The organism is Bordetella petrii (genome assembly GCF_017356245.1).
Taxonomy (GTDB): domain Bacteria; phylum Pseudomonadota; class Gammaproteobacteria; order Burkholderiales; family Burkholderiaceae_B; genus Bordetella_A; species Bordetella_A petrii_D.
The window spans coordinates 3,412,416-3,466,787 of the sequence record NZ_JAFMZZ010000001.1; the positions used below are offsets into that span (position 1 = coordinate 3,412,416).

The 54,372-nt window shown below is 66.8% G+C and carries 59 protein-coding genes (1 of these 59 cut by a window edge); 28 read left to right on the plus strand and 31 right to left on the minus strand.

What is annotated here, in order from left to right; genetic code table 11:
- The 3 genes from J2P76_RS16340 to J2P76_RS16350 all read left to right on the plus strand — a co-directional run.
- Positions 1 to 269 carry the 3' portion of a DNA/RNA non-specific endonuclease gene (locus J2P76_RS16340; protein ID WP_207408728.1) on the plus strand. The gene continues 640 nt to the left of window position 1, outside the view, so 269 of the gene's 909 nt are visible here — the last part of the coding sequence; its start codon lies off the left edge, out of view; it ends in the stop codon at positions 267 to 269.
- A 74-nt stretch (positions 270 to 343) separates the two neighbouring features.
- The gene (locus tag J2P76_RS16345) at positions 344 to 1,171 is read left to right on the plus strand and encodes an AraC family transcriptional regulator (RefSeq protein WP_207408729.1); all 828 of its coding nucleotides are present in this window, start codon (positions 344 to 346) and stop codon (positions 1,169 to 1,171) included.
- An 83-nt stretch (positions 1,172 to 1,254) separates the two neighbouring features.
- Positions 1,255 to 1,683 (plus strand): cupin domain-containing protein, encoded by a 429-nt coding sequence (locus tag J2P76_RS16350; RefSeq protein ID WP_207408730.1) that lies wholly within the window; start codon positions 1,255 to 1,257, stop codon positions 1,681 to 1,683.
- A 36-nt stretch (positions 1,684 to 1,719) separates the two neighbouring features.
- On the opposite strand, the gene J2P76_RS16355 is transcribed toward J2P76_RS16350, so the two are convergent.
- Positions 1,720 to 2,508: an AadA family aminoglycoside 3''-O-nucleotidyltransferase gene (locus tag J2P76_RS16355; RefSeq protein ID WP_207408731.1), complete on the minus strand. Its 789-nt coding sequence runs from the start codon at positions 2,506 to 2,508 to the stop codon at positions 1,720 to 1,722.
- Positions 2,509 to 2,736: 228 nt separating this feature from the next.
- On the opposite strand from J2P76_RS16355, the gene J2P76_RS16360 reads away from it, so the two are divergent.
- Positions 2,737 to 3,711 (plus strand): DUF4238 domain-containing protein, encoded by a 975-nt coding sequence (locus J2P76_RS16360; protein WP_207408732.1) that lies wholly within the window; start codon positions 2,737 to 2,739, stop codon positions 3,709 to 3,711.
- 260 nt (positions 3,712 to 3,971) lie between these two features.
- On the opposite strand, the gene J2P76_RS16365 is transcribed toward J2P76_RS16360, so the two are convergent.
- The gene (locus J2P76_RS16365; RefSeq protein WP_207408733.1) at positions 3,972 to 4,688 is read right to left on the minus strand and encodes a hypothetical protein; all 717 of its coding nucleotides are present in this window, start codon (positions 4,686 to 4,688) and stop codon (positions 3,972 to 3,974) included.
- A 64-nt stretch (positions 4,689 to 4,752) separates the two neighbouring features.
- Here J2P76_RS16365 and J2P76_RS16370 point away from each other — a divergent pair, with 64 nt between their 5' ends.
- Together J2P76_RS16370 and J2P76_RS16375 are read left to right on the plus strand one after the other, a co-directional pair.
- On the plus strand, positions 4,753 to 5,280 hold the full coding sequence (locus tag J2P76_RS16370) for a hypothetical protein (protein ID WP_207408734.1): 528 nt from the start codon (positions 4,753 to 4,755) through the stop codon (positions 5,278 to 5,280).
- A 704-nt stretch (positions 5,281 to 5,984) separates the two neighbouring features.
- Entirely contained in the window at positions 5,985 to 6,644 is a 660-nt protein-coding gene (locus J2P76_RS16375) for a methyltransferase family protein (protein ID WP_207408735.1), read from the plus strand.
- An 84-nt stretch (positions 6,645 to 6,728) separates the two neighbouring features.
- Here J2P76_RS16375 and J2P76_RS16380 read toward each other — a convergent pair whose 3' ends face one another.
- Both J2P76_RS16380 and J2P76_RS16385 read right to left on the minus strand, forming a co-directional pair.
- Positions 6,729 to 7,598, minus strand: coding sequence for a c-type cytochrome (locus J2P76_RS16380; protein ID WP_207408736.1), 870 nt, complete (start codon positions 7,596 to 7,598; stop codon positions 6,729 to 6,731).
- A 12-nt stretch (positions 7,599 to 7,610) separates the two neighbouring features.
- Entirely contained in the window at positions 7,611 to 8,084 is a 474-nt protein-coding gene (locus J2P76_RS16385) for a c-type cytochrome (protein WP_207408737.1), read from the minus strand.
- A gap of 131 nt (positions 8,085 to 8,215) precedes the next feature.
- Between J2P76_RS16385 and coxB the strand changes: the two genes are divergently transcribed.
- The 7 genes from coxB (at position 8,216) to J2P76_RS16420 (ending at position 18,169) form a co-directional block, all read left to right on the plus strand.
- Entirely contained in the window at positions 8,216 to 9,202 is a 987-nt protein-coding gene (gene coxB / locus J2P76_RS16390) for a cytochrome c oxidase subunit II (RefSeq protein WP_207408738.1), read from the plus strand.
- Positions 9,199 to 11,733, plus strand: a complete 2,535-nt coding sequence (locus J2P76_RS16395) for a cbb3-type cytochrome c oxidase subunit I (protein WP_207408739.1) — start codon at positions 9,199 to 9,201, stop codon at positions 11,731 to 11,733. The genes coxB and J2P76_RS16395 overlap by 4 nt, the downstream gene beginning before the upstream one ends.
- Before the next feature lie 2 nt (positions 11,734 to 11,735).
- Complete coding sequence (locus tag J2P76_RS16400; protein WP_207408740.1) at positions 11,736 to 12,083, plus strand: hypothetical protein; 348 nt, start codon at positions 11,736 to 11,738, stop codon at positions 12,081 to 12,083.
- Between the two features lie 83 nt (positions 12,084 to 12,166).
- Positions 12,167 to 13,405: an MASE1 domain-containing protein gene (locus tag J2P76_RS16405; protein WP_207408741.1), complete on the plus strand. Its 1,239-nt coding sequence runs from the start codon at positions 12,167 to 12,169 to the stop codon at positions 13,403 to 13,405.
- Positions 13,406 to 13,430: 25 nt separating this feature from the next.
- Complete coding sequence (locus tag J2P76_RS16410; protein WP_207408742.1) at positions 13,431 to 14,777, plus strand: HdeD family acid-resistance protein; 1,347 nt, start codon at positions 13,431 to 13,433, stop codon at positions 14,775 to 14,777.
- Between the two features lie 69 nt (positions 14,778 to 14,846).
- Positions 14,847 to 16,349 carry an ABC transporter substrate-binding protein gene (locus J2P76_RS16415; protein WP_207408743.1) on the plus strand — a complete coding sequence of 501 codons (1,503 nt, stop codon included), beginning with the start codon at positions 14,847 to 14,849 and terminating at the stop codon, positions 16,347 to 16,349.
- A gap of 20 nt (positions 16,350 to 16,369) precedes the next feature.
- Positions 16,370 to 18,169, plus strand: coding sequence for a gamma-glutamyltransferase family protein (locus J2P76_RS16420; protein ID WP_207409237.1), 1,800 nt, complete (start codon positions 16,370 to 16,372; stop codon positions 18,167 to 18,169).
- 141 nt (positions 18,170 to 18,310) lie between these two features.
- Here J2P76_RS16420 and J2P76_RS16425 read toward each other — a convergent pair whose 3' ends face one another.
- Positions 18,311 to 18,679: a hypothetical protein gene (locus J2P76_RS16425; RefSeq protein ID WP_207408744.1), complete on the minus strand. Its 369-nt coding sequence runs from the start codon at positions 18,677 to 18,679 to the stop codon at positions 18,311 to 18,313.
- On the minus strand, positions 18,676 to 19,026 hold the full coding sequence (locus tag J2P76_RS16430; protein ID WP_347565327.1) for a toxin-antitoxin system TumE family protein: 351 nt from the start codon (positions 19,024 to 19,026) through the stop codon (positions 18,676 to 18,678). Before J2P76_RS16430 ends, J2P76_RS16425 begins: the two co-directional genes overlap by 4 nt.
- A gap of 116 nt (positions 19,027 to 19,142) precedes the next feature.
- Here J2P76_RS16430 and J2P76_RS16435 point away from each other — a divergent pair, with 116 nt between their 5' ends.
- Complete coding sequence (locus J2P76_RS16435; RefSeq protein ID WP_207408745.1) at positions 19,143 to 19,607, plus strand: GNAT family N-acetyltransferase; 465 nt, start codon at positions 19,143 to 19,145, stop codon at positions 19,605 to 19,607.
- 362 nt (positions 19,608 to 19,969) lie between these two features.
- Here J2P76_RS16435 and J2P76_RS16440 read toward each other — a convergent pair whose 3' ends face one another.
- Entirely contained in the window at positions 19,970 to 20,674 is a 705-nt protein-coding gene (locus J2P76_RS16440) for a GntR family transcriptional regulator (protein WP_207408746.1), read from the minus strand.
- Positions 20,675 to 20,780: 106 nt separating this feature from the next.
- On the opposite strand from J2P76_RS16440, the gene araD reads away from it, so the two are divergent.
- The 3 genes from araD to J2P76_RS16455 are packed head-to-tail and all read left to right on the plus strand — an operon-like array spanning position 20,781 to position 24,307.
- Positions 20,781 to 22,514: an L-arabinonate dehydratase gene (gene araD, locus J2P76_RS16445; protein WP_207408747.1), complete on the plus strand. Its 1,734-nt coding sequence runs from the start codon at positions 20,781 to 20,783 to the stop codon at positions 22,512 to 22,514.
- Positions 22,515 to 22,548: 34 nt separating this feature from the next.
- Positions 22,549 to 23,268, plus strand: coding sequence for a ribonuclease activity regulator RraA (locus tag J2P76_RS16450; protein ID WP_431603404.1), 720 nt, complete (start codon positions 22,549 to 22,551; stop codon positions 23,266 to 23,268).
- 49 nt (positions 23,269 to 23,317) lie between these two features.
- Entirely contained in the window at positions 23,318 to 24,307 is a 990-nt protein-coding gene (locus tag J2P76_RS16455; RefSeq protein ID WP_207408748.1) for a Bug family tripartite tricarboxylate transporter substrate binding protein, read from the plus strand.
- Positions 24,308 to 24,956: 649 nt separating this feature from the next.
- On the opposite strand, the gene J2P76_RS16460 is transcribed toward J2P76_RS16455, so the two are convergent.
- Positions 24,957 to 25,919 carry a GlxA family transcriptional regulator gene (locus J2P76_RS16460; RefSeq protein ID WP_207408749.1) on the minus strand — a complete coding sequence of 321 codons (963 nt, stop codon included), beginning with the start codon at positions 25,917 to 25,919 and terminating at the stop codon, positions 24,957 to 24,959.
- 133 nt (positions 25,920 to 26,052) lie between these two features.
- On the opposite strand from J2P76_RS16460, the gene J2P76_RS16465 reads away from it, so the two are divergent.
- Together J2P76_RS16465 and J2P76_RS16470 are read left to right on the plus strand one after the other, a co-directional pair.
- On the plus strand, positions 26,053 to 26,412 hold the full coding sequence (locus J2P76_RS16465; RefSeq protein ID WP_207408750.1) for a DUF1428 domain-containing protein: 360 nt from the start codon (positions 26,053 to 26,055) through the stop codon (positions 26,410 to 26,412).
- 108 nt (positions 26,413 to 26,520) lie between these two features.
- A complete protein-coding gene (locus J2P76_RS16470; RefSeq protein ID WP_207408751.1) occupies positions 26,521 to 27,003 on the plus strand; it encodes a VOC family protein in 483 nt (160 codons plus the stop codon).
- Between the two features lie 39 nt (positions 27,004 to 27,042).
- On the opposite strand, the gene J2P76_RS16475 is transcribed toward J2P76_RS16470, so the two are convergent.
- Complete coding sequence (locus J2P76_RS16475) at positions 27,043 to 27,552, minus strand: DUF1993 domain-containing protein (protein ID WP_207408752.1); 510 nt, start codon at positions 27,550 to 27,552, stop codon at positions 27,043 to 27,045.
- A 70-nt stretch (positions 27,553 to 27,622) separates the two neighbouring features.
- The gene (locus tag J2P76_RS16480) at positions 27,623 to 28,084 is read right to left on the minus strand and encodes a GNAT family N-acetyltransferase (protein WP_207408753.1); all 462 of its coding nucleotides are present in this window, start codon (positions 28,082 to 28,084) and stop codon (positions 27,623 to 27,625) included.
- A 177-nt stretch (positions 28,085 to 28,261) separates the two neighbouring features.
- Between J2P76_RS16480 and trhA the strand changes: the two genes are divergently transcribed.
- The 5 genes from trhA (at position 28,262) to J2P76_RS16505 (ending at position 32,691) form a co-directional block, all read left to right on the plus strand.
- Positions 28,262 to 28,918, plus strand: coding sequence for a PAQR family membrane homeostasis protein TrhA (trhA, locus tag J2P76_RS16485; protein WP_207408754.1), 657 nt, complete (start codon positions 28,262 to 28,264; stop codon positions 28,916 to 28,918).
- Between the two features lie 632 nt (positions 28,919 to 29,550).
- Positions 29,551 to 30,504, plus strand: a complete 954-nt coding sequence (locus J2P76_RS16490) for a LysR substrate-binding domain-containing protein (protein ID WP_207408755.1) — start codon at positions 29,551 to 29,553, stop codon at positions 30,502 to 30,504.
- 126 nt (positions 30,505 to 30,630) lie between these two features.
- A complete protein-coding gene (locus tag J2P76_RS16495; RefSeq protein ID WP_207408756.1) occupies positions 30,631 to 31,329 on the plus strand; it encodes a cyclase family protein in 699 nt (232 codons plus the stop codon).
- 23 nt (positions 31,330 to 31,352) lie between these two features.
- On the plus strand, positions 31,353 to 31,730 hold the full coding sequence (locus tag J2P76_RS16500) for a carboxymuconolactone decarboxylase family protein (protein ID WP_207408757.1): 378 nt from the start codon (positions 31,353 to 31,355) through the stop codon (positions 31,728 to 31,730).
- A 67-nt stretch (positions 31,731 to 31,797) separates the two neighbouring features.
- On the plus strand, positions 31,798 to 32,691 hold the full coding sequence (locus J2P76_RS16505; RefSeq protein WP_207408758.1) for an NAD(P)-dependent oxidoreductase: 894 nt from the start codon (positions 31,798 to 31,800) through the stop codon (positions 32,689 to 32,691).
- 18 nt (positions 32,692 to 32,709) lie between these two features.
- Here the strand turns inward: J2P76_RS16505 and J2P76_RS16510 are convergent, their stop codons facing one another.
- Entirely contained in the window at positions 32,710 to 33,546 is an 837-nt protein-coding gene (locus J2P76_RS16510) for a class II glutamine amidotransferase (RefSeq protein WP_207408759.1), read from the minus strand.
- Between the two features lie 208 nt (positions 33,547 to 33,754).
- Between J2P76_RS16510 and J2P76_RS16515 the strand changes: the two genes are divergently transcribed.
- Together J2P76_RS16515 and J2P76_RS16520 are read left to right on the plus strand one after the other, a co-directional pair.
- Complete coding sequence (locus tag J2P76_RS16515; RefSeq protein ID WP_207408760.1) at positions 33,755 to 34,996, plus strand: sulfite oxidase; 1,242 nt, start codon at positions 33,755 to 33,757, stop codon at positions 34,994 to 34,996.
- Positions 34,997 to 35,022: 26 nt separating this feature from the next.
- Complete coding sequence (locus J2P76_RS16520; RefSeq protein ID WP_207408761.1) at positions 35,023 to 35,376, plus strand: c-type cytochrome; 354 nt, start codon at positions 35,023 to 35,025, stop codon at positions 35,374 to 35,376.
- Between the two features lie 2 nt (positions 35,377 to 35,378).
- Here the strand turns inward: J2P76_RS16520 and J2P76_RS16525 are convergent, their stop codons facing one another.
- Positions 35,379 to 35,810, minus strand: a complete 432-nt coding sequence (locus J2P76_RS16525) for a VOC family protein (RefSeq protein ID WP_207408762.1) — start codon at positions 35,808 to 35,810, stop codon at positions 35,379 to 35,381.
- A 98-nt stretch (positions 35,811 to 35,908) separates the two neighbouring features.
- Here J2P76_RS16525 and J2P76_RS16530 point away from each other — a divergent pair, with 98 nt between their 5' ends.
- Positions 35,909 to 36,955: an NADP(H)-dependent aldo-keto reductase gene (locus tag J2P76_RS16530; protein WP_207408763.1), complete on the plus strand. Its 1,047-nt coding sequence runs from the start codon at positions 35,909 to 35,911 to the stop codon at positions 36,953 to 36,955.
- A gap of 22 nt (positions 36,956 to 36,977) precedes the next feature.
- Here J2P76_RS16530 and J2P76_RS16535 read toward each other — a convergent pair whose 3' ends face one another.
- The 14 genes from J2P76_RS16535 to aceA all read right to left on the minus strand — a co-directional run bounded on the left by J2P76_RS16535 (position 36,978) and on the right by aceA (position 47,819).
- Complete coding sequence (locus J2P76_RS16535) at positions 36,978 to 37,214, minus strand: putative hemolysin (RefSeq protein ID WP_207408764.1); 237 nt, start codon at positions 37,212 to 37,214, stop codon at positions 36,978 to 36,980.
- Between the two features lie 24 nt (positions 37,215 to 37,238).
- On the minus strand, positions 37,239 to 37,961 hold the full coding sequence (locus J2P76_RS16540; protein WP_207408765.1) for a haloacid dehalogenase type II: 723 nt from the start codon (positions 37,959 to 37,961) through the stop codon (positions 37,239 to 37,241).
- 23 nt (positions 37,962 to 37,984) lie between these two features.
- Positions 37,985 to 38,746: an ABC transporter permease gene (locus J2P76_RS16545; RefSeq protein ID WP_207408766.1), complete on the minus strand. Its 762-nt coding sequence runs from the start codon at positions 38,744 to 38,746 to the stop codon at positions 37,985 to 37,987.
- On the minus strand, positions 38,743 to 39,669 hold the full coding sequence (locus J2P76_RS16550; protein ID WP_207408767.1) for an ATP-binding cassette domain-containing protein: 927 nt from the start codon (positions 39,667 to 39,669) through the stop codon (positions 38,743 to 38,745). Before J2P76_RS16550 ends, J2P76_RS16545 begins: the two co-directional genes overlap by 4 nt.
- Positions 39,670 to 39,759: 90 nt before the next feature.
- The gene (locus J2P76_RS16555; RefSeq protein WP_207408768.1) at positions 39,760 to 40,005 is read right to left on the minus strand and encodes a hypothetical protein; all 246 of its coding nucleotides are present in this window, start codon (positions 40,003 to 40,005) and stop codon (positions 39,760 to 39,762) included.
- 11 nt (positions 40,006 to 40,016) lie between these two features.
- Positions 40,017 to 40,265 (minus strand): FixH family protein, encoded by a 249-nt coding sequence (locus J2P76_RS16560; RefSeq protein WP_242697394.1) that lies wholly within the window; start codon positions 40,263 to 40,265, stop codon positions 40,017 to 40,019.
- Positions 40,266 to 40,286: 21 nt separating this feature from the next.
- Positions 40,287 to 41,786, minus strand: coding sequence for a cytochrome c oxidase accessory protein CcoG (ccoG, locus tag J2P76_RS16565; RefSeq protein ID WP_207408769.1), 1,500 nt, complete (start codon positions 41,784 to 41,786; stop codon positions 40,287 to 40,289).
- A gap of 2 nt (positions 41,787 to 41,788) precedes the next feature.
- Positions 41,789 to 42,730, minus strand: a complete 942-nt coding sequence (gene ccoP, locus J2P76_RS16570; RefSeq protein ID WP_207408770.1) for a cytochrome-c oxidase, cbb3-type subunit III — start codon at positions 42,728 to 42,730, stop codon at positions 41,789 to 41,791.
- Positions 42,727 to 42,894 (minus strand): cbb3-type cytochrome oxidase subunit 3, encoded by a 168-nt coding sequence (locus J2P76_RS16575; protein WP_207408771.1) that lies wholly within the window; start codon positions 42,892 to 42,894, stop codon positions 42,727 to 42,729. Before J2P76_RS16575 ends, ccoP begins: the two co-directional genes overlap by 4 nt.
- Positions 42,895 to 42,896: 2 nt before the next feature.
- Positions 42,897 to 43,589: a cytochrome-c oxidase, cbb3-type subunit II gene (gene ccoO / locus J2P76_RS16580; protein WP_207408772.1), complete on the minus strand. Its 693-nt coding sequence runs from the start codon at positions 43,587 to 43,589 to the stop codon at positions 42,897 to 42,899.
- 10 nt (positions 43,590 to 43,599) lie between these two features.
- Entirely contained in the window at positions 43,600 to 45,075 is a 1,476-nt protein-coding gene (gene ccoN, locus J2P76_RS16585) for a cytochrome-c oxidase, cbb3-type subunit I (protein ID WP_207408773.1), read from the minus strand.
- Between the two features lie 86 nt (positions 45,076 to 45,161).
- Complete coding sequence (ccoS, locus tag J2P76_RS16590; RefSeq protein WP_207408774.1) at positions 45,162 to 45,305, minus strand: cbb3-type cytochrome oxidase assembly protein CcoS; 144 nt, start codon at positions 45,303 to 45,305, stop codon at positions 45,162 to 45,164.
- Entirely contained in the window at positions 45,302 to 46,285 is a 984-nt protein-coding gene (locus J2P76_RS16595; protein WP_207408775.1) for a hypothetical protein, read from the minus strand. The genes ccoS and J2P76_RS16595 overlap by 4 nt, the downstream gene beginning before the upstream one ends.
- Positions 46,286 to 46,499: 214 nt before the next feature.
- The gene (gene aceA / locus J2P76_RS16600; RefSeq protein WP_207408776.1) at positions 46,500 to 47,819 is read right to left on the minus strand and encodes an isocitrate lyase; all 1,320 of its coding nucleotides are present in this window, start codon (positions 47,817 to 47,819) and stop codon (positions 46,500 to 46,502) included.
- A gap of 322 nt (positions 47,820 to 48,141) precedes the next feature.
- Between aceA and queF the strand changes: the two genes are divergently transcribed.
- Positions 48,142 to 48,963, plus strand: a complete 822-nt coding sequence (queF, locus tag J2P76_RS16605; protein ID WP_207408777.1) for an NADPH-dependent 7-cyano-7-deazaguanine reductase QueF — start codon at positions 48,142 to 48,144, stop codon at positions 48,961 to 48,963.
- Between the two features lie 31 nt (positions 48,964 to 48,994).
- Here queF and J2P76_RS16610 read toward each other — a convergent pair whose 3' ends face one another.
- The 5 genes from J2P76_RS16610 to acpS all read right to left on the minus strand — a co-directional run bounded on the left by J2P76_RS16610 (position 48,995) and on the right by acpS (position 54,330).
- Complete coding sequence (locus tag J2P76_RS16610) at positions 48,995 to 50,302, minus strand: MFS transporter (RefSeq protein WP_207408778.1); 1,308 nt, start codon at positions 50,300 to 50,302, stop codon at positions 48,995 to 48,997.
- 82 nt (positions 50,303 to 50,384) lie between these two features.
- Complete coding sequence (gene pgsA, locus J2P76_RS16615; RefSeq protein ID WP_207408779.1) at positions 50,385 to 50,957, minus strand: CDP-diacylglycerol--glycerol-3-phosphate 3-phosphatidyltransferase; 573 nt, start codon at positions 50,955 to 50,957, stop codon at positions 50,385 to 50,387.
- A 45-nt stretch (positions 50,958 to 51,002) separates the two neighbouring features.
- Positions 51,003 to 52,832 carry an excinuclease ABC subunit UvrC gene (gene uvrC / locus J2P76_RS16620; RefSeq protein WP_207408780.1) on the minus strand — a complete coding sequence of 610 codons (1,830 nt, stop codon included), beginning with the start codon at positions 52,830 to 52,832 and terminating at the stop codon, positions 51,003 to 51,005.
- Entirely contained in the window at positions 52,795 to 53,850 is a 1,056-nt protein-coding gene (gene nagZ, locus J2P76_RS16625; RefSeq protein ID WP_207408781.1) for a beta-N-acetylhexosaminidase, read from the minus strand. The genes uvrC and nagZ overlap by 38 nt, the downstream gene beginning before the upstream one ends.
- A 42-nt stretch (positions 53,851 to 53,892) precedes the next feature.
- The gene (gene acpS, locus J2P76_RS16630) at positions 53,893 to 54,330 is read right to left on the minus strand and encodes a holo-ACP synthase (RefSeq protein ID WP_207408782.1); all 438 of its coding nucleotides are present in this window, start codon (positions 54,328 to 54,330) and stop codon (positions 53,893 to 53,895) included.
- Positions 54,331 to 54,372 lie beyond the last annotated feature (42 nt).

The following is a 54,372-nucleotide window of genomic DNA, read 5'->3' on the forward strand; positions in this document are numbered from 1 at the left end:
GCATCGAGCAGGATACGCGGAAATATGTAATGCGGGCCGCGGGGGATGTGTATGTGTTCACCGGGCCGGTATATGGCGAACGGCCGAAGACGATTGGGGCTGGCGTGGCGGTGCCCGCCTACGTGTACAAAGTGGTTTATGACGCGACGACCAAAAGGTCGTGGGTGCATTGGCAGGCGAATAGCGGCAATGCCAGGGCGGGGGCGCCGATCGGGTATGGGGAATTTGTGGACAGGACGGGGATCCGGGTGTTGCCGAGCGGGCCGTGACAGATGCCGACGCGCCCCTGCTCTCGTGCGACAATCTTCTGGACATACTGGCGCCCCGCACAGAGACTTCCGCCATGCCCCGAAAACCCGTTCCCGCCATTGTCGACTGGGTAAAGCGCGCCACGCCTGTCGCCGGCGTGGAGCGCATCGAAGCCCGGTTTCATGGCAACGCGTACGCCATGCACCGCCACGATACGTACGCAATCGGCCGCACGCTGGCCGGGGTGCAAAGCTTCAATTACCGGCGCAACCGCCGCGACAGCCTGCCGGGCAACACCATCGTCCTGCACCCCGACGAGGCCCATGACGGGCAGGCCGGCACGGCCGAGGGCTTCCGGTATCGCATGATCTACGTCCAGCCCTCGCTGTTCCAGGAAATACTGGGCGGGCAGGCGCTGCCATTTATCGAAGGCGGCATCACAACCGACCCGCGCCTTGCCGCCGCCACCGAAAACTTGCTGAAACAGGTCAGCGATACGTTCGAGCCGCTGGAACAGAGCGACGGCCTGGTCGAACTCGCCCATGCCTTGGCACTTGCGGCGGGCGAGCCTGCACGAAAAAACAAGGGTGACTACCTTGCGGCGCGGCGTGCGCTGGATTACCTGCAGGCGAACAGCACCCGCATCGTGGCCCTGGAAGAACTCGAAGCCGCCACAGGCCGCGACCGCTGGAGCCTGTCTCGCGATTTTCGGCAGTACTACGGCACCAGCCCGTACCGGTACCTGACCATGCGGCGGCTGGATATCGCGCGGCGGCTACTGCTGGCCGGCCGGCCTTTGGCCAACGCCGCCGCCGAGGCGGGCTTCGCCGACCAAAGCCATATGTCGCGCCACTTTCTCAAGACCTTCGGCCAGACACCCGGGCGCTGGCTTCAAACCGTGGGCGGCGTATCCCTCCGCTAGGCGCGCACAAACGTTCAATACCGCGGTGCGGCGGCGGCGTATCCTCGGCAAATCCCCTTTCTGATTTTCGGCCGGAGAGAACGATGACGTCAAAACCCGATCCATCCATCCACGCGCCCGCTTCGCGCGGGCAATGCCAGGCGATCGATCTGCTGGGCAAAATCAAGTTGATCGACGAACACTGGCAGCCGCGCGTCGTTGCCGAGATGAACGACTACCAGTTCAAGGTGGTGAAGCTAATGGGTGATTTCGTCTGGCACGCACATAGCGATACCGATGAAACTTTCATCGTGCTGGAAGGCGAATTGCGCATCGACGTACGCGGCGCTGCCGGCGGTGATGGCCCGATTATCCTGCGCGCGGGCCAGATGGGCGTGGTGCCGAAAGGCGTGGAACACAGGCCTTGTGCAAACGGTGAGGTAAAGCTTCTGCTGATCGAGCCGCGCGGGGTGGTGAATACTGGGGATGGAGCGGCAAGCGAGCGTACGGCGGCCAATGATCGGTGGATATGACGCCGGGCGCCGCGTCGTGTGGCGATTCGGCCCCGGCTATTGCAGTTTCGCCATCACGCTGGATCGGATGCAGTCCAGCAGCGCCGTCCGCTCTTGCGGGTAGGCGGCCAAATCTTCCACCTTCAATCCCAGGTATGCATCCCTTGCGGCGATAACAATTTGATGGTGCTCGGCAGGAAGGCGCTGAAGGGCCCAATTCGCAGCGGCATCCTTGGACGCAATATCGCCCGTCATGGCGGTGTACCAAATACGCACCAGGGCCAGGACGATATTTACCTCATCCCCTTCCCAGTCTGCCTCGGTATTCCAAAGAGACAAGGTGTCCAGCAGCGAGCGCTGGACATCGGCGGCGGGAATATCATCGAAGAACTCCTGGGCTGGCGGGCCGAACAGGGCAACGCTGTGCCGCCGCACCTTGGTCAACAAGATGGCTAGGTCGTGATCCAGCATCGCGGGCTCGATAATGCCTGCGTTGATGTCGTCGCGCAGCCATTCGCCGAATTGCATTTGTCGTTTCGCGGGGTAGTGCCAGGGTGTTACGTCTTCTTGTGCCAGGACCGTTACCTCTAGCGCCCGGCGTTCAGGATCGGTGCCGGGGAAAGCCGAGATCGACAGCAGGTCCGACATCAAGGCGGTTCTGGTGGAATCGTCCAGAGGAGCACGCACGGTGACCAATAGATCGATATCGCTAAGTGGTTTTAGGCCGTCGTCTACGGCGGAGCCGAGCACGTGAATTGCCAGGATTGTTTTGCCTAGATGGTTTTCTAGAATGGAAAGTGCATCTGATACTTGCCGGGTGATCGATTCTGGGAGCTTGTCAGACATGGCAAGGATGGTATCTCATTTCGAATGAGTGGTTGCGACCAGAAATAGTTAGGAGGGAGTGTCTACGGTCAACCCGAAGCGGCTGGTCACGATAGGCCGCAACCGGCCAGGAGCGGTCTTAGGTGACGGTCGGCTTTCGGGTAGGTTAACCTTCTATTGCAGCCGAACCTGGCCAATTGCGCTGGCTGGTAGACTGAACTCGAGCCTTAACCCCTTACCAGTGCATCCATGGCGATAGCGAAAGTTCAACACTACGTTCCGCAATTCCTGCTCAGGAACTTTGGCAATGGCAAGAAGGATCAAGTCTGGGTCTACGACAAGTCGTCAGCGCGGGCGTTTCCGTCAAACACGAAGAACGTCGCCAGCGAGAGCCGCTTCTACGATTTCGAGTACCAAGGTCAAACGATTTCGCTTGAGCCATGGCTTGGCCAGCTAGAAGGTAGCGCGCAGTCTGTGATCCGATTCATTCTTGAGACCGACTCGGTGGCAAAACTGGCTGACGAACAGAAGCAAATCCTGGCTGCATTCTTGGCGGTTCAACTAACCAGAACCAAGACATTCCGCGAAGAATGGGACGCCTTTCCGAGGATGCTACGCGAGCACTTCCAACGCAACGGTGATCAAGTTGCGCCGGGGTCCCAGGTCGAGGAATTGATACAAGACATTCCGGCGAACGACCTCAAGGAGCAGACCGCGAGGGTCATCTACAAGGCCCCCGAGACGTACGCTGCGCAGTTCCTTAACAAAAATTGGGTACTCGCAGCTACGACGCGCAAGGCTCCGTTCTTGCTGAGCGATAACCCGCTTACGCGCCAGAATATGATCGATCGGCCCAACAGAGGGAATCTTGGATTGGCGCTCCCAGGCATAGAGATCTACTTTCCCCTATCTCCTACTCGTGCTTTGGCGATGTGGTGCCCCACCCTCACAGAGGCAGTTCATCTTGGAGCTCTGGCTCTTATGAGTCGTACGGGTTTCACGGCGACGTTGCCCGATCCCCATGGTGTCATCAGCATGAGGGACGCATTGCTCAATGGGGCTCCCGTCCTGTACTCGCCGGCAAACGTCGAGAATTTCAACTCGCTCCAGATCATCTGGAGTGAGCGGTACATCTTCTCAACCGCCAATGACTTTCAGCTTGCAGACGCCATGCTTAGCGAGCATCCAAACCTCAAGAAGGGGCCGAGGTCAACTACGGCATAGAGCGTTGCCGTGTTGGGGTCCACCCTCTCGCTCGCGCGCCGAATTGCTACTGCAGCCACCGTCTGCCTTCTCGGTTGGCAGCTCGAACGTCGAATGACCGCCTTCTGGCAGCTCACTTCGGCCTGAGCGACGACAGCAACGGGTCGAAAGCGGGCTTTTACGAGGGCTCAGCTGTCGACCCAAAGCGGTCGAGCGCCAACTTCAACAGCGGACTCTCACTGCATATTCACTGAGGCGCGCTGTTTCAGCGCTGAGCCTCTCTAAACAAGCACGTCGAATACATTGAGAACCAAGACTTCAATGTGGGCAGCGCAACGGCTCTCCGCCAGTTTTAGGCTGTTGGGATGGCCGCAACCATTGCGAAGCTTCAAGCATCCTTCGAGTTCAGTCTTGACGTTCTTCCCAAGGATTGAGAGCGCCTCAAGCACTTGAAGAAGATCATGCTCTTTCATCTTTGACAGGTCATCTTCGTTCTTTGCCGCCCGCCATTTTGGATCGCGGCGAACAGCTTCTGTATTGAAGTCAGCTAGGCGGTGCTGCACAACGTGCGCGTATAGCAGCGAAACAGCCCCGACCCAAGAAAGAACCACTGCGGCTCGGAAGTGTCGCGCTTCATAGCATGCAACAGCCTCAGCGACGAATTCTTTGACCTCAGCTTTCAACCTCGGCAGCAGCGCTCGCAATGCGCTGGATTGCGCTGCGACATGTGCATCAGGTACGCCGAGCAGTTCTCCAACCCGCTTCTTACCATTGGTCGTCAGTGCCCACCCCTCCTTGCGTTCGAAGGCAAGACCTTTCAACTTCTGCAAATCTCGAGACACGTTTGCATCAGATAGCCCTAGGGATCTGGCTGTTGTCCGAATTCCACTAACAGCGTGCACGCCATCGCCAAGATGCGCCAAACAGAGGAGCAACTTATCTGCGCGAGCAAATTCGCCGGAGTGAATTAGGTCAGTAACTCGATCAGAAGAAGTCATTGACGCCCCGTATTTGTTAGGATTAAATCATCAGTATGTAATACACATACATCGAGAGGATCATATGTCCGAAGCGACGATGAGTAAAGAGCTGGCAGCCATGGTGCAGGTCGAGCATGCACTCTTGGATCTCAGCGAGGAAGAACGCAACAGAGTGCTGTCGTGGGCGGGTTCTCGATTCGGTGTTGCCATTGCCCAAGGCAATGCCGGTCAGGCTAAGGCCTCTGACACTACAGGCGACACCCATGCGGGTGCTGAACCCCTAGCGGGCGCGTCTGACATTGACTCCCTAGCTGAGTTCTACGACCGTGCTTCGCCCACCTCCGACGGTGAAAAGGCGCTGGTAGTTGGGTACTGGTTCCAAATCAAGGAGGGCGCTTCTGAGCTCGAAGCGCAAAAAATCAACTCGGAACTGAAACAGTTGGGGCACGGTATAGGTAATGTCACCCGAGCGCTTGACTGGCATAAAACCCAAAAACCAGCACTGATGATCCAGAAGCGGAAGGAAGGCACGACCAAGCAAGCCCGTAAGAAGTTTGTGGTGACGAACGAGGGCAAGAAGTACGTCGAAAAGATGATCGCACGGACCTAACTGCCTCACCGGTTTTAGATCGGAAGTCCTTGCGCAAGCATGGCGCTTACACCCACCATGTAGGCCGTAGCCCTGCGCAGTGCTAGCCAACTGCATCTCGCTCAGCTGCGTGTCTGAGTGGCTGTTTGCCGCCGCATCTTCCAACGTACGCTGCTGGCCGAAAGCAGCTCTTCAAAACCCACCCACTCACCTCCTCAAATAACTCTTCCCCCCACTATCCGTAGTGCAATACCGCCCACCCCGAGGCCCAACACAGTATTTCCCCTCTCTGCATTGACACTGCCCCGCGCCCTTGGAAAATCCCCCTTCCGGCATCAAGCGCTGCACCCCGCCACCCAATTGCGCCTGGCAAGACTTTTTGGATCCGCTCACAGACCCGTCATTGCAGACAAAGATGTCGCCTTGGCAATGCGACACACCGCCTTTGCGGCCACTGCATGGGTAATTCGCGGCATCAGCCGATATCGAAAGCAACAGCGCACACCCGGCCGCCGCCAATAACAGCAATCCCCGGCCCACCCCACATCGCCACAACATGGCGCCGAAAATCACCGCCTTCTCCTCCGAGCCCATCCCTCGCTCTAATTTCTGATAGTAACTAATCAAGACATAATTTCAACCCTCAAAAACCCCGAATCCTGCCGTAACTCAACCCCGCCAAACAGGCCTATCATTAATCCACGCATCCCCCGTGCGAGGCCCCCATGCGCCCTACCCTAGCCATCGCCTCCACCACCCTGCTGGGCACCCTGTTCTACCTGGCCCTGGCGGTTGTTGCCTACGGCGGCATCGCTTCCTTCTTTTCCCACCCCGCCCGCATCGCCCTTACGGTGGTTCTATTCGCGCTATCCATCGCAGCCCTGTTCAGCGGCGACAACCTGAATCCCGGCGTGCGCGAAGACCGCGACAATCGCTGGGTGCTGACGGCTTTCGCCGTCATCGGCCTGCTGAGCGGCTGCGCGCCCGCCTACACCGACCGCATCGGCTTCTGGGTGATCGATGGCGATACGGTGCGCTGGATTGGCGTGCTGTTGTTCGCCGCGGGCGGCGCGCTGCGGCTGTGGCCGGTGTTCGTGCTGGGGCGCCGCTTCAGCGGGCTGGTGGCGATACAGGCGGGCCACGAACTGGTCACCACCGGGGTGTACGCCAGGATTCGCAACCCCAGCTATCTGGGGCTGTTGATCAGCATGCTGGGCTGGGCGCTGGCGTTTCGCTCGGTGGTGGGGGTGCTGCTGACGCTGTGCATGCTGCCGCCGCTGATTGCCCGCATGCGCAGCGAGGAAGCGCTACTGCGGGCGCATTTTGGGGTGCAGTATGAGGCTTATCGCAAGCGGACTTGGCGGTTGGTGCCGGGGGTGTATTGAGGTTCTCAGATCGACCTCGGTGTCAGACACGCTAGGTGTCTGGCACCTGACGACGCTGACCTGACGAAAGCTGGCGCCCCGGGCTTACTCTGGTTCATCCAGCGTGTACAAGAACGCGGCGATGTCGCGGGCGTCCTGTTCGCTGATTCCCAGGTTCGGCATGGCCGTCGCGGGGTCGATGGCGGTGGGGTCGCGCAGCCAGCGCACCATGTTGGCGGGGGTATTGGGCAGCACCCCGGCAATGTACCGTTGATGGGCGATGCCGCCCAATGGCGGGCCGACGTGGTGCTTGGCGCCGACCACGCCGGGGATGGCGTGGCAGGTGATGCACAGGTACTGCTGCAGGGCCTGCCGGCCGGCCTGGGCGTCGCCCAGCCTTAGTTCAGCGGCAGGTGATGCAGGCGCAGGCGCAGGCTCTGACGACGCCGCCGGCCGTGCATGTCGGCTGTCCCACGCCCGGTATTCCGCGGGCGACAAGGTGGGCAGCACCCGCATGAAGGCCACCACGCTCCAGATGTCTTCGTCGCTGATGCGGTATTGCCATGCGGGCATGCCGGTCATCTTGATGCCCTGCCGCACCACCCAATACACCTCGGCCGCCGGCCAGTGCCTGGCGGTGTCCACCAGCGATGCGGGCGCGGGCATCAAGCCCATGGCGAAAGGCTCAGGCGCCACGCCGGGCGCGCCGTGGCACTGTACGCAATGCGCGCGAAACAGCTGGAAGCCGTCGATGGCCTGCTGCGGGTTGTCCAGCGACGGCACGTTCACCTTGGCGGCGCGCACGCTGATCGAGCGCTGCAGCGCGATGTCCATCACGCTGTTGACGGGCGCGGTGTGCGGGCGCGTGGCGGTGCTGTCGTACCAGCCGCTGTAGATCAGCGCCAGCACGCCGGCCAGCGCCACGGCCGCGGCGGTTGCCAGGGTGATACCGGCGGTGCGCATCCAGGGTTTCATGGCGGCGTCCTGTCAGCGCAGGGTGAGCAGGTAAGCGGCGATGTCGCGGGCATCGGCTTCGCTCAGCCCCATATTGGGCATTGCCGTGTTGGGCGCAACCGCCGGCGGGTTGCGCAGCCAGCGCACCAGGTTGGCGGGGGTGTTGGCCAGCACGCCCGCCAGGTAGGCCCGGCCGGCCAGGTGGCGCAAGGGGGGCCCCACGCGTGCGCCCGGGGCGCGTATGCCCGGAATGGCGTGGCAACCGGCGCAGCCATATTGCGCGATGCGCTCGCGGCCGCGCTGGATGTCGGCCCCGGGCAGCGCGTCGGGCTGCGCGGGCGCGGCCAGCGGCTCGTCGGGCTTGCCGCAAGCCGCCAACAGGCTCAGCCCGCCCACGGCCAGGCAGGCGGACAGCCGCCCGCGCCAGGTTCGAAGCGCGCCAGCCCACGGCCGCGCGGCGGCGGCCGCCGGGCCAGGGGAAATCCCCGCGTAGGTTGATCGAGGCATCGGCATCCTTTTTCCGCAGGCTGCAGCAATTTCTTTGCCCGCCCTTGCGCTTGCAGGCGGCGCCGGCGGCGCGGGCACGGCGCTTGCGTCCAAAAATCCTGCTCCCGGTAAATTTTTCCCACCCGCCCCCTATGCCCGACATCAGCGCCTGTGTTGCCTTTGCCGTGCCGCTTGCAACGATGTGGGCCGACAAGCAGTCGGCGCTGCACCCGCGGGCCGACCAGGCGGGCTTCAGCGCGGAAATCGGCTGGGTGATGTTCGCGGGCGGCGCCGGGATTTTCCTGCTTGTGCTGGCGATCCTGGCCGTGGCGCTGTACGGGCCCGAGCGCGTGCGCCGGCGGCTGGCCGGCCGCGCCTGGCTGCTGGGCGCGGGCGTGGTGTTCCCGGTGGTGGTGTTGTCGGCCCTGCTGGTGTACAGCCTGGTAATGGCGGCGGCGATGCTGCGCGCGCCGGCGCCGGCCGCCGTGCGCATCGAAGTGATGGGTGAAATGTGGTGGTGGCGCGTGCGCTATCTGGATGAACAAGGCCGGGTGCTGTTCGAGACGGCCAATGAAATCCGCATCCCGGCCGGCCAGCCGGTGGAACTGCTGCTGGGCTCGCGCAATGTGGTGCACAGTTTCTGGGTGCCCAACCTGGCGGGCAAGGTGGACATGGTGCCGGGCCATGTGAACCGCCTGCGCATCCAGGCGCGGGAACCCGGCGTTTTGCGCGGGCAGTGCGCGGAATACTGCGGCGCGCAGCATGCCAACATGATGTTCGACGTGCAGGTCCTGGCCGGGCCGGACTTCCAGGCCTGGCTGCGGTCGCAACAGCGGCCGGCCGCCGCGCCGGCCGGCGATGCCCGGCTGCTGGCCGGCCAGCGGGTGTTCCTGCAGGCCTGCGCGCAGTGCCACACGGTGCGCGGCACGCCGGCCGCCGGCACACTGGGGCCCGACCTGACGCACGTGGGCAGCCGCCCGTCGCTGGCGGCGGGCATGCTGCGCAACAACGTGGGCTCGCTGGCGGGGTGGATCGCCGGCAGCCAGCACATCAAGCCCGGCAACGGCATGCCGTCGTTCGACCAGTTGTCCGGCGAGCAATTGCGTGCGGTGGCCCACTACATGGAAAGCCTGCAATGACGCCAGACACGCTGCCGGACACGCTGCCCAATCCGCTGCCGCGCCCCGCCGGCGAGCGCGAAGAGCTGGAACGCCTGTGGCAGCGCCCCCGGGGCTGGCGCGCCATTACGGTGGTCAACAACAATTACGTCGGGCTGCTGTATATCGGCACGGCGCTGCTGTTCTTTCTGCTGGCCGGCATACTGGCCCTGCTGATGCGCGCGCAGCTGGCGGTTCCCGACAACGACCTGATCGGCCACGCGCTGTACAACCAGCTGTTCACCATGCATGGCACGGTGATGATGTTCCTGTTCGCGGTGCCGGCGGTGGAAGCGATGGCGGTGCTGCTGCTGCCCAATATGCTGGGCGCGCGCGACCTGCCGTTTCCGCGTCTGTCTTCGTACGCCTACTGGGCCTACGCCATCGGCGGCCTGGTGTTCTTCTGCAGCATTTTCGTGGGCCTGGCGCCGGATGGCGGCTGGTTCATGTATCCGCCGCTGACCAGTTCGGCCTATTCGCCGGCCATCAATGCCGATCTGTGGCTGCTGGGCATAGGCTTCATCGAGATCTCGGCGATTGCCGGGGCCATCGAGCTGGCGGTGGGCATTCTACGCACCCGCGCGCCGGGCATGTCGCTGGACAAGCTGCCGGTGTTTGCCTGGATCATGCTGGCGTTCTCGGGCATGGTCATCGTGGCGTTTCCGGCGGTGATCGTGGCCACGGCGCTGCTGGAACTGGAACGGGCCTTCGGGCTGCCCTTCTTCATTGTCGACAAGGGCGGCGACCCGCTGCTGTGGCAGCACCTGTTCTGGCTGTTCGGCCACCCCGAGGTGTACATCATCTTTCTGCCGGCGGCGGGCATGGTGTCGATGATTATTCCGGCCATGGCGGGGCGCCCGCTGGTGGGCTACCGGGCGGTGGTGATGGCCATCGTGGCCACCAGCTTTGTCAGCTTCGGCCTGTGGGTGCACCACATGTTCGCCACCGGCATTCCGCAGCTGTCGCTGAGCTTTGCCTCGGCGGCCAGCATGGCGGTGTCCATCCCCACGGGCATCCAGGTGTTTGCCTGGATCGCCACGATCGCGGCGGCGCCGCGCCTGCGGCCGCTGAAAACGCCCATGCTGTTCATCCTGGGTTTTTTCTTCATCTTCGTGCTGGGCGGGCTGACCGGCGTCATGGTGGCGGTGATTCCGTTCGACTGGCAGGCGCACGATACGTATTTCATCGTGGCGCACCTGCATTATGTGCTGGTGGGCGGCATGGTGTTTCCGCTGTTTGCCGCGTTTTATTACTGGATGCCCTTCGTCAGCAGCCGGCCGCTGTCCGAGCGGCTGGGGCGCTGGGCGTTCTGGCTGATGTTCGTCGGCTTCAACGCGGGCTTTTTCCCCATGCACCTGACCGGGCTGGCCGGCATGCCGCGCCGCGTGTATACCTACGCCGACAGCTACGGCTGGGGTGCGCTGAATATGCTGTCGACGGTGGGCGCGTATGTGATCGCCGCGGGCGTGCTGGTGTTTCTGGTTGACCTGGCGCGCAATTTCCGGCCGTCGGTGGCGCGCAACGCCGGCAATGTGTGGCGGGCCGGCACGCTGGAATGGCTGCCCGCCGGCGTGGCGGGGCCGCGCAGCGTGCCGCGCGTGCACAGCCGCGAACCGCTGTGGGACCAGCCCGGCCTGGCCGCCGATGTCGATGCAGGGCGCTATTACCTGCCGGGCGCGCCCACCGGCGAACGCACCACCTTGGTTACCAGCGCCATCGGCGCGTGTCCGCAATATGTGCTGCGGCTGCCCGGCCCGGGCTGGCCGCCGGTGCTGGCCGCGCTGGGCACCGCCGGGTTTTTCCTGCTGCTGACCGTGAAACTGATGGTGCCGGCCACGCTGTTCGGCGTGCTGGCCATTGCCATGATCCTGCGCTGGCTGTGGGATGCCGACCCCGCCGCCGATCATCCCCCCGTGGACGTGGGCGGCGGGTTGCGGCTGCCGGTGTCATGCACGGGCAGCGGCTCGCATTCGTGGTGGGCGATGGTGATGCTGGTCATGGTGTGCGCCAGCATCTTCAGCGCCACGCTGTTCTCGTACCTGTTCCTGTGGACTACCTCTCCCGGGCAATGGCCGGCGGCCACGGCCCTTGCCGCCCTGCCGTGGCCGCTGGCCTGCGCGGCGCTGCTGCTGGCCAGCAGCGCGCTGGTGTGGGCCGGCGGGCGCGCATTGCGGCACGGACGGCAGGGCTGGCTGCGCGCCGCCCTGCCGCTGGGCTGCATGATGCTGTTCGCGGCCCTGGGCCTGGAAGCCGCCGCGCAATGGCGCGCGGGCCTGCGTCCGCAAGACAGCGCCTATGCCGCGGCCGTCTGCGCCGTGATCGGCCTGCAGGCGGTGCTGGTGGGGGCAGTGGGTTTCATGGGCCTGTTCACCACGGCGCGCTCTTGGGCCGGCAGGCTGGCGGGCAACCGGCGCGCGTGTTTCGACAACACGGCCCTGCTGTGGCATTACACGGTGGCGCAGGGGCTGGCCGGCACCTGCCTGCTGCACGGTTTTCCACGCTGGGTGGGGTAGCCATGCGCACGCCTTCCGTCTCGGTACTGCTGCCGCTTTTGGCCGGCCCGCTCGCCTGGGCGGCGCATTTCGTGTTCATTTACGCGGCCAATGGCGTGTTCTGCGCGCGCCCGCATCTGCATGGCCTGTGGGTGGATGGCGGCCTGGCCGCCGCCACCCTGATCGGCGCCGCGCTGCTGGCCGTGGCCGCCATCGCCCTGGTCTACTGGCGCCAATGGCGGCGCTGGCCGGCCGCCGGCGACGCCGGCTTTTTGCGCTGGGTGGCGGGCGCGCTCAGCCTGCTGGCCGGCCTGGCTATCGTGTGGCAGACCCTGCCCGTGCTGCTGGTGCCGGCCTGTTCCGGTACCTGAGCCGGCGGCAGCCCGGCTGCAGACAGCCGGCCGCGGTATATGCCATACTGCCCGGCAGCACACGCATCGGCAGACCTATCCTCATGGCCAGTTCCCTGCTTCGTCTTGCGCTATCGCTGTTGTTCTGGGCGGCCCTGTACGCCGCCGGCGGCTACGTGTCGCTGCGGCTCGATGACCCCGCCACCCGCGTGGCCTTTGTATGGCTGGCCGCCGGCGTGGCCGTGTCGGCCTTTCTGCTGGCGCCGCCGCGCCGCTGGCTGGCGCTGTTTCTTGCCTTCATGGCCGCGCGCCTGCTGCTCGACGCCTGGGAACACCACGACTTTCTGCACTCGGTGGGCATCGGCTGCATTTCGCTGGCCAGCGATGCGGGCGTGGCCTGGCTGATACGCCGCTATGCGCGCCGCGGCGACGACCTGCACGGCGTCATGGTGCTGATCGGCGCCACCGTACTGGTCAGCGCGGCGGCCGCGGCGCTGGGCGTGGGCTGGCTGGCCTATGCCAGCGGGCTGCCGTTCTGGAACATCGTATGGATATGGTGGGCGGCCAACGTCACCGGCGTGCTGCTGCCCACCATCGCGATTCTCAGCTGGACGGATGTGGCGGGCAAGGCGCGCCGCCCGGGCACGGCGGCCCTGCTGTGCGGGCTGGCGGCCTGGGTGCTGCTGTGCGCCAGCGCCTGGTACGTGTTCGCCGAAATCACGCCGCACGCGCACCGCGCGTCGGTGGTGTTTCCGCTGGCCTGCGCGCCCATCCTGCTGGCGGCGGTAATGTCGATGGCCTGGGGCAGCCGCGGCGGCGCGCTGGGCCTGATCAGCCTGGGCGCCATTGCGCTGTACTACGCGGCCGGCGAAAGCGGGCCGTTCTTTCCGCACGGCTTGAAGCCGGGCGAATCGCTGCTGCTGGCGCAGTGCTATCTGTGCGTGACGGCGCTGCTGCTGGCGTTTTTGTGGGTCTACACCAATGGGCGGCGCCCCGGCGGCGCAATGGCCAGTGTGGACGCGGGCATCATGTACCAATACGACCCGGCCAGCGGCAAACTGGCCTGGGACGGCGACCCGCGGGCGGCGCTGGGGCTGGACACGGCGCCGCTGGACACGCTGGATGAGCTGCTGGGGCGCGTGCACCCGGATGACCGCCAGGCGCTGCAGGCGCGCTGGGCGGCCGCGGCGGCGGGCCCGGTGGATGCGGCGCTGGCGCTGCGCGTGGCGGCGGGCGACGGCTGGGTGCGGGTCATGGACCGCAGCCCCACGGCCATCGGCAGCGCCACGGGCGTGGCCGTGGTGGGAACGTGGCAGGTGCGGCAGCGATGGGCATGGCGATGACGCGCCACCCCGACAGGAGACCCCGATGATCCAGATCGCGCTGTTGCTGTTCGGCGCCGATTTCGTACGGCGCCAGGCCGGGATACTGGCCTGGCTGGGCGCCGGCTGGGCGGCCCTGGGCCTGTTCATCATCGTCGACGGCCTGGACGGGGTGCGGTATTTTCCGGTGCACGTATTCGGCGCCTTTCTGCTGCTGGAAAGCCTGGTCACGCTCAGCGTGGCCTCCGGCGGGGTGGGCGCGCAGAAGGCGGTGCTGTATTTCAAGGGCGGGCTGTTCCTGTTCATTGCTGTGCTGATCCTGTCGGGCCGCCAAACCAGCAACCTGATGCTGGCCATCGTGTTCGGGCTGGCGTATTTCGTCATGGGCACGCTGCAGATGGCCTCGTCGTGGGTGGTGCGGTTTCCGCACTGGAAGCAGGCCTTCCTGGGCGGGCTGGCGCAGATGGCGTTTGCCATCTTCCTGTTCCAGCCCTACCCCACGCACTATCACGGCACGCTGTCTGAGTTCGTGGGCGTGACCCTGCTGGTGGGCGGCATCAGCACCTGGCGCATCGCGCGGCGCGCCCGCAAAATGCGCGACGGCCGCTCGGTGTTCGAGCTGCTGGCCCCACGCGACCTGATTCCGAACTGGCATCGCAAGCCCGCGCCCGAGGCGGCCGCCGACCCGGTGCCCGGCGCCATGGACCCGGTGCAGTCACCGCTGGTGGTGCACGTGTGGACACCTGAAGGCTCGTCCAAGCACGAGCCGGTGCCGCGCCCGGTCATCAACCGCTATATCGCGGCGGTCGATGCCAAGGGCGTGATCTCTACCGGCCACGCGGCGCTGGAACTGCCGCCTGCCACCTACATCAGCCTGTACCCGGCGGTGGACATCGACCGTTCGCCGTCCGAATTTTTCCGCCTGTTGAAGGCCACGCGCGACAACGACGTGCCCGGCGAATTCCAGCCCGACTATCCCACCGAATCGGCGGCATGGTGCCCGTCGACCCGCCAGATCCTGTTTCACCACTACAACCCGGCCGGGCTGCAGCGCTTCTGGCAGGCCTATCGGCAGCACGAAATCTACAACCTGACCTACCGCAACTGCTCCAGCACCGTGTCGTTCGCCCTGGAAGCCGCATTGGATGGCGCACTGCAACATGAGGCCGGCGCCTGGCGGCGCGTGCTGCGCACGCTGCTGATGCCGGAATTGTGGATCGCCGCCCAGGTGCGCAAGCGCGCCACCACCATGGCCTGGACGCCCGGGCTGGTGCTGGACTACGCCCGCGCGCTGCGCGCCATCGTGCATCCGGCGCGGCTGTCGTGGCTGCACAGCCTGCGCTGGGCGGCCCGCCAGCAATCGCGCGCATCGTCGTCCGATTTGGTAGATTGACACCATTGGCGCCGCGGCGCCCGCTTCTATTACGTTCAACTACCAGAAAGGATTCTTGCCATGCGACCCATGCGTAGCCTTTGTCTCGCCCTGGCCGCGGCCGGCCTGCTTGCCAGCGCCGCCGCCGCCGCGCAATCCACCATGCGCATCGGCCTGCAGGACGACCCCGATGTGCTCGACCCGGCCCGCGCCCGCACGTTTGTGGGCCGCATCGTGTTCGCCTCGCTGTGCGACAAGCTGGTGGATATTTCGCCCGACCTGAAGTTCGTGCCGCAGCTGGCCGAGTCCTGGAAAACCAGCGACGACGGCCTGACGCTGACTTTCACGCTGCGCCAGGGCGCCCTGTACCACGACGGCACGCCCATCGACGCGGCCTCGGTGAAGGCCAACCTGGAGCGCGCCATTACCCTGCCCGACAGCAACCGCAAGAGCGAGCTGGCGTCGGTGGCCAGCGTGGACGCGCCCGATGCGCGCACCGTGGTGCTGCACCTGAAGCAGCCCGACGCCTCGCTGCTGTCGCAGCTGTCCGACCGCGCCGGCATGATGCTGTCGCCCGCCACGTTCGACAAAGACCCGGGCCGCCACCCGGTGTGCTCGGGCCCGTACAAGTTCAAAGAGCGCGTGCAGAACGACCGCATCGTGCTGGAAAAATTCGACAAGTACTGGGACAAGGACAACTACCACTTCGACCAGGTCGTCTTCACGCCCATGCCCGACACCACGGTGCGGCTGAACAACCTGCGTTCGGGCGGGCTGGACATCATCGAGCGCGTGGCGCCCAGCGACGTCAAGACGGTAAAAGAAGACCCCAACCTGACGCTGGCGCCGGTCACCGGCCTGGGCTACCAGGCCATCTCGATCAACATCGCCAACGGCCCGCGCGCCGACAACCCGCTGGCCAAAGACAAGCGCGTGCGCCAGGCGCTGGACCTGGCCATCGACCGCGACGTGATCAACCAGGTGGTGGGCGAAGGCATGTTCCAGCCGGCCTACCAGCCCTTTCCGCCGGCCAGCTTCGCGTATGACAAGAGCATCGAGCGCACCGGGCGCGATCCGAAAAAGGCCCAAGAACTGCTGAAGCAGGCCGGCTACGACCGCGTGAAGTTCGAGCTGACCTTCGGCAACAACACCACCATGCAGCAGGTGTTCGAGCTGGTGCAGGCCATGGGCGCGGAAGCCGGTTTCGATATCTCGCTGCGGCCCATGGAATTCGCCGCCCTGCAGTCGGCGCTGCCGCGCGGCGATTTCGAAGTGGGCCAGACCGGCTGGTCGGGCCGCGTGGACCCCAGCGGCAACATCTACCAGTACATCACCTGCAAGGGCAGCCTGAACGACGCCAAGTACTGCGACGCCGGCATGGACAAGCTGATGAACGAGGCGCGCAGCGTGGCCGACGAAGGCAAGCGCCGCGACCTGTACGCGCAGGCCATGAAGAAAATGCAGGAAGACGATCCGCGCATCTACCTGTTCTACCTGCCGTGGATCTTCGGCACCCAGGCCAAGGTGCAGGGCTTCGTGCCCTACCCCGACGGCCTGATCCGCCTGAAGGGCGTGACGGTGGCCAAGCAATGAGCATCGATTCCGGCTACCGCATGTTCACCACCCGGCCCGAGATCCTGGGCACCTTCGGCGTGGTGACCTCGACCCACTGGCTGGCCAGCAGCGCCGGCATGTCGCTGCTGGAGCGCGGCGGCAACGCCTTCGACGCCGCCGTGGCGGCGGGCTTCGTGCTGCAGGTGGTGGAACCGCACCTGGTGGGCCCGGCCGGCGAAGTGCCGGTGGTGTTCCACTCGGTGCGCACCGGCCGCACCGAAGTGCTGTGCGGCCAGGGCCCCACGCCGGCCGGCGCCACGCTGGAACACTACCAGTCGCTGGGCCTGGCGCTGATTCCCGGCAACGGCTTGCTGCCGGCGGTGATTCCCGGCGCGTTCGACGCCTGGATGCTGCTGCTGCGCGACCACGGCACCCTGCGCGTGCGCGATGTGCTCGAACCGGCCATTTATTACGCCGACCACGGCCACGCGCTGATGCCGCGCATCGCCAACACCATCGCCGGCCTGAAAGACTTCTTCGCCACCCACTGGCCCACCACGGCGCAGGTCTACCTGCCCGGCGGCGCCCCGCCGCAGGCCCGCAAGCTGTTCCGCAACCCCTGGCTGGCCGAGACCTGGCGCCGCGTGCTGCGCGAGGCCGAGGCCGTGGGCGGCGACCGCGAGCGCCAGATCGACGCGGCGCGCGACGCCTTCTACCGCGGCTTCGTGGCGCAGGCCATCGACCAGTATGCGCGCCACACCGAAGTCATGGACGAAAGCGGCGCCCCGCACCGCGGCGTGCTTACCGCGCACGACATGGCTGGCTGGTCGGCCAGCTACGACGGCCCCGCCACCTACGACTACCACGGCTACACCGTGGCCAAGGCCGGCGCGTGGAGCCAGGGCCCCGTGTTCCTGCAGACGCTGGCGCTGCTGAAAGGCCTGGATTTGCAAAGCCCCGGCCCCAACGGGGCCGAGTTCGTGCACCACATCACCGAGGCCATGAAACTGGCCTTTGCCGACCGCGAAGCCTATTACGGCGACCCGTCGTTCGTGCGCGTGCCGCTGCAGCACCTGCTGTCGGACGCCTACAACGACGAACGCCGCGCCCTGATCGGCCGGCTGGCCTCGCACGAGCTGCGGCCCGGCCGCGTGCCGGGCTTCGAGGGCCAGGTGGACCGGGTCATGGACGTGCTGGCGCGCCTGTCCAAGGTAACGCCGGTGGGCGCGCCCGGCAGCGAGCCCACGCTGGCCGACATGCGCGCCTCGGCCAAGCGCGGCGACACCACGCACGTGGATGTGATCGACCGCTGGGGCAACATGGTGTCGGCCACGCCGTCGGGCGGCTGGCTGCAGTCGTCGCCGGTCATTCCCGGCCTGGGCTTCCCGCTGAACACGCGGGCCCAGATGTTCTGGCTGGAACCCGGCCTGCCCGGCACGCTGGCGCCGGGCAAGCGGCCCCGCACCACGCTGACGCCCTCGCTGGCGCTGCGCGACGGACAGCCCTACATGGTGTTCGGCACGCCCGGCGGCGACCAGCAGGAACAATGGCAGCTGCTGCTGTTCCTGCGCCATGTGCACTACGGGCTGAACCTGCAGGAAGCCATCGACCAGCCCATGTCGCACACCATGCACTTCCCGTCGTCGTTCTACCCGCGCGACCGCAAGCCCGGCCACCTGGCCGTGGAAGCCTCGTTCGGCCCCGAAGTCATCGCCGACCTGCGCGCGCGCGGGCATGTGATCGAGGAAGAACCCGAATGGTCCACCGGCCGCCTGACCGCCGCCTCGCGCGATGCCGACGGCCTGCTGCATGCCGCCGCCACGCCGCGGCTGATGCAGGCGTATGCGGTGGGAAGGTAGGTTCCCGCGGCGCCCCGGGCCGCCCCAGGTGTCTGGCTCCCGAAGGGTGCCAGACACCGTGCTATTGAGACAGCCTGTGCACACTGCGGTGCCTGGCACCTGCGGAGCCAGACACCTGGACCAGCCGGCCGCCTTCGAGAGTCAGGCCGCCTGCCTGACCAGGTGCATATCCACATGGATGTCGGCATAAGGGCAAAACAGTGCGCCCTGCTCTGTACGTTCAAGCAGCCCTAACGCCACCAGCGCGCTTGCGTCTTCATGCACACGTTTCACGTCACGCCCCAGTCGCCGGGCCAATTCGCGCACGCCGACCACTCCCGTACCCAGTAACTCAGTAATCAATGCCCATCGCCGTTCCGTCAGGTGCGCAAAAAAAGCACCTGGGCTTTCAAAATTCAGAACTTCGCCCCGGTATCGCTGCTGCAAAAGCCCTGCCTTGGCTCGACCAGCCGCGCCACGCAAAGCCGATCTCCAGTCTGGAGTAATGGTGATAGTCAGTTTACGGATCATGATGCTTCTTTGTGGCGTGCTACGTCAGCCAGAAAATCTTCGATCAGACGATCGATGCTGACAAAGTGATAAGGGCTTTCTTCATTACCCCAGTGTCGATGATCGCCTTTTCCTCGTTCGTTATCAAAGCCCAGGACTCGCTCACCGTTAACCACGTAGACAAGCCGATACTTGATTCTATGAAGCGAAGGAGGAACCGAATGAGGAACTTGCCAGACCACCATTTGGATGATGGCTCCGCTTTCATCAACGGATTTGAAGTTAATGATCAGTCGGGAAGATTTTCTATCTATCATGCCAACACAACGATATGTTGTCAATAAAGCCAACACGTCGATGGTTGGCACATATCAGTCCAACATAAGGCAGGTATCAGCGGGCGGCGACGGCCTGAATATCAGACAGATCGGCACTCTCTTATAGTCATAGTGCGTACATTCCCAAACGCAGAGGAGCATCATCCATGCCTTCCATCACCCGAGAACCGGACGTAGAAATCACCAGCGTGGCGCATGCCGATGATGTGCTGGTGGAAGCCTTCGCACGCCTGCTGCCCCAGTTGTCGCGCACGGCGCCCATCTTGGCGCTGGCCGACCTGCAGGCCATCATCGATGCCCCCGGCACCGACGTATTCGTTGCGCTCTCCAAGACAGACCGGCGCATCGTGGGCACGCTGACCCTGGTGCATTTCCGCATTCCCACCGGGGTACGCGCCTGGATCGAAGATGTCGTGGTAGACAGCGAGGCCCGCGGCCTTGGCGCCGGCGCGGCGCTGACACGCGCCGCCATCGCCCGCAGCCGCGAACTGGGCGCCAAGACTTTGGATCTGACCTCCAACCCCAGCCGGCAGGCAGCCCATCGACTGTACGAATCATGCGGCTTCGCGCTGCGCGATACGCGGGTCTATCGCCACCAAAAATCCGAATGAACAGTCGCAGGCACCGCACACTGCCGGCATCAGGCTCCTTCGAAGCCTGACAGCCGGCGCGGCGCACGCGCCACACATACCGAATGGCCACCGTCGCCGCGCAGGGCGGCGACGATGGCCGGCCCCATACGCTTTTTCTCTTTCAAAAGCGGCCCCCAAAAATGCAAGAACCCAACTCGTCCCAGCCGCTCAGGGAATGGCCACAGCTGCGAGTCGTTGCGGGGCGGTGTGGCTGCCGCGGCGCCTCGGAGCCGGGCCCGGGCGCGCTGGGCGCCCGGACGGCTCCGTGAAGCCAAGGCAGCCACGCCACCCCGCGACGACGCCAGAAGAACGTCGCCCACCGTCCGGCCGAACAACCCCCTTCACCCCTTCCGCACGTAATCCGGATAGCGCTCGCAGATTTCATCCACCTGGCTCAGCGTGCCCGACAGATGCTCGCGCAGCGCCTCCTGCGCCCCCCCGGCGTCCTGCCGCGCGATCGCGTCCACGATCCGCTGGTGGTCGCGCAAGATGCGGTCGGCCTTGCCCGTTTCGGGCAGGTGCAGCCGCCGCAGCCGGTCTACATGGCCGCTGTAGCGCTGTTCCAGTTCCCACAGCCCCGCCACTCCCGCGGCCTGGTGCATCTCGCGGTGAAAGGCCCGGTCGGCGTCCAGAAAGCCCTGGTAGCGGTCGGCGCCGCGATTGGCGCGCTGCATGTCGATGTGCGCGCGCAGCCGCTCGACCAGCGCCGGATCGTCGCGCCCGGCCAGCACCCGCACGATCTCCAGTTCCAGCGAACGGCGCAGGAAATGCGCCTGCCGCGCCGCGGCGATGTCGATGCGGCTGACCGCAGTGGTGTGCTGGGGGTAGATATCCACCAGCCCCTCGTCGCGCAGCTGGCTCAGCGCATCGCGGATGGGCGTCTGGCTGAGCCCGAAGGCCTCGGCCAGTTCGCCGCGCGCCAAAGGTTCGCCCGGCTTCAGTTCCAGCGACACGATCAGGTCGCGCAGTTTCTCGAAGACCTGCGGCGCGGCGTGGCGCGAGCGGTCCAGGCGCAGGTCGGCAGGCAGGGATTGCAGCGTGGGCATGGGCGAATCTGGCAACAAGAATGACCCGATTGTAGCGGCCGGCCCTGCCATTGACGTACTAATATATTAGTGTTTTAATCCTTCAACCCTGACACGAACCGCCCCCATGACCCGCTCTTACGACGACCTGCGCAGCGCCCGCTGGATGGCGCACGACGACCTGCGTTCTTTCGGCCACCGCTCGCGCATGATGCAAATGGGCTACGGCCCGCAAGACTGGGCCGGCCGCCCGGTGATCGCCATCATCAACACTTGGTCCGACCTGAACCCCTGCCACAGCCACTTCAAGCAGCGCGTCGACGACGTCAAGCGCGGCATCTTGCAGGCCGGCGGCTTTCCGGTGGAACTGCCCGCCATTTCGGTGTCGGAATCCTTCGTCAAGCCCACCACCATGCTGTACCGCAACTTCCTGGCGATGGAAACCGAAGAACTGCTGCGCAGCCACCCGGTGGACGGCGCGGTGCTGATGGGCGGCTGCGACAAGACCACGCCGGGCCTGATCATGGGCGCCATCAGCGCCAACCTGCCCTGTATCTACCTGCCCGCCGGCCCCATGCTGCGCGGCAACTGGAAAGGCAAGGTGCTGGGCTCGGGTTCCGACGCCTGGAAGCTGTGGGACGAGCGCCGCGCCGGCAACATCACCAAGCAGGACTGGACCGAGGTCGAAGGCGGCATCGCCCGCAGCTACGGCACCTGCATGACCATGGGCACGGCCAGCACCATGACGGCCATCGCCGAATCCATCGGCCTGACGCTGCCGGGCGCGTCGTCGATTCCGGCGGCCGACGTCAACCACATGCGCATGTCGGCCGAGTGCGGCCGGCGCGTGGTTGAAATGGTGTGGGAAGACCAGACGCCGCAAAAAATACTGACGCAAGCCTCGTTCAAGAACGCCATCAACGTGGCCATGGCCATGGGCTGTTCCACCAATGCCATCGTGCACCTGGTGGCCATGTCGCGCCGCGCCGGCTGCGCCGTGGGCCTGGAAGACTTCGACGCGGCCAGCCGCAAGGTGCCGGTTATTGCCAACATCCGGCCCAGCGGCGACACCTACCTGATGGAAGACTTTTATTACGCCGGCGGCCTGCCCGGCCTGATGTCGCGCCTGGCCGACAGCCACCTGGACCTGTCGGCGGCCACGGTCACGGGCCGCAGCCTGGGCGAGAACATCGCCGGCGCGGCGGTCTACAACGACGACGTCATCCGCCCGCTGGACCAGGCCATCTACCAGGAAGGCGCGTTGGCGGTGCTCAAGGGCAACCTGGCGCCCGACGGCTGCGTGATCAAGCCCAGCGCCTGCGCGCCGCGCTACCTGCAGCACACCGGCCCGGCGCTGGTGTTCGACGACTACCCCAGCATGAAGGCCGCGGTAGAAGACGAGAACCTGGACGTGACCGCCGACCATATCCTGATCCTGCGCAACGCCGGCCCGCAGGGCGGGCCCGGCATGCCCGAATGGGGCATGCTGCCGATTCCGGTAAAGCTGGTGAAGCAGGGCGTGCGCGACATGCTGCGCCTGTCGGATGCGCGCATGAGCGGCACCAGCTACGGCGCCTGCATTCTGCATGCCGCCCCCGAAGCCTATGTGGGCGGCCCGCTGGCGCTGGTGCGCACAGGCGACCTCATCACCGTGGACGTGCCCGCGCGCCGCATCCACCTGAACATCAGCGACGCCGAACTGGCCGGGCGCCGCGCCGCCTGGGTGGCGCCGCCCAAGCGCTACGAGCGCGGCTACGGCTGGATGTACGCGCAACACATCTTGCAGGCCAACGACGGCTGCGATTTCGATTTCCTGGAAACCGGCTTCGGCGCGCCCGTGGCCGAACCCGACATTTTCTGACCCGCCCATTGCCCGACCTGATCACGACTTTGCCATGACCACCCTGTCCGATACCACCCGCGCGCGCCTGGCCGCGGTCAGCACCGCCACGCTGTGCACCGCCTTGTTCAAGCGCGGCCTGCGCAACCAGTTCATCCAGGATGTGCGCCCGCTGCGCGCCGGCCTGCCCAATATGGTGGGCCCGGCCTATACGCTGCGCTATATCCCGGCCCGCGAAGACCTGAACACCATCCAGGTGTTCGAAGACCCGAAGCATCCGCAGCGCGTGGCGGTCGAGTCCTGCCCGGCCGGCGCGGTGCTGGTCATGGACAGCCGCAAAGACGCGCGCGCCGCCTCGGCCGGCTCGATCCTGGTCACGCGCCTGATGAAGCGCGGCGTGGCCGGCGTGGTCACCGATGGCGGCTTCCGCGATTCGCCCGAGATCGCCCAGCTGGACATGCCCGCCTACCATCAGCGCCCCTCGGCGCCCACCAACCTGACGCTGCACCAGGCCATGGACCTGAACGTGCCCATCGGCTGCGGCGACGTGGCGGTGTTTCCGGGCGACATCGTGGTGGGCGACAGCGAAGGCGTGGTGGTGATCCCCGCCGGCATCGCCGACGACATCGCGCGCGAAGCCCAGGAAATGACCGCATTCGAAGACTTCGTCACCAGCGAAGTGCTGGACGGCCGCAGCATTGCCGGCCTGTACCCGCCCACCGACCCCGCCACGCGCGAACGCTATGCCGCGTGGCGCACGCAGCACGGACGCTGAGGCGCACCGCCATCGTCCCATACCTACACCCACAACACGGAGACAACACATGAACCCGATCCGACGGCGCCATCTGGCCCTGACCCTGGCCGCGGCCGCGCTGGCCGCCAGCGGCCTGTCCGCCCACGCGGCCGACTGGCCCAACGACAAGGCCATCTCGTACGTCGTGCCCTTTACCGTGGGCGGCTCTACCGACGTGGTGGGCCGGCTGCTGGCCCAGAAGCTGGGCGAACGCCTGCACCAGAGCGTGGTGGTGGAAAACAAGCCGGGCGCGGCCGGCGCTATCGGCGCGGCCTATGTGGCCAAGGCGCCGGCCGACGGCTACACCCTGTTCGGCGGCACCATCAGCACCCATGCCATCAACGCCAGCCTGTACAAGAACTTGCGCTACGACCCCGTGAAGGATTTCGAGCCCGTCACGCTGGTGGCCACGCTGCCCAACGTGCTGCTGGTCGACCCCAACCTGGGCGTGAACTCGGTGGCCGACCTGATCGCGCTGCTCAAGCGCGACCCGGCCAAGCGCACCTTCGCTTCGTCCGGCCCCGGCACGTCCACGCACCTGGCCGGCGAACTGTTCGCCGACACCATCGGCGTGCCGCTGACCCACGTGCCCTACAAGGGCACCCCGCCCGCGATGGTGGATGTGTCGTCGGGCGCGGTGACCTTCATGTTCGACCAGATGACCGCCGCCCTGCCCCTGCTGCAAAACGGCAAGCTGAAACTGCTGGCCGTGACTACGCCCAAGCGCATCGCGCTGGCCCCCGACACGCCCACCATGGAAGAAGCCGGCGTGGCGGGCTTCCAGATGGCATCGTGGCAGGCGGTGTACGCCCCCAAGGGCACGCCCAAGCCCATCGTCGACCGCCTGTCCAAGGAAATCGCCGCCATCCTGAAAGAACCCGACGTGCAGGAAAAACTGGGCAAGACCATGGGGATGGAACTGGTGGGCAGCTCGCCCGAACAACTGCGCGACCTGATGGCCAGCGAAATCCCGCGCTGGGCCGAAGTAGTGAAGAAGTCGGGGGCGAGTGTGGACTGAAACGGTCTGGCAGGTGTGGCTTGGCTGTTCTTGCGGCGTCGGAGCGGGGTGGCGTGAGCGCCTTGGCTTCACGGTGACGTCCGGGCGCCCCGCGCGCCCGGGCCCGTCCCCGAGGCGCCGCGGCCCTCACGCCATCCCGCTCCGACTCGCACCGATCGTCGTTCGCCATGCTGCCGGAACGGATTGCGTTCTTGCATGCTTGGGTCGCCGCCCTTCAAAAGAAGAAAAGCTTGCAGGGCCGGCAAATCAAGCTGCCCAGCGCAGCTTGATTTGCCATTCGCATGGCGACTTTTGTGAGTCTGCTCGAAGCACATCGGGCACAGCGCTTCCCAGAGCACAGTTTGCGCGCGGCGGCATGACAATGCCTGAATGGAAATTCAAGCTGCGCTGGGCAGCTTGAATTTCCGGCCCCACAAGTTTTTTTTCCTTTCAAAAGCCGCAAGCCAAAAACGCAAGAACCCCACCAGCCCCGGCGATGCGGCAATGTGCGGACACCGGGAGTCGGATGGCGGGGGCGTGGGGGCCGCGGCGCCTCGGGGACGGGCCCGGGCGCGCGGGGCGCCCGGACGTCACCGTGAAGCCAAGGCCCTCACGCCCCCGCCATCCGACGCCAGAAGAACCACACACACACCCCAACGCAAAACAAAGGCTAGAGGTACCTCTCCCGATACCCCACCGGCGACATCCCGCAGTATTTGCTGAAGATGTCCCGGAACGCCTTGGTATCGCTGTAGCCGACTTCGTACATGACTTCGGCTACGGTTTTGCGGGAGCTTTCCAGCTGCTTTTTCGCCGCCTCGACGCGTATGCGCTGCAGGTATTCGACGATGCTGTTGCCGGTGGCCTGGCGGAAGCGCCGTTCCAGCGTGCGGCGGCCCAGGGCGTAGCGGCTGGCCAGCGCCTCGACGGTCAGGCGTTCGGCGTAGCGGGTTTCGATGTGCTGCTGCACCGCGCGCACGGTATCGTCGGTGTGCGCCTTGTGGCCCACGAACACCGAAAACGGCAGCTGGCTCTGGCGGCTCCAGTCCAGCTGGAAGAACTTGGCGCACCAGATGGCGGTATCGCGGTCGGTGTATTTTTCGATCAGGTGCAGCACCAGGTGCGCGGCCGAGAACGCGCCGCCGCTGGTGTACAGGCCCTGCTCGGCCATGACGATGCGGTCGCTCACCCATTGCACGGCCGGAAAGCGCCGGGCGTACAGCGGCTGCGCCGCCCAGTGCACCACTGCGCGGCGGCCGTCCAGCAGGCCGGCGGCCGCGGGCAGGGCCGCGCCCAGGCACAGGCAGGCCAGCTCGCCGCCGTTCTTGTAATACTGCGCCACCCACTCCACCAGCGCCTGGTTGTCGACCGCCGCGTCGGGCTCGGGCGTCAGCAGCGGCGGCACGACGCAGATATCCACCGGCCCCGGGTCGGACAGCACGGCGTCGGCCTGCACCTGGATGCGCCCCTCGTCCAGCAGCACCCGCGGCGTGGCGGCCAGCAGCCGCACGGCGAAACACGGCGCGCGGCCCTGCGCCCGCAGATACTGGTTGGCCGCCATGAAACCATGGCGGGCGGTCTCCAGCGAGGCGATATTCGCCCCGGCGGGCAGCAGGAAGGCGACGTGTTTCATGGCGCCAGCATACCGCCACAGGGCTGTCGCAATCCACCCGCAAGATTGTCGCAATTCCCCATCGGCGACGGGCGGTTTTCCCGATACAGTAGCCGTTCGGCCTCGCGGGCCCCACAAAACCAGGAGCATTGCCATGCAAGAACAGTATGTAGACGGTTTCCTGCTCGCCGTCCCGAAAGACAAGCTGGAAACCTACCGTGCCATGGCCTCGACCGCAGGCGCCGTCTGGAAAGAACACGGCGCCCTCGACTACCGCGAATGCGTGGGCGACGAGCTGAATATGGACCCGAACTGCGCGTCGTTCACTCAGGCAGCCGGCGCGGGCGAAAACGAAGTGGTGGTATTTGCCTGGATCCTGTACCCCAGCAAGGCCGACCGCGACCGCATCAACGCCGCCGTCATGGCCGACCCGCGCCTGGGCCAGTGCCCCGAGGGCGTGTTCGACATGAAGCGCATGGCCTGGGGCGGATTCCGCACCCTGGTCGCCGTGTAACACCATTGTTGCAAAAAAAGCCGGCCAGGCTGTCGATCCAGCCTCGCGCCGGCCGTCGTACCCACATAGCGGCCTGCCACCCCGGCGCCGCCCACTCTGGAGCCCATCATGGCCACCGCGAAACCCATTCCCGATGACATGCACACCCTGACCCCGCACCTGATATGCGAAGGCGCGGCCCAGGCCATTGATTTCTACGTCAAGGCCTTCAACGCGGTCGAGATGGCGCGCCTGCCCGGCCCCGAAGGCAAGATCATGCACGCCAGCGTGCGCATCGGCGATTCCACGCTGATGCTGGCCGACGCCTTCCCCAGCTGCAGTTCCGGCCCCAAGGCCCTGAACGGCTCGCCGGTGTACCTGCACCTGTATGTGGAAGACGTGGATGCCACCATGGCCCAGGCCCAGGCGGCCGGCGCCACCATCACCATGCCGGCCACCGACATGTTCTGGGGCGACCGCTACGGCCAGCTTACCGATCCGGTGGGGCACCTGTGGTCGGTGGCCACCCACCAGCACGACTACACGCCCGAGCAGATCCAGGAAAACATGCGCGCCGCGTTCCCGGACGGCTGCGGGCAGCCGCAGTCCTGAATACCGGCCAAGGCATACGCCAGGGCCGCAACCGCATCGCTAGCGGTACGGCCCCAGGTAATCCCGCTTGCCGATCGGCACGCCGGCATGGCGCAGGATGTCGTAGGCGGTGGTGATGTGGAAAAAGAAATTGGGCAGCGCGAAGCTCAGTAGGTAGGCATCGCCGCGGAACGACTGCTCGAAATCCTTGAAGCGGATCACCACCTCGCGGCTTTCGGCGCCGGCCAGCTGGGCTTCGTTCACGCCGTTAAGATAGCCCAGCGTATCGGCAATGCGCTTCTGCAGTTGCGCGCAGGTGGTTTCGTCATCGGCAAAGCGCGGCGCCTCGGCGCCGGTCAGGCGCTGCAGCGCCAGCTTGCAGGCATCGCTGGCGCGCTGCACCTGGCCGGACAGCGGATACATGTCGGGCGCCAGCCGCGCCTGCACCAGCGCCTCGGGGTCTTGCCCCTGCGCCCGGGCATGTTCCACGCCCTTGTCCAGCAAGGCAGCCAGTACTTCCATCCCGCGCACGAATACGGGCACGGAAGCTTGATACATCGATATCGCCATGGGAATCTCCGTGTGGGCCGGGGCATGCCGCCCCGGGGCAACGGCTGCCCATTCTACGCCCCCCGCGGCCCTAGAAAACCTTGCGGTAGACGATGAAGCCCGACTGGTCGGCCACCTGGTCGTACAGGCGGCGCGCCGTGGCGTTGCCTTCTTGTGTCTGCCAGTACACCCGCCCGCAGTGCGCCGCCTGCGCTTGCTGGTACACGGCTTCGATCAGCGCCCGCCCCACGCCGCGGCCGCGCGCGGCGGGCAGGGTGTACAGGTCTTGCAGGTAGCAGTTGGGGCCCAGCGCGGTGGTGCTGCGGTGGAACAGGTAATGCACCAGCCCCAGCAGGGCGCCGTCGGCCTCGGCCACCAGCGCGTGCATGGGTTCGTAGCCATCGAAAAAACGCGCCCAGGTCGTGCGCGTGATGTCGTCGGGCAGTGCCGTGACGCCGGTGCGGCCATAGAATGCGTTGTAGCCGTCCCAGAGCGGCTTCCAGGCGGCAAAATCATCGGGGCGCACAGAACGGATGGATACGGCGCAAGACATGGCGGCACTCCGGCGTAGGGACGAATAGCCACGATTCTACAAGCCGCATGGCCACCCGAAATGGCCTTGCGCAAGATCAAGCGCAAAGCCAGCCGCGCCTTGAACTACCCGGCGCAAACGCCTAATGTGTGGTACTGCATACCCAACCTGTCGCCCCCGGGCGCCCTCCGCTTCAACATGCCCCCCACCGACCGCCCCCAGACTCCGGGAGAAGAAATCGCCAACAGCGTCAGCCACGGCCTGGGCGCGCTGGGCGCCCTGCTGGCCGCGCCGCTGCTGATCGTGGGCGCCACCCGCCAGGGCGACGCCGCCCTGATCGCCGGCACCGCCGTCTTCGCCGCCTCGATGTGCCTGCTGTACCTGGCTTCCGCGCTGTACCACGCCCTGCCGCACGGCCGCGCCAAGCGGCTGTTCAACGTGCTGGACCACTCCGCCATCTACCTGCTCATTGCCGGCACCTACACGCCGTTCACCCTGGGGCCGCTGCGCGGGCCGTGGGGCTGGACGCTGCTGGGCCTGGTATGGGGGCTGGCGGCGCTGGGCGTGGCGCTGAAGGCCAGCCGGCGGCTCGACCGCCCTGTCCTGTCCACCGGCCTGTACCTGGCCATGGGCTGGCTGGTGGCCATCGCGGTCGACCCGGTGCTGGAAAACGTGCCCGCCGGCGGGCTGTGGCTGCTGCTGGCCGGCGGCCTGGCCTATACCGCCGGCGTGGTGTTCTTCGTGTTCGACTCGCGCTGGCGCTACGCGCATTTTGTGTGGCACCTGTTCGTGCTGGCGGGCACGGCCTGCCATTTCTTCGCGGCGCTGTGGTACGCCATGCCCGCGGCGGCATAGCGGCGGCAAAGCGGCAAAAAGCCAGGCGCCGGCAGGCGTGCCTGACATCGCAATTGAGATGGCCGCCGCACACTCCGGTGTCTGGCGCCCATGGCGCTACGTTGAGGCCGATTGCATGGTTTCCGGGCTATTGCCAGGTGTCCGACTCCCGCAGGGTGTCGGACACCGCAGGACTGAGATGGCTGTGGCCTACGGCGGTGTCAGGCACCTGGCGGAGCCTGACACCTGAGCAATACGGATACGCGCGGTGCATTACCCGGCCGGCGAAATCGCGCGCCAGGTCGCCGCCATCTACCAGCTGGACCAGGAAGCCGGCACGGCGGCGCGCGCTGTTCTTTTCGTACGACGAACAACTGGAAAGCCGCAACATCTCGCCCACGCTAACCCTGGGGTACAACACGCTGGAGCCCGGCGTGACGCAGCGCGGCCACCATCACCCCGCCGTATTCCTATCACTCGCACCACAATGGCGGCCCGCGCCGCGCGGCGATCCTGGTGGTCCAGGATGGCGGCATCTACACCCACGCGCGCGCCAACGGATTCTCGTTCGACTAGCGGCACTGCCCGCGGGGCTGGCCCGTTGCCTGCAAGCTATGATCCGGTATGGCGATCATGGACCAAGGTAGGCCAGTATGAGGATGCATTTCGACCTGATAGACATGCAGTTGCTCGTCAACATCGCTGAAGAGCAAAGCCTGACCAAGGGCGCCGAGCGCTCGTTCCTGTCGCTGCCATCGGCCAGCCTGCGCATCAAGACTTTCGAAGAAACCCTGGGCGCCAAGCTGCTGTACCGCAAGAAACAGGGCACCACCCTGACGCCGGTGGGCGAGACCGTGCTGCACCACGCCAAGACCGTGCTGGCCCAACTGGAACGGCTGCGTGGTGACCTGCACGAACACAGCGACGGTTTCAAGGGCCATATCCGCCTGTACGCCAACGCCACGTCGATCAGCGCCTCGTTGCCCGACGTGCTGCGCGAATACCTGGCGCGCCATCCCAATGTGGACATCACGCTGCGCGAAAAGCTCAGCGACGAAGGCGCGCGCGCGGTGGCGGACGGGTCGGCGGACATCGCCATCGTGTCGGGCGACACGCCCGCCGACGGGCTGGAACTGCTGCCCTATTGCAGCGAGGCTCTGGTGCTGGCCACGTCGGCCGGGCATCCCCTGGCCAGCCGGCGCGCCGTCGATTTCAGCGAGACCCTGGACTTCAACTACGTGGGGCTGCAGGAAGGCAGCGCCATCTACCGCTTCCTGACGCGGCAGGCGCAGGGCCTGCGCAAGCAGCTGGGCTTCCGCATCCATGCCGGCAGCTTCGAAACCATCTGCCGCATGATCGAGGCCGACGTGGGCATCGGCATCCTGCCGGCCTCGGCGGCGCGGCGCTGCGCGCGCGTGATGGACATACACGTGGCCGCGCTGAAAGACGACTGGGCCGTGCGCCAGTCCATGATATGCGCCCGCAGCGTGGCCTCGCTGCCCCTGTTCACCCGCACGCTGATCGCCATGCTGACGCAGGCCGGCGATACGCGGCGCTCGGCCGAGCCGGCCGCGCGCAAGCCATCCTTTGGCAAAGGCAAACCGTAGTTATCACAGAGACAGATTGTCTCTTTGGCGGCGCAACGTCAGAATCTTCACGGTTCGATGTCGTGTTCCAGGGAGACGGATGTGTGTGACAGCAATGGACCGCGCGGCCACGGATGGCGCGGCTGGATGCCGCTGCCGGAAACCCGCCGGGCCGCGCAGCGCTGCGGCCCGTGGATCGACCTGTCGCATGCGCTGGGGCCGGCCGTGCCGCGCGCCAGCGTGTTTCCGCAGCCTACCTTCCAGCGCATCAAGAGCCTGCCGCAAGATCCGCTGAACGTCACCGAAATGCGCATGGTGGTGCATATCGGCACGCACGTCGATGCGCCCCGCCACTTCTTCAACGACGGCCCGGCCTTCCATGAAATCCCGCTCGAGCGCCTGGCCGGGCCGGGCGTGGTGCTGCGCGTCGAGCGCGGCGTCGGCGAAGAGATCACCGCCGCCGATCTGGAGCAGGCGCCGGGCGAGGTGCAGCCGGGCGACATCGTGGCGCTGGCCACCGGCTGGGGGCCGCTGGCCCATACCCATCAATACCACGACCACCCGTACCTGAGCCCGGCGGCCGCGCAATGGCTGGTGGACCGCCGGGTCAAGCTGCTGGCCTGCGACCTGCCCACGCCCGACATGCCGGTCGGCCGGCGGCCGGCCCAGTACGACTGGCCGGCGCATCACATCCTGCTGGGCAACGGCGTGCTGGTCGCCGAGAACATCACCGGCCTGGACGCCCTGGCCGGCCAGCGCCTGGAATTCGTGTTCTCGGCGCTGAACATCGAAGCTTCCGACGGCGCGCCGGCGCGTGTGCTGGCCCGCGCGGTCGACCCTCTTTAAGCCAACCCGCCACAAGGGCAATCATGACAACCGATACGCTGGAACTGGGGCTGCAAACCCGCCGCGAGGTGCTGGGCGCCGCGCACGTCAACGCTTCAATGGCCCAGGCCGACGATTTCGCGGCGCCGCTGCAAGAACTGGTCACCCGTTATTGCTGGGGCGACGTCTGGAACCGCCCCGGGCTCGACCGCAAGACGCGCAGCCTGCTAAACCTGGCCATGCTCACCGCCCTTAACCGCCCGCAGGAACTGCGCCTGCACATCAAGGGCGGGCTGAACAACGGCCTGACCAAAGAAGAAATCCGCGAAGCCCTGCTGCAGGCGGCCGTGTACTGCGGCGTGCCCGCCGCCGTGGACAGCTTCCGGTCCGCCAAGGAAGTTTTCAAGGAACTGGGCGCCTAGGCCCTCTGTACACAGGCGCCCGGCACACGCCGCGCGCCGCTTCAGCGTGCACGCACAGGAGCAACACATGGACCAGGAGATCTACGGATTCGTCGGCGTGGGCAACATGGGCACGCCCATGGCCATGCGCTTGCGGCAGGCCGGCAAGCGCGTGGTGGTGTACGACCCCAACGCCGCGGCGGTGGCCGCGCTGGCGGCCTCGGGCATCGAAAGCGCCGCCTCGCCGGCCGCGGTGGCCGGCCAGGCCGGCACCGTGTTTCTCAGCCTGCCCACGCCCGCCATCGTATCGGCGGTGGCCACCGGCCAGGACGGCCTCATCGAAGGCAGGCGGGTACGCACCGTGGTGGACTTTTCCACCATCGGGCCGCAGGCCGCGGTGCGCGTGGCCCGCGCCCTGGCCGAGCGCGACATCGCCTACGTCGACGCCCCGGTCAGCGGCGGCGTGCCGGGCGCGCGCGCGGGCACGCTGGCGGTGATGGTGTCCTGCCCCACCGCTTTGTACACGCAGCTGCAGCCGGTGCTGGCCACCTTCGGCAAGCTGTTCCACCTGGGCGAAGGCGCGGGGCAGGCGCAGACCATGAAACTGGCCAACAACCTGCTGTCCGCCGCCGCCATCGCGGTGTCGTCCGAAGCCATGGTCATGGGGGTAAAAGCCGGGCTGGACCCCCGCGTCATGCTGGACGTGATCAACGCCGGCTCGGGCCGCAACAGCGCCACGCAGGACAAGTTCCCGCGCGCCATCCTGCCGGGCACCTTCGACTACGGCTTCGGCACCGGGCTGTCGTACAAAGACGTGCGGCTGTGCGTGGACGAAGCCGAAACGCTGGGCGTGCCCATGGTGGTGGGCGCGGCCGTGCGCGAAATGCTGGCCATCACCAATGCCAGCTACGGCCCCGAATCCGACTACACCTCGATGTGCCGGCTGGTCGAATCCTGGGCCGGGGTGCAGGTGCGCGGCTAGCTCCGCAGCGGGCTGGCCTCAGCCGCGCCCGGGCAGGAACGGGTAGGCCTGCACCCGGCCGCCGCCGGCCACGATGGCGGTGGCTTCGGGCACGTCTTCCCATGCGCCGGGCAGCTCGACCAGCGGCTCCGACAGCAGCATGTAGGCGTCATCGTCCAGGGCCGCGATGCGCGGCTCGTCGGGATACAGCTGCTTCAAGTGCCGCACGTCGGTGCTATGGAACAGCGAACGCGAATTCGCTTCGCTGGAATACCGCACCGCGATCAGGCGCTGGCCGTCCAGCGCGCACACCGTCATGGTCAGCGGGTGCTCGACGCCGTGCCGGTGCCCCACGTCTTCCACCACTGCCGCCATGCGCTGCAGGGCCTGCACGGGCTCGGATTCCAGCCCGAAGCTCAGGGCCAGCAGGAACATCACCTCGGAATCGGTGGAGCCTTCCAGCGATGTGAAGTACTGCGGCGAGATCTGCATCATCAGGTCGCGCCGCAGCAGCGGATAGTTGCGGATCTGCCCGTTGTGCACGAACAGCCAGCGGCCGTGGCGAAACGGATGGCAGTTGGTTTCCTGGGCCGGCGTGTCGGTGGCCGCGCGGATATGCGCCACGAACAGCGGCGCCCGGATGGCGCGGGCCGCTTCGCGCAGGTTGCGGTCGTTCCAGGCCGGATGGATGCTGCGGTAGCGGTACGGCAGCTCGTCCGGGTCGCGGCCGTACCAGCCCAGGCCGAAGCCGTCGCCGTTGGTGGTGGTGGCGCCCAGCCGCGAATGCAGGCTCTGGTCGATAAGGGAATGCCGAGCCTTGAAAATCACGGTCTCGAGCTGCAAGGGACTACCGGTATAGGCCATCCAGCGGCACATGGGGATGCTCCTCGGGGTTTCTTGATGATGGGGCTTTATATATTTTTTTCGATGAAATCCGAAACGCTTACAACCAGTTGACATATAACCGGGCATTGCCGATCATGGCAGTCAGCCGTCGCGATGACGGCGGGCCGCCGCCCGGCGGCCAACCATAATCACAATACCGCGCCTGCCCCGGCAATGCGCGGCAACCGGAGAGGCTGTCATGGAGACTACACCCCGTAATCCCGCGCGTCGCCGCCTGCTGGCCGGCAGCGCCGGCGCACTGGCCGCGGCCGGGCTGGGCGCCACCGGCGTGGCGCGCGCCGCCGAACAGGCGGCCGGCAAGGCCGCCGCCCCGGCCGCGCCCGCGGCGGCCAAGCCGCTGCCGGCTTATGCCGCCTGGAAAGACGCCGACAGCGTCATCGTCCACAGCGCCAACACCATCGAGACCCGGCGCGGCGCCTTCGGCGACGGCGTCATTACGCCGGCGCGCGAACTGTATGTGCGCAACAACCTGCCGCCGCCCGACGCGTCCATTCTCGACGACCGCGATGCCTGGGCCATCGAGATCCAGGGCGTCAAGCAGCCCCGCACGCTGACGCTGGGCGAACTCAAGACGCTGGGCGTCGACACCATGGCCACGGTGCTGCAGTGCTCGGGCAACGGCCGCGGCTTTTTCCCGCACCAGCCCAGCGGCACCAAATGGCAGGTGGGCGCGGCCGGCTGCGTCATGTGGACCGGCATCCCGGTGCGCACGCTGGTCGAACACCTGGGCGGCCTGGAAGGCGACCCCGCCTACATGACGGGCACCGGCGGCGAAAAACTGCCCGATGGCCTGGATCCGAAAACGCTGATGGTAGAACGCTCGGTGCCGCGCGACACCCTGCAGGACGCCATGCTGGCCTGGGAAATGAACAACGAGCCGCTGTCGCTGGCGCACGGCGGGCCGCTGCGCCTGATCGTGCCGGGCTACACGGGCGTCAACAACGTCAAGTACATCAAGCGCCTGGCGTTCACGGCCGAGCAAAGCCCCGTCAAAATCCAGCAGACCAGCTACCGGCTGGCGCCGCTGGATGCCAAGCCCGGCCCCGACTACCCTTCGGCCTGGGCCATGACGCCCAAGTCATGGGTGACCGCGCCCGGCGCCGACGGCGCGCCCGTCAAGGCCGGCCGGCAGCTGGTGCGCGGCGTGGCGTTCTGCGGCATCCATGCCGTCAAGCGCGTGGACGTATCCATCGACGGCGGCAAGACCTGGAAGCAGGCCGCGCTGGTGGGGCCCGACCTGGGCAAGTACGCCTGGCGCCAGTTTGCCCTGGCGGTCGAACTGCCCGCCGGCGAGCACGTGCTGACCAGCCGCGTCGAAGACACCGAAGGCAATGTCCAGGTGGAAGAGCGCGTCGAGAACGTGCGCGGCTACTTGAACGCCAGCTGGCGCGACCATGCGCTGAAGGTCACCGCGTCATGACCATGGCGGCATCGAAGCACCCCAATATGCTGTCCCATCCCTTCCGCCGCCGCGCCCGCGGCTGGCGGCCCGGCCTGGCCGCGCTGGCGGCCAGCCTGTATGCGGCCTGTGCCGGCGCGGCCGACCCGGCCAGCGCCGAAGCCGGCCGCGTCCTGTTCACCAAGACGGCCGCGCCGGCCTGTGCCGTGTGCCACACGCTGGCCGATGCCGGCGCCACCGGCGCCATCGGCCCCAACCTGGACGAACTCAAGCCCGACGCCAACCGGGTCGCCCAGGCCGTGCGCAACGGCATCGGCGTGATGCCGGCATTCGAATCCCTCAGCGACGCCGACGTGCAGACACTGGCCGAATACGTGGCCAACGCCACCGGCGCACAATAACCTCACCTGGGCTCTTCCAGCGGCAGCATCTGGGGGTTCCAGGCCACTTCCCACAGATGCCCGTCGGGGTCCTGGAAATAGCCCGCGTAACCGCCCCAGAAGGTGTCGGCGGCGGGCTTGGCGATGACGGCGCCGGCCGCGCGCGCCTGCTGCATGACCTGGTCGACTTCGGCCTTGTCGGCCACGTTGTGCGCCAGCGAGCACTCGGTGGCGCTGCGCGGCCCGGCCGGCAGGCCGCTGTCGTGCGCCAGGCTGGCGCGCGGCCACAATGCCAGCTTCAGGCCCGGCTGCAGGTCGAAAAACGCCACGGCGCCATGCTCGAATTCGGTGCCGGTAATGCCCGGCGTGGCAAGGCCCAGGCCGTCGCGATAAAACTGCACGGCGCGCGCCAGGTCGTCCACGCCCAGGGTGATCAGGGTGATGCGGGGCTTCATGTCAGGCTCCAGGCAGGTGGGGTAACCACAGTCATTAAATCATTCCTTCGGCCGGTAGTAACATCAACCCGAATTTCATCTCTAACGGAGCCCCACCCTTGAAATACCGCAAACTCGGCCGCACCGATACCGAAGTCAGCCTGATCGGCCTGGGCACCATGACCTGGGGCGAGCAGAATTCCGAGGCCGACGCGCATCGGCAGCTCGACTATGCGCTGTCGCGCGGGGTGAACCTGGTCGATACCGCCGAAATGTATCCGGTGCCGCCCAAGCCCGAAACGCAGGGCCGCACCGAAACCTATGTGGGCACCTGGCTGGCCAAGACCGGGCGCCGCCACGACATCGTGCTGGCCAGCAAGGCCGCCGGGCCGGTGCGCGACGCGAAACGCCCCAGCCACATCCGCGACGGCAAGACCTTTCTCGACCGCAAGAACCTGACCGCGGCGCTGGACGCCAGCCTGAAGCGGCTGCAGACCGATTACCTGGACCTGTACCAGCTGCACTGGCCCGACCGCACCACGGCCACCTTCGGCCGCGCCTACCCGTGGATCGACGACGACTACACGGTGCCCGTCCAGGAAACCCTGGAAGTCCTGCAGGACTTCGTGCGCGCCGGCAAGGTGCGGCACATCGGCGTGTCGAACGAAACCCCGTGGGGCGTGGCGCAGTTCATCAAGCAGTCCGACGCCCTGGGCCTGCCGCGCATCGACACCATCCAGAACCCGTACAGCCTGCTCAACCGCACCTACGAAAGCGGCCTGTCCGAATTCAGCCACCGCGAACAGGTCAGCCTGCTGGCCTATTCGCCGCTGGCCATGGGCGTGCTGTCGGGCAAGTACCTGGACGGCACCCGCCCCGAAGGCGCGCGCCTGACGCTGTTCACGCGCTTTACCCGCTACAGCAACGAACGCACCGAGGCGGCCACGCGGCAGTACGTGCAGCTGGCGCGCGAACACGGGCTGTCGCCCACCCACCTGGCGCTGGCCTGGGTCAACCAGCAGCCCTCGGTGGCCAGCAACCTGATCGGCGCCACCACGCTCGAACAGCTGAAAGAAAACATCGACAGCGTCGACGTCGACCTGGCGCCGGAACTGCTGGAACAGATCGACGGCATCCACGCCGGCAACCCCAACCCGGCGCCGTAGCGGCGCGGCCGCGCCCGGGAAATCAGGTTTTTTCTTCGGGATGGGCGCGGCGATACAGATCCCATTCTTCGATCTGTTCGCCATCGGGAAGCATGCAGACCCCCATCTGCCCCTTGGACGTCTCGACGATCTGCAGGCGCCCGCCGAGTTCCTGGCAGTACACCGACGCGGGGTTGGCCATGCCCGCGGAGGGCCCGGCCTGGCTTGCGCAGCCGGCAAGCAGTGCCAGGCAGGCTGCGGGCAGTAGTGTTCTCGGCATGGTTTGTCTCCTGGGTAAACAGCCCTAGCCCACCAGCTGGTCGGCCAGGCTGCCGAAGTCGTCGGCCAGCGCATCCCAGTCCTGCTGCGGCTGCAGGTCGGTGGTCTGGCCGGGCCCGTGTTCGGTGGGCCGGCGCACGAATGCGGTTTTCAGCCCGCACTGCCGCGCGGCCGCCAGGTCGCCATTGTGCGCGGCCACCATGCACACCTGCGACGGCGCCAGGCCCAGCACCTCGGCGGTGCGCAGGTAGGCCTGCGGCATGGGCTTGTAGGCCTGCGCCACTTCGGCGCCCAGGATGGCGTCCCAGGGCAGCCCGGCGCGCTTGGCCATGTCCAGCATCAGGCGGATGTTGCCGTTCGACAGCGGCGCGATGATGTAGCGGGTTTTCAGGCGGGCCAGCCCGGCCACCGAATCGGGCCAGGGGTCCAGGCGATGCCACGCCAGGTTCAGCGCATCGAGTTCGGCGGCCGGCACCCCGGCCGGGTCGATGCCGGCCTCGCGCAGGGTGGCTTCCAGGTTTTCGCGATGCAGGACGTCCAGCCGCACGAACGGCCGCTGGCCGCTGCGCACTGCCTGCATCGACGGCCCGTAATGGCTGCGCCAGGCATCGGCGAAGGCCAGCGGTTCTATCCTGCCCTGGCCGTGCCGGGCCAGGAACGGAGCGGCCTCGCGCGCCACGCCATTGCGCCAGTCGACCACCGTGCCGAACACGTCGAATACCAGTGCCTGTACCTCGTGCCACGCCATGTCTGCCTCCGTTCGCAAGCCGGCTAGGTTTTGAGCCGGTAACCTGTCTTGAAGATCCAGCGCACGCCCACCAGGCATGCTGCCAGGAACACCAGCGTCATGCCCAGGCTGATGGCCACGCTGACGTCCGAAACGCCGTAGAAGCTCCAGCGAAAGCCGCTGACCAGGTACACCACCGGGTTGAACAGGGTAACGCCCTGCCAGAACGGCGGCAGCATCTTGATGGAATAAAAGGTGCCGCCCAGGAAGGTCAGCGGCGTGATGATCATCAGCGGGATGATCTGCAGCTTCTCGAAGCCGTCGGCCCACACGCCGATGATGAAGCCGAACAGGCTGAAGGTGACCGAGGTCAGCAGCAGGAAGCCGATCATCCAGAACGGGTGCTGGATCTGGAAATCGACGAACAGGCGGGCCGTGACCAGCGTGATCAGGCCCAGGATGATGGACTTGCTGGCCGCCGCGCCCACGTAGCCCGTGACGATTTCCACGTACGAGATCGGTGCCGAGTGGATTTCGTAGATGGTGCCGCTGAAGCGCGGCATGTAGATGCCGAACGAAGCGTTGGCCACGCTCTGCGTCAGCAGCGACAACATGATCATGCCCGGCACGATGAACGCCCCGTAGCTGACGCCTTCGATCTCGACCATGTGCGACCCGATAGCCGAGCCGAACACCACGAAATACAGCGCGGTGGAAACCACCGGCGAGGCCACGCTCTGCATCAGCGTGCGCCAGGCGCGGGCCATTTCGAACAGGTAGATGGCGCGGATGGCGTAGAAATTCATGATTGGGCACTCACCAGGCTGACGAAGATTTCCTCCAGCGAACTTTCCGATGAACTGAGATCGGTGAATTCGATCCCGGCCTCGTCCAGTTGGCGCAGCAGGCGCGCCACCTCGCCGCCGCCCTGCTCGTTGTCGTATGAATACACCAGCCGGTGGCCCTCGTCGGTCAGTTCCAGGCCATAGCCGGCCAGCGCCGCCGGCACGGCCGGCAGCGCGGTTTTCAGGGTCAGCGCCAGCTGGCGCTTGCCCAGTTTTTTCATCAGCGCGTGTTTTTCCTCGACCAGGATGATCTCGCCCTTGCGGATCACGCCGATGCGGTCGGCCATTTCCTGGGCTTCTTCGATGTAGTGGGTGGTAAGAATGATGGTGACCCCGCTTTCGCGCAGGCGCCGCACCATGTCCCACATGCCGCGGCGCAGTTCGACGTCGACGCCGGCGGTGGGTTCATCCAGGAACAGGATCTGCGGCTCGTGCGACAGCGCCTTGGCGATCATCACGCGGCGCTTCATGCCGCCCGACAGGGCCATGATGCGCGAATCTTTCTTGTCCCACAGCGACAGGTCGCGCAGCACTTTCTCGACATAGGCGGGGTTGGCCGGCTTGCCGAACAGGCCCCGGCTGAAGGTCACCGTGTTCCACACGCTTTCGAAGGCGTCGGTGGAGATTTCCTGCGGCACCAGCCCGATGCGCGAGCGCGCCGCCCGGTAATCGGCCACGATGTCGTGGCCGTCGGCCAGCACCCTGCCCTGCCCGGGGTTGACGATGCCGCAGATGATGCTGATCAGGGTCGTCTTGCCGGCCCCGTTAGGGCCCAGCAGCGCGAATATCTCGCCGCGGTGGATGTCCAGGTTGACGTTCTTCAAGGCCTGGTGTCCGGACGCGTACGTCTTGGACAGGCCTTGTACGGAAATGACGGGCTGCACACGGACCTCGGTTTGGGCGGTGAAGCCCTTGATTCTACTTGGTCGGCCCGCGCGCATCGTTCCGCTGGCACTACAACAGTGTTCCGCGCTCTAGAACGGCGCGTCGTCGCCCCCTTGCGGCTCGCGCGGCGCCAGCCAGGCGGTCAGCGCGCTGGCCAACGCCGCGATCAGCCACAGCACGAAGAACGACACGGTGTAGAAACCCAGGCGGCCGGGCTGCCAGCGGTCCAGCACCAGCACGTCGGACGGGTCGATCAGGGCGAAGATCAGGCCCCCGCCCGCCCCGGCCGCCAGGAACGACGGCCACAGAATCCCCATCAGCAGGCGCCAGCGCATGGACGGCTCCATCAGGGCCGCGCGGGGGCCTGGGCCGCCGCGGGCGCCGGGTCGGCGGCGGGCGCGGCCACGGCCGGCTGCACCCGTTCGACCACCAGGCCGCGCCTGACCGCCCCTTCGGCGATGGGCTGGTCGGCAAAGCGCGTGACGGCCAGGTAGATGGTGATGATGCAGCCCAGGATGGCCAGCAGCGGTCCGGCCATCAAGAACCACGGCCACGGTTCGCGGTGCCAGGGGTTGGGTGGTGCGGGATTCGTCATGCACAGGCTCCAAAGCGGGGTTCAGTCGGGCACATAGAAGCTGGAGGCCTCGTCGCGCGCCAGCACCTGGCCGTCGCGGCCCTGCGCGCGGGCCTGCACGGTGATGGGATGCGAGCCCGGCCCGGCCGCGCCGGCCGGCGCCCGGATGATGACCGGCACCAGCTTGTTGGCGTAGGGTTCCAGCACGATGGATTGGTCGCCCTGGCGCTCGACATGCACGTCCAGGCCCGGCAGGCCGGTGGCTTGCAGCCGCAGCACCATGGCCGACTCGGAAGTATTGATGAGCTGCAGCCGGTACACGTTCTCGATCATGCCGCCCGGCGCTTCGCGGGCCAGCACGCCGCGATCGCGGATGACATCGACCCGCAGCGGGTTGCGCAGCGCCAGCGTCGCCACGAAGGCCGCCGCCAATGCCAGGATGACGCCGCCGTAGACCAGCACCCGCGGCCGCAGCAGCCGCGCCCGCGCCCGGCGCGGCGTCCAGCCCTGCTCGACCGCGCGCTGCGACGCATAGCGGATCAGGCCGGCGGGATACTGCATCTTGTCCATGACCTGGTCGCAGGCATCGATACAGGCGCCGCAGCCGATGCACATGTATTGCAGCCCGTCGCGGATGTCGATGCCGGTGGGGCACACCTGCACGCAAAGGCTGCAATCGACACAGTCGCCCAGCCCGGCGGCCTTGTGGTCGACCTTGCGCGAGCGGCCGCCGCGCGGATCGCCGCGTCCCTTGTCGTAGGTGACCACGAACGTGTCCGGATCGACCATCACGCTCTGGAAGCGCGCGTACGGGCACATGTACTTGCACACCGATTCGCGCATGAACCCGGCGTTGCCCCAGGTGGCGAAGCCGTAGAACAGCATCCAGAACCACTGCCACGGCCCCAGCTGCAGCGCCAGCAGGTCGTGGCCCAGCCCGCGGATGGGCGCGAAATAGCCGATGAAGGTGTAGCCCGTCCAGCCGGCCACGATGATCCACAGTGCGTGCTTGGACAGCTTCAGGCGCAGCTTGCGCGGCGTCCAGGGCGATTCGTCCAGGCGGATGCGCGCCAGGCGGTCGCCCTCGACACGGCGCTCGATCCACAGGAAGATTTCGGTATAGACCGTCTGCGGACAGGCATAGCCGCAGAACAGGCGCCCGGCCACGGCGGTGAACAGGAACAGCGCCAGGGCCGATATCACCAGCAGCACCGCCAGGTAGACCACGTCTTGCGGCCACAGCACCAGGCCGAACAAGTAGAACTTGCGCGCCCCCAGGTCGAACAGCACGGCCTGGCGGCCGTGCCATTGCAGCCACGGCAGCCCGTAGAACACCAATTGCGTCAGGAACACGAACACCACGCGCCAGCGCGCGAAAACGCCGCTGACCGACCGCGGATAGATTTTGCCGCGCACCTCGGCCAGGGTCTGCTCCAGGGTTTCCGCCGCCGCGCCCGGCCGCGCCGGGCGCTGGTAGGGGCGCCATCCGGGCGCCCCCTCGGCCAGGGGGGCCGGCCGCGCGGCGTGTTCGGGCGGCTGCATTGCTACTGTGCCCCCTGGGGCGCGGCGGCCTGCGCCGTGGGGTTGGACAGGCCCCATACCCAGGCCGTCAGGATCTTGATCTGCTCGGGCGTCAGCACCGCGTCGTGCGCCGGCATGCGGTTGTCGCGGCCTTCCAGGATGGTCTGCACGATGGTGGCTTCGGAACTGCCGTACAGCCAGGTACCGTCGGTGAGGTTGGGCGCGCCCAGGACCTGGTTGCCCTTGCCGTCCACGCCGTGGCAGGCCACACAGTAGGTTTCAAAGGTGCGCTGGCCGCGCAGCATCTTCAGCGGATCAGCCGCCAGCTTCGACAGCGAGCGCACGTAATGCGCCGTGTCGCTGGCGGCGGCGGGGTCGATGCTGCCTTTCCAGGGCGGCATGATGCCGTGCCGGCCGTGCGTGATGGTCTGCCCGATGGCTTCGGGCGTGCCGCCGTGCAGCCAGTCGGCGTCGGTCAGGTTGGGAAAGCTGCGGCCGCCCCGCGCATCGGAGCCATGGCACTGCGCGCAGGTGTTCAGGAACAGGCGTTCGCCGATCTGGCGAGCGGCCGGGTCGGCGGCGATGTCGGCCACCGCCATGGCGGCGTAGCGCGCGTACACCGGCCGGACCTGCTCGGCCTGCTGCGCCTGGTGGCGGCGCACTTCATTGGCGGTGGTATAGCCCAGCACGCCCTGGAACATGCCCAGGCCGGGCATCAAGACCAGGTAGCCCAGCGCGAACAGGCACAGCAGCAGGTACATCCAGGTCCACCAGCGCGGCACCGGATTGTTCAGTTCGGTAAGGTCTTCGTCCCAGACGTGGCCAGTGTCGTCGACCGGGCCCGCGGCCGGCCGCTCGGCCAGCCAGCGCCGCTGGGTGTACAGCAGCCACAGGCACCAGGCGATGCCGCCCAGGGCGATGAAGGCGATGAAATAGCCGAAGAAAGCGTAGCTGAAATCGCTCATGGCCGCGTTGCTCCTTGTGCGGGTGCGTTTTCGTCGGGCAGCGCGAACGGCAGCAGGGCCGATTCGTGATTGGCGGGCTGGCGGCCGCGCGAATACGCCCACCAGACAATGCCCAGGAAGGTGGCCAGCGAAATGGCCGTCATGATTCCGGTGAAGATCAGCATGGTCAGTTTCCTTGCGCGGCCGCGCCCTGCCCGGCTGCCTGGCGGGCCAGCTCGGCCTCGGCCTGGCGCGCCTGGCGCAGGCCCACGCCCATGCCCTGCAGGTAGGCCACCAGCGCGTCTTCTTCGGTCTTGCCGGCGATTTCCTGCGGCGCCGCCTGGATCTGCGCGTCGGTATAGGGCACGCCCAGCTTGCGCAGCGCGCGCATGCGGTCTTGCACGTTCTGGCCGTCGAGCATGGCATGCCGCAGCCAGGGGTACGACGGCATGTTCGACTCGGGCACCACCAGGCGCGGGTCGCGCAGGTGGATGCGGTGCCATTCGTCGGAATAGCGTTCGCCCACGCGCGCCAGGTCGGGGCCGGTGCGCTTGGACCCCCACAGGAACGGGTGGTCGTATACCGATTCGGTGGCTTCGGAATACGGGCCGTAGCGCTGCACTTCGGCCTGCAGCATGCGCACCTGCTGCGAATGGCAGCCTACGCAGCCTTCGCGTATGTACACGTCGCGGCCCATCAGGCGCAGGGCGCTGTAGGGCTCGATGCCCGGCGCGGCCTGGGTGGTGGAATGCTGGAAAAACAGCGGAATGATCTGCACCAGCCCCGCGAACGACACCACCAGGATGCTGGCGATGATCATCAGGCCGATGTTCTTTTCAAGAGTCTGGTGCGAAAAAAAGCGGTGTTGCGAGTTGGCCATGGAAACCTCGTCAGGCGGTGGCGGGCGTGGCGATGGCGGCGCGCGGCTGCGGCTCGCCGGACGGAACCGCCGGGTCGACGGCGCGCTGGCCGCGCAGCGTCATCCAGACGTTCCAGGCCATGATGAACACGCCCGACAGGTACATGGCGCCGCCCACGAACCGGATCACGTAGTACGGCAGGCGCGTCTTGAGCTCTTCGACGAAGCTGTAGACCAGCGTGCCGTCGGTGGCGGTGTCGCGCCACATCAGGCCCTGCTGCACGCCGGCGATCCACATCGAGGCGATGTACAGCACCACGCCGATGGTGGCCACCCAGAAATGCAGCTCGACCGCCCGGGTGCTGTGCATGGACACGCGGCCGTACAGGCGCGGGATCAGGTAGTACAGCGAACCGAAGGTGATCATGGCCACCCAGCCCAGCGCGCCCGAGTGCACATGGCCGATGGTCCAGTCGGTGTAGTGCGACAGCGCGTTGACCGTGCGGATCGACATCATCGAGCCTTCGAAGGTGGACATGCCGTAGAACGACAGCGCGGTCACCATGAACTTCAGGATAGGGTCGGTGCGCAGGCGGTGCCAGGCGCCCTGCAGGGTCATGATGCCGTTGATCATGCCGCCCCACGACGGCGCCAGCAGGATCAGCGAGAAAGCCATGCCCAGCGACTGGGTCCAGTCGGGCAGCGAGGTATACAGCAAATGGTGCGGCCCGGCCCACATGTAGGTGAAGGCCAGCGCCCAGAAGTGCACGATGGACAGGCGGTACGAATAAATGGGCCGGCCGGCCTGCTTGGGCACGAAGTAGTACATCATGCCCAGGAAGCTGGTGGTCAGGAAGAAGCCCACGGCATTGTGGCCGTACCACCACTGCACCATGGCGTCCTGCACGCCGGCGTAGGCCGAATACGATTTCCACAGCGACACCGGCAGTTCGATGTTGTTGAAGATGTGCAGGATGGCGATGGTGAGGATGTACGAGCCGAAGAACCAGTTGGCCACGTAGATGTGCCGCACGCGGCGCCGCACGATGGTGCCGAAGAACACCACGGCATAGGCCACCCACACCAGCGTGATGAGGATGTCGATGGGCCATTCGAGCTCGGCGTATTCTTTGCTGCTGGTGTAGCCCAGCGGCAGCGTGATGGCGGCGGCCACGATGACGGCCTGCCAGCCCCAGAAGGTAAAGGCCGCCAGCCTGTCGCTGAACAGGCGCGCCTGACAGGTGCGCTGCACCACGTAGTAAGACGTGGCGAACAGGCCGCTGCCGCCGAAGGCGAAGATCACCGCATTGGTGTGCAGCGGGCGCAGCCGGCCATAGCTGAGCCACGGGATATCGAAATTGAGCTGCGGCCAGATCAGCTGCGCGGCGATCAATACGCCGACAGCCATGCCCACAATGCCCCAGACGACCGTCATGACAGCAAACTGCCTGACGACCTTGTAGTTGAACGTTTCGAGTCGATCGGCAGCGGTACTGCTATCAATCATGGTCTGTCCCCCAGTTGACGCGGAGATAGGATGATCGGCCGACCGGCATCGGTTCGTCTTGATTTCAATCAAGACTAGGACAAGTCTTACGTGTCGGGTTCGTGAAAAATGGAACTTCCGGCATCGTCGGGGTTGTCGAACTGGCCGTTGAACACCGCCCAGCCCAGCGCCAGGCCGATGACCAGCACGAACAGCAGCGACAACGGCAACAGCAGATACAGAATGCTCATGGTGCCGCCGGCACTTGATCGACGGCCGGGCCGGCGCCCTGCCGCAGCGCCTGGTGGCGGCGGTACAGGCGCCAGGCGCTGGCCGCCACCGCCAGCGACGACAGCAGCATGGTGATGGCCGCCAGCCACGGCGCCACCCAGCCGGCCAACGCCAGCGGCGTCATCAGCAGGTGCCAGGCCAGCGAGCCGTACAGGCCGAGGCGCGCGGTGCGGCGCGTGGCGGCCAGCAGATCGTGGAATTGCCGGGCATCGAGGCCGGGCGCGGCCGCCTGGGCCGCGGCCAGCGTGGTGGGCACCGCCATCGCCATGGCGCAGGGGCAGCTGATGACCAGCAGCGCCACCATGACCGGCACCGCCTGGCCGGGCGCCAGCCAGGCCCAGGCCGCGCCAGCGGCCAGCGCCAGGGCCACCTGGGCCGCCGCGAAGCGGGCCGCCACGCGATCGGCCGCGGCGCCCAGCGCGCGGCGGCGGATTTCCAGCCGGGCATGGCGCCGGGCGGCGGCCTGGCCGGCGCCCGGCGCCGCCGACTGGCGGGCGCACAGCGCCAGGTAGCGCGCGGTAAGCAGAAAGGCCACGAACATGGTGACCGAATCGAAATAGACTTCGCCGTGGCGCGTCCAGGTGGCATGGACACTGGGCAGGAAGGCCGCCACGATGCCCAGCGCCACGGGCACGTCCATGCCGGCCTGGCCGCGGCGCAGGCTGCGCGCCGCGCCGCGCCAGATGGGCCAGGCCGAATACAGCACCACCGGCAGGGTCAGGGCCAGGCTGGCCCAGTTCATGAGCACGATGGCCCAATCGAGCGTGGCCAGGGCATCGGCCGGGATGCCGTCGTGGCGCACGTAGCCCGGCCAGGCGAACATCATGACCTGCATCATGGCCAGCCAGGCCCAGCCCAGGCGCAGCAGGGCGTGGCGCCGCGCCTGGCGGCCGGTATGGGACAGGCCGGGCGGCACCGAGAAGATGGTTGTGGCAGGCATGCGGCCGATCGTAGCGACCGGCCACGGCGGTTGGCTTGATAAAAATCAAGCCAACTACAAGACCAGACTGCCTTACGAACGGGGCTGACACGGCCCGGGGCCGTCCGGGCCAGAAAAAAAGGGGTGCCCAGAGGCACCCCGAACCACCCTACTGCAGCAAACTTTCACGCCTTACATACCAGGGGCGCGGCCGGCGGACGGCCGCGCCCCTGCATCAGGCGACGCGCGCCTTGGCGCCGTGCTCGAATTGCGCCTCTTCGGTCGAACCGGTCAGGGCCGTGGTCGACGACTGCCCGCCTTCGATGGTCTGGGTAACCGCATCGAAGTAGCCGGTGCCGACTTCGCGCTGGTGCTTGACCGCGGTGAAGCCCAGTTCGGCCGCCGCGAATTCCTTCTGCTGCAGCTCGACGAACGCGCTCATCTGGCGGCGCGCGTAGCCGTGCGCCAGTTCGAACATGCCGTAGTTCAGCGCATGGAAGCCGGCCAGCGTGATGAACTGGAACTTGTAGCCCATGGCGCCCAGTTCGCGCTGGAACTTGGCCACCGTGGCGTCGTCCAGGTTCTTCTTCCAGTTGAACGACGGCGAGCAGTTGTAGGCCAGCAGCTTGCCGGGGAACTGGCGATGGATGGCTTCGGCGAACTTGCGCGCGTATTCGAGGTTGGGCGTCGAGGTTTCGCACCAGATCAGGTCGGCATAAGGCGCATAGGCCAGGCCGCGCGAAATGGCCTGGTCGATGCCGGCCTTGGTGCGGAAGAAGCCCTCGACCGTGCGTTCGCCCGTGATGAAGGGACGGTCGTTGTCGTCGACGTCGCTGGTGACCAGGTCGGCCGCGTCGGCGTCGGTGCGGGCCAGCAGCACGGTGGGCGTGCCCATGACGTCGGCCGCCAGGCGCGCCGACACCAGCTTGGATACGGCCTCGCGGGTGGGCACCAGCACCTTGCCGCCCATGTGGCCGCACTTTTTCACCGACGCCAGCTGGTCTTCGAAGTGTACGCCGGCCGCGCCCGCCTCGATCATGGCCTTCATGAGCTCGAAGGCATTGAGCACGCCGCCGAAGCCCGCTTCGGCATCGGCCACGATGGGCGCGTAGTAATCGATGTAGCCCTCGTCGCCCGGGTTCTTGCCTTCCATCCACTGGATCTGGTCGCAGCGCGACAGGGCGTTGTTGATGCGGCGGACCACCTGCGGCACCGAGTTGGCCGGATACAGGGATTGGTCGGGGTACATTTCGCCGGCCAGGTTGGCGTCGCCCGCCACCTGCCAGCCCGACAGGTAGATGGCCTTCAGCCCGGCCTTGACCTGCTGCATGGCCTGGTTGCCGGTCAGCGCTCCCAGCGAATTGACGAAAGGCTCGCTGTGCATCAGGTCCCACAGGCGGGTGGCGCCGCGGCGCGCCAGCGAGTGCTCGACGGCGACCGAGCCGCGCAGGCGGATCACGTCTTCGGCGCTATAGGCGCGCTTGATGCCCTGCCACCGGGTGTTTTCGGCCCAGTCTTTCTGCAGATTGCGGATTTCGGTTTCGCGATTGCTCATGAAATGCTCCTGGTAGGTAAGGAAAAGACAGAGATCCGGTTGCTGGCGCGATGGGCGCCGCGTTGGATAAAAGTCTATGCCTGTGTTGCGGAGCAATGTGGCGGCTTATCTTATATAAGACCAAAAACTTTTCCTTTTATTTTTATATAGTTATGAAATCAATTTTGTATTGTGGAATCAAATTGCCCGCTATGAAATGCTCGGGCGCTGCTGCGCAGCACCGGCTTTCATATGGCGGCGGCAGCTTTTCACCATGCAAAATACCGGGGTCCGCGCAAGGCCTACAATGCAAGCCTGAACCTTGCCCGCCACGCCTGTCCCCATGTCTTTGTCGAATGCCCCGCTGGGCCAGAATGTCGCCTATCCGGCGCACTACGACCCCAGCCTGCTGTTTCCCATTGCCCGCGCGCCCAACCGGGCCAGCCTGAATCTGTCCGGCCCCCTGCCCTTTGCCGGCGTGGATATCTGGAACGCGTACGAACTGTCGTGGCTGGACCCCAAGGGCAAGCCGCAGGTCGCCATGGCCACCTTCACGGTGCCCGCCGACAGCCCCCATATCATCGAGTCGAAGTCGTTCAAGCTGTACCTGAACTCGTACAACCAGACGCGCCTGGACAGCGCGCAGGTATTGGGCGAACGGCTGGCGGCCGACCTGTCGGCCGCGGCCGGCGCCCCGGTGGGGGTGGACGTGATTCTGCCGGCGCGCTTCGGCGAACTGGCCATGGCCGAGCTGGACGGCATCGACCTGGACGGGCTGGACGTGGCCATCGACACCTATGCGCCGGACGCCGGGCTGCTGCGCTGCGCCGCCGGCGCCCCGGTGTCTGAAACGCTGGCATCGCGGCTGCTGAAATCGAACTGCCCGGTCACGGGGCAGCCCGACTGGGCCAGCGTGCAGATCGCCTATCGCGGCCGCCCGCTCGACCGGGCCGCGCTGCTGCGCTACCTGGTGTCGTTCCGCGGCCATGCGGAATTCCACGAACACTGCGTGGAGCGCATCTACACCGACATCATGGCGGCCTGCCAGCCCGAGCAACTGACGGTATATGCGCGCTACACACGGCGCGGCGGGCTGGACATCAACCCCTGGCGCAGCAACGCCGGCACGGCGCCGCCGGCCGACGTGCGCACGGCGCGGCAGTAGCGGCGCGGGCGGCTGCGGCCGCCTGGCGGTGTTATTTCTGGGGGCTGTAGTGCTTGCCTGGGGCCGGCGCCGCGGCCGACGCCTGGCGCGCCTGCACGGCGATCCATTGCGCCAGCAGGGCCGCCACGGCGAAGGCCAGGCCGGCGCCCACCCACGGCCCCTGGCTGATGCCGGCATCCAGCAGCAGGCCGAAGGCCAGCGGCCCCAGCGCCGAGCCGACATCCATGCCGGAATACACCAGGCCGTACACCGAGCCGATGGTGCCCTTGGGGGTGACGCGGCGGATCAGCATGTCGCGCGACGGGGCCGCCACGCCGGAACAAAACCCGGCCAGGCCCACCACCGCCGCCGCCAGGCCGGCGGGCACCAGCCCCAGGGCCAGCACCACCAGTGTCACGCCGGCCAGAATCAGGGCGACGGTAACCGTGCGTTCGGTGCGGGGGGTGGCCGACACCAGGAAGCCGCCGGCCGCCATGCCCAGGGCCGAGGCCACCATATAGCCCGACAGGGCCGAGCTGGCGGCCACCTTGGACAAATCGTAAAGCTGGCCGAGCAGCGGAATGGTGTAGTTCTGCACCGACGACAGCGCGATCGAGGTGCAGGCGAAGAACAGGAAGGCGCCCCACAGGGCCGGCTTGGCCAGCAGCGCCGACAGGGTGGCCAGCACGCCGTCCTGGGGCGGCGCGGCGGCGGGCGCCTCGGGCCTGGCCTGCGCGGGCTCGGACAGGCGCGCCGCGCCGCCGATCAGGTCGCGGCCCAGGATGGTCAGCAGCAGCACCAGCGCCACCAGGCCGGCCGCGCTGAAGGCGGCCACGCGCCAGTCGGCCAGCAAGGTGATGGACGTGATGAACACCGGCGTCAGGGCCCAGCCCAGGTTGCCCGTCAGGCCGTGCGTGCTGAACGCATGCCCCAGGCGCGGCGCGCTGATGCGGTTGTTCATGATGGAATAGTCGGCCGGATGGAACACAGAATTGCCGGCGCCGCCCACCACGGCGGCCAGCAGCAGCATGGGGTAGCCGTTGGCCGAACCGATCAGCACGCCCGACAGCACGAAACTGGACAGGCCGAACCACAGCACCGGCCGGGCGCCGATGCGGTCCACCACGAAGCCGGACGAGGCCTGGCCGACGCCCGACACCACATAGAACGTGGACACCAGCAGCCCCAGGCGGGCGAAATCCAGGTCGAACGCCGTGCCCAGCGACACGTACAGCGACGGCAGCACCAGCTGGAAGAAATGCGACGAGGCGTGCGCGATGCCGATCAGCAGGATGGTGAGCCAGTCGCGGCGGCGTAATTCGGGGGAATCCAGCGTGGCGGTATCTGCGGCGGAAGGCATGTCAGCGGTGGCCTGTACGGCCGTGAAAAGCGCGGGCACTGCGGGCCCGCGCGGGTGGATACAAGGTTTCGGACGTGCAGGCCTATTGGGATTTCTCGCGGATGGCGGGCCAGGCGCGCTGCAGGTAATACAGCATGGACCAGACCGTGAGCACGGCCGCGATGACGATCAGCACGTCGCCCAGCAGGCGGCTGGACAGCCCGAACAGCGGCTGGTTGTACAGCAGGCAGGGAATGGCGACCATCTGGGCGGCGGTCTTGAACTTGCCCAGGCGGTGCACCGCCACGCTGGCGCTGGCGCCGATCTTGGCCATCCATTCGCGCAGGGCCGAAATGGTGATTTCGCGCCCGATGATGATCAGGGAAATAAAGGCGTCGACCCGCCCCAGGTCGAGCAGCACGATCAGGGCGGCGCAGACCATGAGCTTGTCGGCGACCGGATCGAGGAACGCGCCGAAGGCCGAGGTCTGGTTCCAGCGGCGCGCCAGCCAGCCGTCGAACCAGTCGGTCAGGGCCGCAATGATGAACGCCCAGGCAGCCAGGGTATCGCGCGCCGGCTCGGCCATCCAGGAGCCGGGAATGTAGAAAAGCCCGACCACCAGCGGGATCATGGCGATGCGCAGCCATGTCAGGATAATAGGGACGTTGATTGGCATAATGGGCATATGCTACATCACCCAAGAGAAAAGAGCCCTTCCCCCCTATCCTCTTAGGGCTTCGTAGATACGCTCGGCCAGGTCGTGCGAAATGCCGTCGACCGAGGCCAGGTCTTCGATGCTGGCGGAGGCCACCCCTGAAAAACCGCCGAACCGCGCCAGCAGCCGCTGGCGGCGGCGCGCGCCGACGCCTTCGATTTCTTCCAGGCGCGACACATTGCGGGCCTTGGCGCGGCGCGCGCGCATGCCGGTAATGGCGAAACGGTGGGCTTCGTCGCGCACCTGGGCGATCAGCATCAGGGCGGCCGATTCGCCGCCCAGGGCCACCGGCGGGCGGCCGTCGGCGAATACCAGGGTTTCCAGGCCGACCTTGCGCCCTTCCCCCTTGGCCACCCCCACCAGCGTCTGGATGTCGAGCCCCAGTTCGGCGAACACCTGCCGCGCCACCTCGACCTGGCCCTTGCCCCCGTCGATGAGCACCAGCCCCGGCATGGGCGCCTCGCCGTCGGCCACCTTGCCGAAGCGGCGCGTCAGCACCTGGCGCATGGCGGCGTAGTCGTCGCCGGGCGTGATGCCGGCGATGTTGTAGCGCCGGTACTGGGCCGGCTGCATGTCATGGTGCAGGAACACCACGCAAGAGGCCTGGGTGGCCTCGCCGGCGGTGTGGCTGATGTCGAAGCACTCGATGCGCAGGCCGTCCAGCGCGGTTTCGTCGGTGTCCAGGTCGAGCGCCTCGGCCAGCGCCAGCGTGCGCGCGGCGCGCGCGCCCGATTCGGTCAGGGCGCGGGCCAGCGCCATGTCGGCATTCTTGGCCGCCTGTTCGAGCCAGGCGCGGCGCACGCCCTGCGGCCGGGTCAGCACGCGCGCGGGGCGCGCGTTGGCCTGCTCGGCCAGCAGGGTCATCAGCCCGGCATCGGGCAAGGCATGCGAGCACACCAGCACGGGCGGCAGCGGGTTGTCGGTGTAATGCTGCGCGATGAAGGCCTCGAGCACCTGCGGCGCGTCCTGGCCGTCGACGTGCACCGGAAAGAACGGCTTGTCGCCCAGGTGGCGGCCGGCGCGCACCATCGCCAGATTCACGCAGGTTTTGCCGCCTGCGGCGGCCACGGCGATGATGTCGGTGTCTTCGCCGCCCGTGTCTTCCATGGTTTGCTGGTGCAGCACCCGGGCCAGCGACCCCATCTGGTCGCGCAGCGCGGCGGCCTCTTCGAAGCGCAGCTCGCCGGATGCCTGCAGCATGCGCTGCTCGATCTCGCCCATGACCTCGCGCGCCTCGCCGTTCAGGAAGCGGCCGGCGCGCGCCACATCGCGCGCGTAGTCGTCGGCCGCGATGGCGCCCACGCAGGGCGCCGAACAGCGGCCGATCTGGTGCAGCAGACAGGGACGCGAGCGATTGGCGAATACCGTGTCTTCGCAGGTGCGCAGGCGGAACACCTTCTGCAAAATCTGGATGGTTTCGCGCACCGCCCAGGCATTGGGAAACGGCCCGAAAAACTGGCCGCGCTTGTTGGTGGCGCCGCGGTAGTAGGCGATGCGCGGCCATTCGTGGCCGGTGATGAGCAGGTACGGGTACGACTTGTCGTCGCGGAACAGGATGTTGTAGCGCGGCCGCAGGCTCTTGATGAGGTTGTTTTCAAGCAGCAGCGCCTCGGCCTCGGAACGCGTGACCGTGACCTCGACGCGCGCCACCTTCGCCACCATCTGGGCGATGCGCGGGCTGGCCAGGTTCTTCTGAAAGTACGACGAGACGCGCTTTTTCAGGTCGCGCGCCTTGCCCACGTACATGACGACGCCGTCGGCGTCGATATGGCGGTACACACCGGGCAGGTGCGGCAGGTCAGCCAGGAACGATTTGAGATTGAATTCGTCGGGCATGCTGGTAGCGGGTTTCGGCTTGCAGGGCGTCCCAGCCGGGCGCGGCAAAGCGCGGCATCAGGCGGCGGATGCGGGCCACGGATTCGGCGGCATGCGCCACGTCCAGGCGCTGCAGCAGGTCGTCGGCCAGGTCGGGCCGGTTGCACACCAGCACCATGTCGCAACCGGCGCCCAGCGCGGCCTGCGCGCGCGCCAGGATGTCGCCCGCCACCGTCGCGCCTTCCATGGTGAGGTCGTCGGAAAACACCACGCCGTCGTAGCCCAGCTGGCCACGCAGGATGTCCTGCACCCAGCGGCGCGAAAAGCCGGCCGGCTGCTTGTCGACCTTGGGGTAGATGACGTGGGCCGGCATGACCGCCGGCAGCACGGCATCGCCCAGCCAGGCATAGGGCGCGGCGTCGTCTTTCAGGATGCGCTCGAGCGTGCGCGGATCGACCGGCATTTCGTGGTGCGAGTCGGCGCCCACGAAGCCATGCCCCGGGAAATGCTTGCCGCAGGCGGCCATGCCGGCCTGCGCCAGGCCCTGCGCCAGCGCGCGGGCCAGCATGGCCACCACGCGCGGGTCGCGGTGGAAGGCGCGATTGCCGATGACTTTGCTGACGCCGTAGTCCAGGTCGAGCACCGGCGTGAAGCTGAGGTCGACGCCGCAGGCCCGCAGTTCGGCCGCCAGCACGTAGCCCGCCTCGGTGGCCAGGCGCATGGCGGCCAGAGGGTCGCGGTCCCAGGCCTTGCCCAGCGCCTGCATGGCGGGCAGCGGCGTGAAGCCGTCGTCGCGGAAGCGCTGCACCCGGCCGCCTTCGTGGTCGACCGCGATCAGCAGGGGCTCGCCGCGGGCGCGGTGGATTTTGCGGGTCAGCGCGCACAGCTGCTTGCGGTTTTCGAAGTTGCGGGCGAACAGGATCACCCCGCCCACCAGCGGGTGCCGCAGGCGGCGCTTTTCGTCTTTGGTGAGCGTGGTGCCGGCCACATCGACCATTACCGGGCCGGGCGGCAGCGGGGTTTTGCTTTTCTTGGCCATATGGGGATCAGTCCTTGGATATGCGGAAATGGCGAACCGGCCTCAGGGCTTGCGCTCGACCACCACATAAGCGGCGGCCAGGTCGGATTCGTCGGTAATGGAAACATGGGCGGCGCCGAAGCGCGGCTGGTACCACTGCAGCAGGCTGGGCGCCAGCACCAGCACCGGCCGGCCGCCCGGCGCATTGAGCGTTTGCACGCGCGTCCAGGTCATGGGCATGCGCATGCCCAGGCCGATGGCCTTGGAAAAGGCTTCTTTGGCGGCAAAGCGCGTGGCCAGGAAGCGCACCCCGCGGGCCGGGTCGCGGGCGCGGCGCGCGTGGAATTTCTGCAATTCTTCCGGGCCCAGGATTTTTTCGGCGAAGCGGTCGCCATGGCGTGCCAGCGCGCGCTCGATGCGGTCGATGCGCAGCAGGTCCATGCCGATGCCGGCGATGCCGCCGGATGGCTGAAAAGAAGAAATGACGGGCGTATCGGACATCGGGTTCGGGGTCGGCACACGGAACGCGGGGCGGCCTCCACC

Coding starts and splice junctions, on each gene's coding strand:
- J2P76_RS16345 (WP_207408729.1), top strand. CDS start 344: ATGCCCCGAAAACCCGTTCCCGCCATTGTCGACTGGGTAAAGCGCGCC.
- J2P76_RS16350 (WP_207408730.1), top strand. CDS start 1,255: ATGACGTCAAAACCCGATCCATCCATCCACGCGCCCGCTTCGCGCGGG.
- J2P76_RS16355 (WP_207408731.1), bottom strand. CDS start 2,508: ATGTCTGACAAGCTCCCAGAATCGATCACCCGGCAAGTATCAGATGCA.
- J2P76_RS16360 (WP_207408732.1), top strand. CDS start 2,737: ATGGCGATAGCGAAAGTTCAACACTACGTTCCGCAATTCCTGCTCAGG.
- J2P76_RS16365 (WP_207408733.1), bottom strand. CDS start 4,688: ATGACTTCTTCTGATCGAGTTACTGACCTAATTCACTCCGGCGAATTT.
- J2P76_RS16370 (WP_207408734.1), top strand. CDS start 4,753: ATGTCCGAAGCGACGATGAGTAAAGAGCTGGCAGCCATGGTGCAGGTC.
- J2P76_RS16375 (WP_207408735.1), top strand. CDS start 5,985: ATGCGCCCTACCCTAGCCATCGCCTCCACCACCCTGCTGGGCACCCTG.
- J2P76_RS16380 (WP_207408736.1), bottom strand. CDS start 7,598: ATGAAACCCTGGATGCGCACCGCCGGTATCACCCTGGCAACCGCCGCG.
- J2P76_RS16385 (WP_207408737.1), bottom strand. CDS start 8,084: ATGCCTCGATCAACCTACGCGGGGATTTCCCCTGGCCCGGCGGCCGCC.
- coxB (WP_207408738.1), top strand. CDS start 8,216: ATGCCCGACATCAGCGCCTGTGTTGCCTTTGCCGTGCCGCTTGCAACG.
- J2P76_RS16395 (WP_207408739.1), top strand. CDS start 9,199: ATGACGCCAGACACGCTGCCGGACACGCTGCCCAATCCGCTGCCGCGC.
- J2P76_RS16400 (WP_207408740.1), top strand. CDS start 11,736: ATGCGCACGCCTTCCGTCTCGGTACTGCTGCCGCTTTTGGCCGGCCCG.
- J2P76_RS16405 (WP_207408741.1), top strand. CDS start 12,167: ATGGCCAGTTCCCTGCTTCGTCTTGCGCTATCGCTGTTGTTCTGGGCG.
- J2P76_RS16410 (WP_207408742.1), top strand. CDS start 13,431: ATGATCCAGATCGCGCTGTTGCTGTTCGGCGCCGATTTCGTACGGCGC.
- J2P76_RS16415 (WP_207408743.1), top strand. CDS start 14,847: ATGCGTAGCCTTTGTCTCGCCCTGGCCGCGGCCGGCCTGCTTGCCAGC.
- J2P76_RS16420 (WP_207409237.1), top strand. CDS start 16,370: ATGTTCACCACCCGGCCCGAGATCCTGGGCACCTTCGGCGTGGTGACC.
- J2P76_RS16425 (WP_207408744.1), bottom strand. CDS start 18,679: ATGATCCGTAAACTGACTATCACCATTACTCCAGACTGGAGATCGGCT.
- J2P76_RS16435 (WP_207408745.1), top strand. CDS start 19,143: ATGCCTTCCATCACCCGAGAACCGGACGTAGAAATCACCAGCGTGGCG.
- J2P76_RS16440 (WP_207408746.1), bottom strand. CDS start 20,674: ATGCCCACGCTGCAATCCCTGCCTGCCGACCTGCGCCTGGACCGCTCG.
- araD (WP_207408747.1), top strand. CDS start 20,781: ATGACCCGCTCTTACGACGACCTGCGCAGCGCCCGCTGGATGGCGCAC.
- J2P76_RS16450 (WP_431603404.1), top strand. CDS start 22,549: ATGACCACCCTGTCCGATACCACCCGCGCGCGCCTGGCCGCGGTCAGC.
- J2P76_RS16455 (WP_207408748.1), top strand. CDS start 23,318: ATGAACCCGATCCGACGGCGCCATCTGGCCCTGACCCTGGCCGCGGCC.
- J2P76_RS16460 (WP_207408749.1), bottom strand. CDS start 25,919: ATGAAACACGTCGCCTTCCTGCTGCCCGCCGGGGCGAATATCGCCTCG.
- J2P76_RS16465 (WP_207408750.1), top strand. CDS start 26,053: ATGCAAGAACAGTATGTAGACGGTTTCCTGCTCGCCGTCCCGAAAGAC.
- J2P76_RS16470 (WP_207408751.1), top strand. CDS start 26,521: ATGGCCACCGCGAAACCCATTCCCGATGACATGCACACCCTGACCCCG.
- J2P76_RS16475 (WP_207408752.1), bottom strand. CDS start 27,552: ATGGCGATATCGATGTATCAAGCTTCCGTGCCCGTATTCGTGCGCGGG.
- J2P76_RS16480 (WP_207408753.1), bottom strand. CDS start 28,084: ATGTCTTGCGCCGTATCCATCCGTTCTGTGCGCCCCGATGATTTTGCC.
- trhA (WP_207408754.1), top strand. CDS start 28,262: ATGCCCCCCACCGACCGCCCCCAGACTCCGGGAGAAGAAATCGCCAAC.
- J2P76_RS16490 (WP_207408755.1), top strand. CDS start 29,551: ATGAGGATGCATTTCGACCTGATAGACATGCAGTTGCTCGTCAACATC.
- J2P76_RS16495 (WP_207408756.1), top strand. CDS start 30,631: ATGCCGCTGCCGGAAACCCGCCGGGCCGCGCAGCGCTGCGGCCCGTGG.
- J2P76_RS16500 (WP_207408757.1), top strand. CDS start 31,353: ATGACAACCGATACGCTGGAACTGGGGCTGCAAACCCGCCGCGAGGTG.
- J2P76_RS16505 (WP_207408758.1), top strand. CDS start 31,798: ATGGACCAGGAGATCTACGGATTCGTCGGCGTGGGCAACATGGGCACG.
- J2P76_RS16510 (WP_207408759.1), bottom strand. CDS start 33,546: ATGTGCCGCTGGATGGCCTATACCGGTAGTCCCTTGCAGCTCGAGACC.
- J2P76_RS16515 (WP_207408760.1), top strand. CDS start 33,755: ATGGAGACTACACCCCGTAATCCCGCGCGTCGCCGCCTGCTGGCCGGC.
- J2P76_RS16520 (WP_207408761.1), top strand. CDS start 35,023: ATGCTGTCCCATCCCTTCCGCCGCCGCGCCCGCGGCTGGCGGCCCGGC.
- J2P76_RS16525 (WP_207408762.1), bottom strand. CDS start 35,810: ATGAAGCCCCGCATCACCCTGATCACCCTGGGCGTGGACGACCTGGCG.
- J2P76_RS16535 (WP_207408764.1), bottom strand. CDS start 37,214: ATGCCGAGAACACTACTGCCCGCAGCCTGCCTGGCACTGCTTGCCGGC.
- J2P76_RS16540 (WP_207408765.1), bottom strand. CDS start 37,961: ATGGCGTGGCACGAGGTACAGGCACTGGTATTCGACGTGTTCGGCACG.
- J2P76_RS16545 (WP_207408766.1), bottom strand. CDS start 38,746: ATGAATTTCTACGCCATCCGCGCCATCTACCTGTTCGAAATGGCCCGC.
- J2P76_RS16555 (WP_207408768.1), bottom strand. CDS start 40,005: ATGCGCTGGCGCCTGCTGATGGGGATTCTGTGGCCGTCGTTCCTGGCG.
- J2P76_RS16560 (WP_242697394.1), bottom strand. CDS start 40,265: ATGACGAATCCCGCACCACCCAACCCCTGGCACCGCGAACCGTGGCCG.
- ccoG (WP_207408769.1), bottom strand. CDS start 41,786: ATGCAGCCGCCCGAACACGCCGCGCGGCCGGCCCCCCTGGCCGAGGGG.
- ccoP (WP_207408770.1), bottom strand. CDS start 42,730: ATGAGCGATTTCAGCTACGCTTTCTTCGGCTATTTCATCGCCTTCATC.
- J2P76_RS16575 (WP_207408771.1), bottom strand. CDS start 42,894: ATGCTGATCTTCACCGGAATCATGACGGCCATTTCGCTGGCCACCTTC.
- ccoO (WP_207408772.1), bottom strand. CDS start 43,589: ATGGCCAACTCGCAACACCGCTTTTTTTCGCACCAGACTCTTGAAAAG.
- ccoN (WP_207408773.1), bottom strand. CDS start 45,075: ATGATTGATAGCAGTACCGCTGCCGATCGACTCGAAACGTTCAACTAC.
- ccoS (WP_207408774.1), bottom strand. CDS start 45,305: ATGAGCATTCTGTATCTGCTGTTGCCGTTGTCGCTGCTGTTCGTGCTG.
- J2P76_RS16595 (WP_207408775.1), bottom strand. CDS start 46,285: ATGCCTGCCACAACCATCTTCTCGGTGCCGCCCGGCCTGTCCCATACC.
- aceA (WP_207408776.1), bottom strand. CDS start 47,819: ATGAGCAATCGCGAAACCGAAATCCGCAATCTGCAGAAAGACTGGGCC.
- queF (WP_207408777.1), top strand. CDS start 48,142: ATGTCTTTGTCGAATGCCCCGCTGGGCCAGAATGTCGCCTATCCGGCG.
- J2P76_RS16610 (WP_207408778.1), bottom strand. CDS start 50,302: ATGCCTTCCGCCGCAGATACCGCCACGCTGGATTCCCCCGAATTACGC.
- pgsA (WP_207408779.1), bottom strand. CDS start 50,957: ATGCCAATCAACGTCCCTATTATCCTGACATGGCTGCGCATCGCCATG.
- uvrC (WP_207408780.1), bottom strand. CDS start 52,832: ATGCCCGACGAATTCAATCTCAAATCGTTCCTGGCTGACCTGCCGCAC.
- nagZ (WP_207408781.1), bottom strand. CDS start 53,850: ATGGCCAAGAAAAGCAAAACCCCGCTGCCGCCCGGCCCGGTAATGGTC.
- acpS (WP_207408782.1), bottom strand. CDS start 54,330: ATGTCCGATACGCCCGTCATTTCTTCTTTTCAGCCATCCGGCGGCATC.